At 64.2% G+C, this 56,370-nt stretch carries 54 protein-coding genes and 1 riboswitch (2 of these 55 running past the window's edge); of the genes, 29 read left to right on the top strand and 25 right to left on the bottom strand.

Going from position 1 to position 56,370, the window contains the following annotated elements; translation table 11 throughout:
• The 3 genes from BCO18175_RS03645 to glyA form a co-directional block, all read left to right on the top strand.
• A protein-coding gene (locus BCO18175_RS03645; RefSeq protein ID WP_174979422.1) for a D-arabinono-1,4-lactone oxidase crosses the window boundary here: on the top strand, positions 1-652 show its 3' portion. Its footprint begins 596 nt before the window's first position; 652 of the gene's 1,248 nt are visible here — the last part of the coding sequence; its start codon lies off the left edge, out of view; the stop codon is at positions 650-652.
• A gap of 33 nt (positions 653-685) precedes the next feature.
• Positions 686-1,465 (top strand): SDR family NAD(P)-dependent oxidoreductase, encoded by a 780-nt coding sequence (locus BCO18175_RS03640; RefSeq protein WP_174979421.1) that lies wholly within the window; start codon positions 686-688, stop codon positions 1,463-1,465.
• Positions 1,466-1,709: 244 nt separating this feature from the next.
• Positions 1,710-2,957, top strand: a complete 1,248-nt coding sequence (gene glyA, locus BCO18175_RS03635; protein ID WP_174979419.1) for a serine hydroxymethyltransferase — start codon at positions 1,710-1,712, stop codon at positions 2,955-2,957.
• Between the two features lie 122 nt (positions 2,958-3,079).
• Here glyA and BCO18175_RS03630 read toward each other — a convergent pair whose 3' ends face one another.
• The 3 genes from BCO18175_RS03630 to BCO18175_RS03620 all read right to left on the bottom strand — a co-directional run bounded on the left by BCO18175_RS03630 (position 3,080) and on the right by BCO18175_RS03620 (position 5,809).
• Complete coding sequence (locus BCO18175_RS03630; protein WP_174970420.1) at positions 3,080-4,612, bottom strand: amino acid permease; 1,533 nt, start codon at positions 4,610-4,612, stop codon at positions 3,080-3,082.
• A gap of 314 nt (positions 4,613-4,926) precedes the next feature.
• Positions 4,927-5,226: a superoxide dismutase gene (locus tag BCO18175_RS03625; protein WP_174979418.1), complete on the bottom strand. Its 300-nt coding sequence runs from the start codon at positions 5,224-5,226 to the stop codon at positions 4,927-4,929.
• A 28-nt stretch (positions 5,227-5,254) separates the two neighbouring features.
• A complete protein-coding gene (locus BCO18175_RS03620) occupies positions 5,255-5,809 on the bottom strand; it encodes a flavodoxin family protein (protein WP_174918313.1) in 555 nt (184 codons plus the stop codon).
• Between the two features lie 157 nt (positions 5,810-5,966).
• Here BCO18175_RS03620 and BCO18175_RS03615 point away from each other — a divergent pair, with 157 nt between their 5' ends.
• Entirely contained in the window at positions 5,967-6,923 is a 957-nt protein-coding gene (locus BCO18175_RS03615; RefSeq protein WP_174979416.1) for a LysR family transcriptional regulator, read from the top strand.
• A 42-nt stretch (positions 6,924-6,965) separates the two neighbouring features.
• Here BCO18175_RS03615 and BCO18175_RS03610 read toward each other — a convergent pair whose 3' ends face one another.
• The 8 genes from BCO18175_RS03610 to BCO18175_RS03575 all read right to left on the bottom strand — a co-directional run bounded on the left by BCO18175_RS03610 (position 6,966) and on the right by BCO18175_RS03575 (position 18,627).
• Complete coding sequence (locus BCO18175_RS03610; protein WP_174979415.1) at positions 6,966-7,910, bottom strand: hypothetical protein; 945 nt, start codon at positions 7,908-7,910, stop codon at positions 6,966-6,968.
• Between the two features lie 217 nt (positions 7,911-8,127).
• Positions 8,128-9,606 carry an aminotransferase class V-fold PLP-dependent enzyme gene (locus tag BCO18175_RS03605; RefSeq protein WP_174979413.1) on the bottom strand — a complete coding sequence of 493 codons (1,479 nt, stop codon included), beginning with the start codon at positions 9,604-9,606 and terminating at the stop codon, positions 8,128-8,130.
• 371 nt (positions 9,607-9,977) lie between these two features.
• A complete protein-coding gene (locus tag BCO18175_RS03600; RefSeq protein WP_254607958.1) occupies positions 9,978-10,292 on the bottom strand; it encodes a TrfB-related DNA-binding protein in 315 nt (104 codons plus the stop codon).
• Positions 10,293-10,310: 18 nt separating this feature from the next.
• A complete protein-coding gene (locus tag BCO18175_RS03595) occupies positions 10,311-10,568 on the bottom strand; it encodes a PAAR domain-containing protein (protein WP_174979618.1) in 258 nt (85 codons plus the stop codon).
• An 80-nt stretch (positions 10,569-10,648) separates the two neighbouring features.
• Positions 10,649-11,992 carry a virulence factor gene (locus BCO18175_RS03590; protein ID WP_174979410.1) on the bottom strand — a complete coding sequence of 448 codons (1,344 nt, stop codon included), beginning with the start codon at positions 11,990-11,992 and terminating at the stop codon, positions 10,649-10,651.
• 65 nt (positions 11,993-12,057) lie between these two features.
• Entirely contained in the window at positions 12,058-13,530 is a 1,473-nt protein-coding gene (locus BCO18175_RS03585) for a virulence factor (RefSeq protein ID WP_254607957.1), read from the bottom strand.
• Positions 13,527-15,839 (bottom strand): T6SS effector phospholipase Tle3 domain-containing protein, encoded by a 2,313-nt coding sequence (locus tag BCO18175_RS03580; protein WP_174979408.1) that lies wholly within the window; start codon positions 15,837-15,839, stop codon positions 13,527-13,529. The genes BCO18175_RS03585 and BCO18175_RS03580 overlap by 4 nt, the downstream gene beginning before the upstream one ends.
• 19 nt (positions 15,840-15,858) lie before the next feature.
• Positions 15,859-18,627, bottom strand: a complete 2,769-nt coding sequence (locus BCO18175_RS03575) for a type VI secretion system Vgr family protein (protein WP_174979614.1) — start codon at positions 18,625-18,627, stop codon at positions 15,859-15,861.
• 843 nt (positions 18,628-19,470) lie between these two features.
• Here BCO18175_RS03575 and BCO18175_RS03570 point away from each other — a divergent pair.
• The 9 genes from BCO18175_RS03570 to BCO18175_RS03530 all read left to right on the top strand — a co-directional run bounded on the left by BCO18175_RS03570 (position 19,471) and on the right by BCO18175_RS03530 (position 28,107).
• Positions 19,471-20,724 (top strand): MFS transporter, encoded by a 1,254-nt coding sequence (locus BCO18175_RS03570; protein WP_174979407.1) that lies wholly within the window; start codon positions 19,471-19,473, stop codon positions 20,722-20,724.
• Between the two features lie 146 nt (positions 20,725-20,870).
• Positions 20,871-21,800 (top strand): LysR family transcriptional regulator, encoded by a 930-nt coding sequence (locus tag BCO18175_RS03565; protein WP_174970433.1) that lies wholly within the window; start codon positions 20,871-20,873, stop codon positions 21,798-21,800.
• Between the two features lie 115 nt (positions 21,801-21,915).
• Entirely contained in the window at positions 21,916-22,410 is a 495-nt protein-coding gene (locus BCO18175_RS03560) for a hydroxyquinol 1,2-dioxygenase (protein WP_174970434.1), read from the top strand.
• Positions 22,411-22,450: 40 nt separating this feature from the next.
• Positions 22,451-23,470, top strand: a complete 1,020-nt coding sequence (locus tag BCO18175_RS03555) for a hydroxyquinol 1,2-dioxygenase (RefSeq protein ID WP_174979405.1) — start codon at positions 22,451-22,453, stop codon at positions 23,468-23,470.
• Between the two features lie 50 nt (positions 23,471-23,520).
• Complete coding sequence (locus tag BCO18175_RS03550) at positions 23,521-24,987, top strand: aldehyde dehydrogenase family protein (RefSeq protein ID WP_174979404.1); 1,467 nt, start codon at positions 23,521-23,523, stop codon at positions 24,985-24,987.
• Positions 24,988-24,995: 8 nt separating this feature from the next.
• Positions 24,996-26,063, top strand: a complete 1,068-nt coding sequence (locus BCO18175_RS03545) for a maleylacetate reductase (RefSeq protein WP_174979402.1) — start codon at positions 24,996-24,998, stop codon at positions 26,061-26,063.
• Between the two features lie 108 nt (positions 26,064-26,171).
• Positions 26,172-26,483 carry a YciI family protein gene (locus tag BCO18175_RS03540; RefSeq protein WP_174918324.1) on the top strand — a complete coding sequence of 104 codons (312 nt, stop codon included), beginning with the start codon at positions 26,172-26,174 and terminating at the stop codon, positions 26,481-26,483.
• A gap of 3 nt (positions 26,484-26,486) precedes the next feature.
• Positions 26,487-26,822: a Rieske (2Fe-2S) protein gene (locus BCO18175_RS03535; protein ID WP_174918325.1), complete on the top strand. Its 336-nt coding sequence runs from the start codon at positions 26,487-26,489 to the stop codon at positions 26,820-26,822.
• A gap of 196 nt (positions 26,823-27,018) precedes the next feature.
• The gene (locus BCO18175_RS03530; protein ID WP_174979613.1) at positions 27,019-28,107 is read left to right on the top strand and encodes a porin; all 1,089 of its coding nucleotides are present in this window, start codon (positions 27,019-27,021) and stop codon (positions 28,105-28,107) included.
• 21 nt (positions 28,108-28,128) lie between these two features.
• Here BCO18175_RS03530 and BCO18175_RS03525 read toward each other — a convergent pair whose 3' ends face one another.
• Positions 28,129-28,383: a hypothetical protein gene (locus BCO18175_RS03525; protein ID WP_174978848.1), complete on the bottom strand. Its 255-nt coding sequence runs from the start codon at positions 28,381-28,383 to the stop codon at positions 28,129-28,131.
• Here BCO18175_RS03525 and BCO18175_RS03520 point away from each other — a divergent pair.
• Genes BCO18175_RS03520 through BCO18175_RS03510 form a run of 3 tightly spaced genes read left to right on the top strand, consistent with a single transcriptional unit; the run spans position 28,292 to position 31,191 of the window.
• Positions 28,292-29,107, top strand: a complete 816-nt coding sequence (locus tag BCO18175_RS03520) for a MipA/OmpV family protein (RefSeq protein WP_174979611.1) — start codon at positions 28,292-28,294, stop codon at positions 29,105-29,107. The two genes, BCO18175_RS03525 and BCO18175_RS03520, sit on opposite strands and share 92 nt — an antisense overlap.
• An 8-nt stretch (positions 29,108-29,115) precedes the next feature.
• Positions 29,116-29,790: a response regulator transcription factor gene (locus tag BCO18175_RS03515; RefSeq protein WP_174918328.1), complete on the top strand. Its 675-nt coding sequence runs from the start codon at positions 29,116-29,118 to the stop codon at positions 29,788-29,790.
• Between the two features lie 48 nt (positions 29,791-29,838).
• Complete coding sequence (locus BCO18175_RS03510) at positions 29,839-31,191, top strand: sensor histidine kinase (protein WP_174979401.1); 1,353 nt, start codon at positions 29,839-29,841, stop codon at positions 31,189-31,191.
• A gap of 151 nt (positions 31,192-31,342) precedes the next feature.
• Positions 31,343-31,446, top strand: a riboswitch (SAM-I-IV-variant riboswitch).
• Positions 31,447-31,536: 90 nt separating this feature from the next.
• Here BCO18175_RS03510 and BCO18175_RS03505 read toward each other — a convergent pair.
• A complete protein-coding gene (locus BCO18175_RS03505) occupies positions 31,537-31,791 on the bottom strand; it encodes a hypothetical protein (protein ID WP_174979399.1) in 255 nt (84 codons plus the stop codon).
• Positions 31,792-32,119: 328 nt separating this feature from the next.
• On the opposite strand from BCO18175_RS03505, the gene BCO18175_RS03500 reads away from it, so the two are divergent.
• From BCO18175_RS03500 to BCO18175_RS03480, 5 genes are all read left to right on the top strand, one after another.
• Positions 32,120-33,001: an NmrA family NAD(P)-binding protein gene (locus BCO18175_RS03500; RefSeq protein WP_174979398.1), complete on the top strand. Its 882-nt coding sequence runs from the start codon at positions 32,120-32,122 to the stop codon at positions 32,999-33,001.
• 31 nt (positions 33,002-33,032) lie between these two features.
• Complete coding sequence (locus BCO18175_RS03495; RefSeq protein WP_174979396.1) at positions 33,033-33,407, top strand: hypothetical protein; 375 nt, start codon at positions 33,033-33,035, stop codon at positions 33,405-33,407.
• Positions 33,408-33,479: 72 nt separating this feature from the next.
• Complete coding sequence (locus tag BCO18175_RS03490; protein WP_174979394.1) at positions 33,480-34,193, top strand: SDR family oxidoreductase; 714 nt, start codon at positions 33,480-33,482, stop codon at positions 34,191-34,193.
• A gap of 163 nt (positions 34,194-34,356) precedes the next feature.
• A complete protein-coding gene (locus BCO18175_RS03485) occupies positions 34,357-34,818 on the top strand; it encodes a MarR family winged helix-turn-helix transcriptional regulator (RefSeq protein ID WP_174979393.1) in 462 nt (153 codons plus the stop codon).
• Positions 34,819-35,234: 416 nt separating this feature from the next.
• Positions 35,235-36,047, top strand: coding sequence for a hypothetical protein (locus tag BCO18175_RS03480; RefSeq protein WP_174979391.1), 813 nt, complete (start codon positions 35,235-35,237; stop codon positions 36,045-36,047).
• A gap of 191 nt (positions 36,048-36,238) precedes the next feature.
• Here the strand turns inward: BCO18175_RS03480 and glmS are convergent, their stop codons facing one another.
• Positions 36,239-38,068, bottom strand: a complete 1,830-nt coding sequence (gene glmS / locus BCO18175_RS03475; protein WP_174970451.1) for a glutamine--fructose-6-phosphate transaminase (isomerizing) — start codon at positions 38,066-38,068, stop codon at positions 36,239-36,241.
• Positions 38,069-38,224: 156 nt separating this feature from the next.
• On the opposite strand from glmS, the gene BCO18175_RS03470 reads away from it, so the two are divergent.
• Positions 38,225-38,716 carry an Lrp/AsnC family transcriptional regulator gene (locus tag BCO18175_RS03470; RefSeq protein WP_021160045.1) on the top strand — a complete coding sequence of 164 codons (492 nt, stop codon included), beginning with the start codon at positions 38,225-38,227 and terminating at the stop codon, positions 38,714-38,716.
• Between the two features lie 51 nt (positions 38,717-38,767).
• Here BCO18175_RS03470 and panB read toward each other — a convergent pair whose 3' ends face one another.
• Positions 38,768-39,625 (bottom strand): 3-methyl-2-oxobutanoate hydroxymethyltransferase, encoded by an 858-nt coding sequence (panB, locus tag BCO18175_RS03465; RefSeq protein ID WP_174979390.1) that lies wholly within the window; start codon positions 39,623-39,625, stop codon positions 38,768-38,770.
• Positions 39,626-39,702: 77 nt separating this feature from the next.
• Here panB and BCO18175_RS03460 point away from each other — a divergent pair, with 77 nt between their 5' ends.
• Positions 39,703-40,521 carry an AraC family transcriptional regulator gene (locus tag BCO18175_RS03460; protein ID WP_174915782.1) on the top strand — a complete coding sequence of 273 codons (819 nt, stop codon included), beginning with the start codon at positions 39,703-39,705 and terminating at the stop codon, positions 40,519-40,521.
• A gap of 19 nt (positions 40,522-40,540) precedes the next feature.
• Here the strand turns inward: BCO18175_RS03460 and BCO18175_RS03455 are convergent, their stop codons facing one another.
• Together BCO18175_RS03455 and BCO18175_RS03450 are read right to left on the bottom strand one after the other, a co-directional pair.
• A complete protein-coding gene (locus tag BCO18175_RS03455; protein ID WP_174915781.1) occupies positions 40,541-41,074 on the bottom strand; it encodes a methylated-DNA--[protein]-cysteine S-methyltransferase in 534 nt (177 codons plus the stop codon).
• A complete protein-coding gene (locus tag BCO18175_RS03450; RefSeq protein ID WP_174979388.1) occupies positions 41,071-42,540 on the bottom strand; it encodes a bifunctional transcriptional activator/DNA repair enzyme AdaA in 1,470 nt (489 codons plus the stop codon). Before BCO18175_RS03450 ends, BCO18175_RS03455 begins: the two co-directional genes overlap by 4 nt.
• A gap of 320 nt (positions 42,541-42,860) precedes the next feature.
• Between BCO18175_RS03450 and BCO18175_RS03445 the strand changes: the two genes are divergently transcribed.
• Positions 42,861-44,153, top strand: coding sequence for an MFS transporter (locus tag BCO18175_RS03445; RefSeq protein ID WP_174979387.1), 1,293 nt, complete (start codon positions 42,861-42,863; stop codon positions 44,151-44,153).
• A gap of 86 nt (positions 44,154-44,239) precedes the next feature.
• On the opposite strand, the gene BCO18175_RS03440 is transcribed toward BCO18175_RS03445, so the two are convergent.
• On the bottom strand, positions 44,240-45,343 hold the full coding sequence (locus BCO18175_RS03440) for a LacI family DNA-binding transcriptional regulator (RefSeq protein WP_174970454.1): 1,104 nt from the start codon (positions 45,341-45,343) through the stop codon (positions 44,240-44,242).
• Positions 45,344-45,424: 81 nt separating this feature from the next.
• Between BCO18175_RS03440 and BCO18175_RS03435 the strand changes: the two genes are divergently transcribed.
• Positions 45,425-46,261, top strand: coding sequence for an NAD-dependent epimerase/dehydratase family protein (locus tag BCO18175_RS03435; RefSeq protein ID WP_085040832.1), 837 nt, complete (start codon positions 45,425-45,427; stop codon positions 46,259-46,261).
• Between the two features lie 19 nt (positions 46,262-46,280).
• Here BCO18175_RS03435 and BCO18175_RS03430 read toward each other — a convergent pair whose 3' ends face one another.
• From BCO18175_RS03430 to BCO18175_RS03420, 3 genes are all read right to left on the bottom strand, one after another.
• A complete protein-coding gene (locus BCO18175_RS03430; RefSeq protein WP_174979385.1) occupies positions 46,281-46,601 on the bottom strand; it encodes a DUF1330 domain-containing protein in 321 nt (106 codons plus the stop codon).
• A gap of 196 nt (positions 46,602-46,797) precedes the next feature.
• On the bottom strand, positions 46,798-47,496 hold the full coding sequence (locus tag BCO18175_RS03425; protein WP_174979384.1) for a hypothetical protein: 699 nt from the start codon (positions 47,494-47,496) through the stop codon (positions 46,798-46,800).
• Between the two features lie 110 nt (positions 47,497-47,606).
• A complete protein-coding gene (locus BCO18175_RS03420) occupies positions 47,607-48,077 on the bottom strand; it encodes a MerR family transcriptional regulator (RefSeq protein WP_174979382.1) in 471 nt (156 codons plus the stop codon).
• Positions 48,078-48,155: 78 nt separating this feature from the next.
• Here BCO18175_RS03420 and BCO18175_RS03415 point away from each other — a divergent pair, with 78 nt between their 5' ends.
• The 4 genes from BCO18175_RS03415 to BCO18175_RS03400 all read left to right on the top strand — a co-directional run bounded on the left by BCO18175_RS03415 (position 48,156) and on the right by BCO18175_RS03400 (position 51,385).
• The gene (locus BCO18175_RS03415) at positions 48,156-49,400 is read left to right on the top strand and encodes an NADH:flavin oxidoreductase/NADH oxidase family protein (protein ID WP_174979381.1); all 1,245 of its coding nucleotides are present in this window, start codon (positions 48,156-48,158) and stop codon (positions 49,398-49,400) included.
• Between the two features lie 193 nt (positions 49,401-49,593).
• Positions 49,594-49,977 carry a DUF2946 domain-containing protein gene (locus tag BCO18175_RS03410; protein ID WP_174979379.1) on the top strand — a complete coding sequence of 128 codons (384 nt, stop codon included), beginning with the start codon at positions 49,594-49,596 and terminating at the stop codon, positions 49,975-49,977.
• Between the two features lie 108 nt (positions 49,978-50,085).
• On the top strand, positions 50,086-51,003 hold the full coding sequence (locus BCO18175_RS03405; protein WP_174979378.1) for a hypothetical protein: 918 nt from the start codon (positions 50,086-50,088) through the stop codon (positions 51,001-51,003).
• Between the two features lie 16 nt (positions 51,004-51,019).
• On the top strand, positions 51,020-51,385 hold the full coding sequence (locus BCO18175_RS03400) for a copper resistance CopC family protein (RefSeq protein WP_174979377.1): 366 nt from the start codon (positions 51,020-51,022) through the stop codon (positions 51,383-51,385).
• A 72-nt stretch (positions 51,386-51,457) separates the two neighbouring features.
• Here BCO18175_RS03400 and BCO18175_RS03395 read toward each other — a convergent pair whose 3' ends face one another.
• The 4 genes from BCO18175_RS03395 to BCO18175_RS03380 form a co-directional block, all read right to left on the bottom strand.
• Positions 51,458-53,575, bottom strand: a complete 2,118-nt coding sequence (locus BCO18175_RS03395; RefSeq protein WP_174979376.1) for a TonB-dependent receptor — start codon at positions 53,573-53,575, stop codon at positions 51,458-51,460.
• A gap of 53 nt (positions 53,576-53,628) precedes the next feature.
• The gene (locus BCO18175_RS03390) at positions 53,629-55,743 is read right to left on the bottom strand and encodes a TonB-dependent receptor family protein (protein WP_174979375.1); all 2,115 of its coding nucleotides are present in this window, start codon (positions 55,741-55,743) and stop codon (positions 53,629-53,631) included.
• Between the two features lie 173 nt (positions 55,744-55,916).
• Entirely contained in the window at positions 55,917-56,336 is a 420-nt protein-coding gene (locus BCO18175_RS03385; RefSeq protein WP_174979374.1) for a DUF2946 domain-containing protein, read from the bottom strand.
• Positions 56,314-56,370: the 3' end of a PepSY-associated TM helix domain-containing protein gene (locus tag BCO18175_RS03380; protein WP_174979373.1), read on the bottom strand. It continues 1,407 nt past the right edge of the window; only the last 57 of its 1,464 coding nucleotides appear in the window; its start codon lies beyond the right edge, outside the window; the stop codon is at positions 56,314-56,316. Before BCO18175_RS03380 ends, BCO18175_RS03385 begins: the two co-directional genes overlap by 23 nt.

The raw sequence follows: 56,370 nt of genomic DNA, 5'->3' as shown, positions 1-56,370 counted from the left end.
CGCGCTGATGGAGCAATACGACGACCTGGCGGCGAAGCATCGGCATTTCGGTTTCTTCTGGTGCCCGACGTCCGCCAGCCGCGATCTCTACTGCCTGCCCGACACCACGAAGGTGTCGAATTCGAAGAAGGACTACGACGTGTGCGAAATCAAGGTGATGGATGTCACCGACGCGCGCACGTTCCATGAAGGCGAGCACGAGAAGATCGCCTACAGCTCCGAGGTGTACGCGATCCACTACGTGCCGAATTTCCACGAGCTCGAGTACGCGGTGCCCGCGCAACACGGCAAGGAAGCGCTGCGCCGGGTGCGCGATCTCATCCTCACGAAACACCGCGACTGCATTTTCCCGGTCGAATACCGCTTCACGAAGGGCGATCCGGCGTGGATCAGCCCGTTCAACCACCAGGACAGCGTCACGATTTCATGCTCGGGCGGCCTGAACGGCGTCGACTACTGGCCGTTCCTGAAGGACGTCGACACGATCCTGCGCGACTACGGCTCGCGTCCTCACTGGGGCAAGCTGCATTTCACGAACCGCGACGACGTGGATCGCTGGTTCCCCAAGGCCGAAGCGTTCCGCGCGCTGCGCCGCAGCGTGGACCCCGAAGGCTACTTCCTCAACGATCACCTGCGGACGCTGTTCAGTTGAGCAGACCGAACGAACCAGACTGGAGAACGAAGCATGAATGTCAAGATTGACGGCCGCCTGGCCGGCAAGGTCGCCATCGTGAGCGGCGGCGCGGGCGGCTGCGGCGGCGCGGCATCCGAACTGTTCGCCGAACAGGGCGCGAAGGTCGCGATCATCGACCGCGATGGCGACGCAGCCGAAACGCTCGCATCCCGGCTGCGCGACGCGGGCCTGCAGGCGATCGGCCTCGGCGCCGACGTGTCGAAACAGGCGGAGGTCCAGCAGGCGGTGAGCGCCGCGCGGGAGCAGTACGGCAACGCGGACATCCTGTTCAATCATGCCGGTACGCTGATCGTCAAACCGTTCCTCGACATCGAGGAGTCGGAATGGGACTGGCTGATGGGCGTGAACGTGAAGAGCATGTTCCTGATGACGCAAGCGGTGCTGCCGCAGATGCTGGAGAAGGGGCGTGGCAGCATCGTCTGCACGTCGTCGATTTCCGCGGTGTGCGCGACGCCGGGCGAGGTGCTGTATGACGCGACCAAGGGCGCGTGCCACATGTTCGCGCGGGCGATTGCGGTCGAGTATCGCGATCGCGGCATTCGTTGCAACGCGCTCGCGCCGGGGTTCATCCGCACGCCGCACGGGATGCGCGAACTCAGGGACTTGCAGGCGATGGGTGTCGACGCGACCGAGGCGGCGATCGCGGTTCAGCAAGGCAGGTTGTGCGAGCCGTCCGAAGTCGCGGCCGCCGCGTTGTTCCTCGCTTCCGACGAGTCGAGTTTCGTCAACGGGACCCATCTGTTCGTGGATAACTGCTTCTCCGCCGTCTGATTACCGGTTTTCGCAAGAAGCTGAAGGGCAGGCGCCAAGCCTGCCAGGTCGGCCCGTTCCGTCGAAGGTGTCGCAGCGATGCGACCCTTCGATTTTTTTTTGCGTGCACGTCGCGCGGTGTGTCCTAGCGGATTGTCGCAATCCTTCTATCTGAACAGGGGCGTGTCTGATGGAATGCGAAGGCCGAAACACCATGCAGCCGGCAATCCGCGGTCAGTCATTCACTCTCAACTGGTCAATCATCATGTTCAATCGCACCACCAGCACCGTTGCCAACGTCGATCCGGAACTTTTTGCCGCGATCGAGCAGGAAAACCGCCGCCAGGAAGATCACATCGAGCTGATCGCGTCGGAAAACTACACGAGCCCGGCCGTGATGGCCGCGCAGGGCTCGCAACTCACGAACAAGTACGCGGAAGGTTATCCGGGCAAGCGCTACTACGGCGGCTGCGAATACGTTGACGTGGTCGAGCAGCTGGCGATCGACCGCGTGAAGCAGCTGTTCGGCGCGGAAGCGGCGAACGTGCAGCCGAACTCGGGTTCGCAGGCGAACCAGGGCGTGTTCTTCGCGATGCTCAAGCCGGGCGACACGATCATGGGCATGAGCCTCGCGCACGGCGGCCACCTGACGCACGGCTCGCCCGTGAACATGTCGGGCAAGTGGTTCAACGTGGTGAGCTACGGCCTGAACGAAAACGAAGACATCGACTACGAAGCCGCCGAGAAGCTCGCGCAGGAACACAAGCCGAAGCTGATCGTCGCGGGCGCGTCGGCGTTCTCGCTGAAGATCGATTTCGAACGCCTGGCGAAGATCGCGAAGTCGGTCGGTGCGTACCTGATGGTCGACATGGCCCACTACGCAGGCCTGATCGCAGCGGGCGTGTACCCGAACCCGGTGCCGCACGCGGACTTCGTGACGACGACGACGCACAAGAGCCTGCGCGGCCCGCGCGGCGGCGTGATCCTGATGAAGGCGGAGTACGAGAAGCCGATCAACTCGGCGATCTTCCCGGGGATCCAGGGCGGCCCGCTGATGCACGTGATCGCGGGGAAGGCTGTGGCGTTCAAGGAAGCGCTGTCGCCGGAGTTCAAGGCGTACCAGGAGAAGGTGGTCGAGAACGCACGCGTGCTGGCTGAAACGCTGGTGAAGCGTGGGCTGCGGATCGTGTCGGGCCGTACGGAAAGCCACGTGATGCTGGTGGACCTGCGTGCGAAGAACATCACCGGCAAGGCAGCGGAAGCGGCACTGGGCGCGGCGCACATCACGGTGAACAAGAACGCGATTCCGAACGATCCGGAAAAGCCGTTCGTGACGAGCGGCGTGCGCCTGGGCTCGCCGGCAATGACGACGCGCGGGTTTGGCGTGAAGGAAGCCGAGATCGTCGGCAACCTGATCGCCGATGTGCTGGAAGCGCCAGAGGATGCGGCCACGCTCGAGCGCGTGCGCGGGCAGGTTGCCGAACTGACGAAGCGTTTCCCCGTCTACGGCTGATGCCCGCAAGATTCAACCGCGGCAACGCGGTTGAATCTCGTCGTTGCGCGGTGACATGAAAAAACCGACTCGCGGCATCAAGCCAGCGAGTCGGTTTTTTTTCAGCCTGCTTCGAAGGCGCTTCAGACAGTCGGATCGACGTTCGCCTCGAGTTCGCGGATGCGGTCGAGATTGCGCGTGTCCTTCAGCACCGGCGGCCCCGCGAACGTGTTGCGCACGCCGAAGCCGTACCAGATCACCATCAGCACCACGACGAAAGCGACGAGCACGTACAGCACCTTCTCGTTCGGCGGTTGGATGCCGACATACGCGAGCACACAGGCGCCGACCAGCGCGAGCAACGCACACGGCTTCGACCAGATCCCCAGTTGAAACGGGCCCTTGTCGGTCCACGAGCGGCCTTCGGCCAGCATCCCGGAGCCGATCGGCATCGCATACGAGATGAACAGGAACACCGCGCTGCCGGCGCTCAGCACCGAGAACGCGTCGCCGTACAGCGTGACGACGATCGCGAGCACCGCACACGTCCAGATCGCGGGGCCGGGCGTCCGATGCGTCGGGTTCACGCTGCGCAGCAGCTTCGACGCCGGCAGCCCGCCGTCGCGTGCGAATGCATACACCATCCGCGACGTCGACATGATCGCGGCGAGCCCGCACACGTAGTTGATGAAGAACATCGCGAGCTCGAGGGTGACGCGCAACGCCTTCGGAATCGGCGCGAGGATGGCTTCGAAAAAGCCGGTGCCCTGCTTCATGCTGGCGGTCAGGTCGGGCATCACCAGCACGAACGCGCACACCATCACGTAGCCGAACACCGCGGACCAGAACACCGATCCGATGATGCCGCGCGGCACATTCCTGGCCGCGTCGTGCGTCTCCTCGGACGTGTGCGCGGAAGCGTCGAAGCCGGTGATGGTGTAGGTCACGAGCAGCAGGCCGGACAGGAACGCGAGCGGCGTGGCCTGCTTCGGCCATGCTCCGCCATCGACGCCGGTGAAGTTGGTGAACGTCACCAGCCGATGCGCATCGAACGCGACCGGCGAGTAGTAGAGCAGCGACACCACCAGCGCGATCGTCACCACGAAGATGAGGTAGCCCGACAGGTCGGTGATCTTGCTCGCGATCCTGATGCCGCGGGCATTCAGGATCGCCTGCGAGATCGTGATGAACGCGATGAACGCAGTTTGATGCCACCACGTCAGGCTGTCCGGACTGACACCGAACATCGGCGCGATCAGCGTCTTGAAGAACGGATCGTAGGTGCCGAAATTGATCGCGGCGATCACGAAGATCAGGCCGATCAGGTTGATCCACGCCGTCATCCACCCCCATTTCTTCCCGCCGAGGATCGCGCCCCAATGATAGAGGCCGCCGGCCGTCGGGAATGCGGATGCGATTTGCGACATCGACACGGCGACGATCAGCGCGAACAGCGAGCCCAGTGGCCAACCGAGGCCGACCGACGCGCCGCCGGTGGCGGAAAAGGCGAGTTGAAACGCGGTAATGCCGCCCGACAGGATGCAGATCACCGAAAACGAAACCGCGAAGTTCGAGAAACCGCTCATACGTCTCGACAGTTCCTGCGCATAGCCCATCTTGTGCAGCAGGCTTACGTCACTGTCGGTGCCTGAATCAGGCTGGAGTTTTGCATCCATGGTCGCTCCGTCACGAATGTCCTGCGTGGCAGGACCGTCATCGCCGCCCGGGCCAAGCATTTGGCCCGCTCCTGGGATTCGTCGGCGGCTCGCGATGCCGTGGTTGAGCGGCAATCGCTTTCCAGTCCGATGCGTGAACGGTATGAAATCAAATCTCCCGGCTCTATCAGATTTCGGCAACGTAGTGAAAATCCGGAGGGATGCACCGGAAGAGGGCAGGGGGCGCATCGCGGGGCAATCCGGTGCGACGCCGGATGCGGGCGCTCGCCCCACGGTGCCGAGGGGCGAGCGTCGGGGCCGTCAGGCGCGCAGGTTCAGGCGTTATCGGCCGCGAATAGCGCTTCCCAGCCGAGGAAGGCGCCAATCGGAATGATGTCCCAGTCGATCAGCCCGGCCTTGGCCAGCGGAAACTCGCGCAGGGCTTCGCGGGCGCTTTCGATCGAATCGCACTCCGCAATGATCGCGACGCCGGGGCGATCCTGCCGGAAATAGATATCGCGGACGATCCCGCGCTTGAGCAGTTGCCAGCCGTAGCGCACTTCGTCGAGCAGGTGCGGCTGATAAGCGTCCGGGCTGGCGCCGGGCAGCGGGACGTCGAGGCACAGCAGTTTCATGGCGATCTCCTGGCGAACGGTGTGCCGCTTACGCGCTGGCCGCGAACCGCGACGCCAGCTCGGCGACACGCTGCCCGAGATATGCGGCGGTGTCGAGGTCGCTCGCGATCGGCGACAGGTCCGGCGACACGTCGTCGGACTGCGCCATCGCGCCGAGCCAGCCGCCGATCCGGTTGCGTTCGTTCACCGATTTGCCGGGGAACAGGTCGAGCCCGACCCAGATCATCCCGTGCTGCGCCGCGAACAGCGTCATCGTCATCAGCGCGTGCAGCTTGTCGCCGTGCTGCGCGCCGGAGTTGGTGAAGCCGGCTGCGACCTTGTTGCGCCAGGTTTGCGGAATCCAGGCGGGCCGGGTCGAATCCTCCATGAACTGCTTGAGCCGCGCGCTGACCGAGCCGTTGTACGTCGGCGAACCGAAGATGATCGCGTCGCTGGCGGCCAGCGCGTCCCACGGCATCGCGCCGTCGGCGACCGCGACGAGCCGCACTTCCGCGCCCGGAACGCGGCGAACGCCTTCCGCGACGGCTCGCGCCTGCCGCTCGGTATGGCCGTGGCCGCTGTCGAAAACGATGGTGGCAAGCATGGGAATTCCTTTGGAGTCCGTTGAACGACGGCCGCATTGTGTGGGGCATGGGTCGCAACCGGAAGGCGGGTCCGGGTTGAGTCGCTCTCAACTTCAGGTTGATAATCGGCGGCAGGTGACGGTGTACCGTTCGACGGATCGATCAATGGAGGCTGCCTTGGATTTGTCACAACGAACGCGCGCGATCCTGTCGTTCGTCCACGCGGCCGACGCCGGCAGTTTCGCGGCGGCGGGCCGCGTGCTCGGCATCACGTCCGCGGCCGTCAGCAAGAACGTCGCCGGTCTCGAGCAATCGCTGGGCGTGCGACTGATGAACCGCACCACGCGCACGCTGAAGCTCACCGACGAAGGCGGCGTGTTCCTGCGCCAGGCGCGCGTCGCGCTGGAAGCGCTCGACGCGGCGGTCGACAGCGTCGTCGTGCCACGGCAAGGGCCGCAAGGGCGCGTGCGCATCTCGACGAGCGCCGCGTTCGGGCGCGAGCATCTGCAGCCCTTGCTGCCCGGGTTGCTGGCGCGTTACCCCGGATTGTCGGTGGAGGCCGATTTCGACGACCGGATCGTCGACGTCGTGCGCGACGGCTACGACATCGTCATTCGTGGCGGCAACATTCTCGACTCGGCGCTGGTGTCGCGCCCGATCTTCCGCATGAACATCGTGCTGGTTGCGTCACCCGCTTACCTGGCGAGCCACGGGATTCCCCGGACACCGGACGAACTCGGTGCGCACCGGTTGATCGCGCGCCGGTTTCTCGGCGGCGCGGTGGCGACGTGGGGCTTCAGGATGCGCGGCGGGAGCATCGTGACCGTCGATCCGGGCGAATCCGCGCCGCTGACGTTCTCGGCGCCGGAGGCCGTGGTGCAGGCCGCGTGCGACGGCCTGGGCATCGCACAGGTCGGCGCGCATCTCGCGTGGGAACATCTGCGCGCCGGTACGCTGAAGGTGCTGTTGCGGCGCCACCATCTGCCGGGCACGTATGAGATGGCGATGCAGTATCCGCATCGCGCGTTGAAGGCGTCGCGCGTACAGGCGACGGTCGACTATCTGCTCGATGCGTTTGCCGCGAACGAAAGCCTGCATGTGCCGTTGAAGGCGCTGGATGCGTATGGCGCGTGAGGGGCCCGGGCTTTCGACGCCGCGTGGCATGGCCGATGGCGTCTATACCGGGTCTTCGTCTTCCAGCGGGTGCTGCGGGCTGTCCTCCGGAACGGGCGGACGCGCCTTGTGGACGTGAAGTTGAACCCAGTTTTGATTCGGAATGCGCGACGTCAAGTGCGCCGACGGAGACCCCGGCGCACGTGCGGGGACTTTCGTCGCGTCGCTCGGAGTGGTGACGACATAGTCACCGGAGAAAGGCGCGATCTGTACGATGAAGATCCCGCCTTTGGTGTGCGACGTAAAGCCCGGCGGCGCGAAGCCCGGGCCGTCCGGACGAGTATGGCCGCTGTCGTCGGGGTCGATGTATTCGACGACGAAGGTGGACTCCGACAGATAGTCGAGGTCGGTCGACAGGCGCTCTTCCGCGCGATCGGTGTGATCGAACATGTAGAGCAGATGAAGCGACAGGCCGGGGTGATCCTTGCCGAATTGCCTGAAGAGGCGCCCGCACGACAGGCACGGTAGCCGCTCGGTCAACAGGATGAGATGCCCCGGGGTGCCGCTTGCAATATTGCACCGCGGGATCGCATACGAAAGCGCATTGAGAAGCGGTACTTCCGAGCATTCGGGGTTGCCGCATGCCGGGTGATACCTTGCCGGTTCGTAGCAGTCGCCCGGCGTGCCGTACAACGCTTTCATGTTCACGGCGTGATCGCCTTCCCGGCTTTTCAGGACGTACGCGTTGACACCCTTCGGCGGGAAATAGTCACCGGTGCCGCTCACGCCGACCCACTCGTCCCCCAGCGCCCAGGTGTCACCGACGCACCACAGCCGAAGCATCGCGAAGTTCCGGTTCAGATTCTTGGGCTCATGCATGAGATCGTTCGACGGCAGGTCATGGTGCTTTCGCCACCCTACCTGCCGAATGGCCCGCATCTGCATGACCATGCCGGTGATCAACTCGCGGCCGATATCGCTTTCGATGAATGCTGCGCTGGAAGACATGGGTTCTCTCGCGTGAGTTTTTTTTGATTGTGCAGGGCGGCACGTCCGGATGTTGCCGCGGAAGGCTGTGTCGCCGCTTGAATACTCGTCGAGATACCCCGTTTTCGTCAAACGCGGGGATGGCCGGCGGACGGCCCGGCAGCGCATCGAAGCATCGGCTTCGTGCGCGAACGCGGGCGGGGCCGGGTGGGGTGGTTTGGCGGGGCGGTGTATCGGCTCAGGCCGTGCGGCGGGCGGACAGCCGACTCCACAGCATGCCGGAGCGGTTGCCGCTGCGGCAGTACGCGAGCACCGGCTTCTGCAGCGTGTCGACCAGTTCACCGAACGCATCGATCTCGGCATCGCCGATGCGGTCGCGCTCGACCGGAAGGTAGCGCGCTTCGAGGCCCAGTTCGCGGGCCGCCGCGGCGATTTCATCGAACGCCGGATGTGCGTCGCCTTCGCCGTCCGGCCGGTTGCAGATGACCGAGCGGAAGCCGGCATTGCGAATCGCCTTCAGGTCGGCCGGCGTGATCTGCCGCGAAGCGGAGAACCCGTTCGCCGCCGTCGCGCGACACTGTTCGATCGCGTGGCGGAAACAGGCGATCGCGAAGTCGACGTCCTGCTCCGTCGTGAAGCGGCCGAAGCTCACGCGTACGGTGCGGCCAGCGGTTTCAGCATCGAGGCCGATCGCGGTCAGCACGTGGGACGGTGCGCCGCTGGTCGAGTTGCATGCGGACGTCGACGACACGGCGAGCGCTTCGCCGAGCATGAACGGGAAGAAGCCCGGCGCATTCACCGTCAGGCTCAGCGTGTGCGGGATGCGGCGCGCGGTGGCCGCGTTCTGCGTGACATCGCCGAGCGCGACCAGCGCGTCCGTCAGGCGGGCGCCGAGCGCCGCGATCCGGGCGGCTTCGCCGTCGAGCTTTTCAGCGGCCAGTTCGCACGCCACACCCATGCCGACGATCTGGTGGGTCGCGAGCGTGCCCGAACGCAAGCCGCGCTCATGCCCGCCGCCGTGAATCTGAGGGGCGATCCGGTCCGCGATGTCGCGGCGCACGAACAGTGCGCCGATGCCCTTCGGGCCGTACACCTTGTGCGCGGACATCGACAGCATGTCGATGCCGAGCGCGCGCACGTCGACCGGCGTCTTGCCGAGCGCCTGTGCGGCGTCGACGTGGAGCAGCGCGCCCGCCGCATGCACGACGCGGGAGATGGCGCCGATATCGGTCAGCGTGCCGATCTCGTTGTTCACGAGCATCAGCGATACGAGGCCCGTATCGGGGCCGATTGCAGCGGCGACCGCGTCGGCGGTGATCTCGCCGTCGCGCGTGGGCGTCAGGAACGTGACCGACGAGCCGTGCTTCGACAGGTTCGCCATCGTGTCGAGAATGGCCTTGTGCTCGATGCGGCTCGTGATCAGGTGGCGCTTGCCGGTTGCGTTTTCCGCATAGCCCTTCAGCGCGAGGTTGTTCGATTCGGTGGCGCCCGACGTCCAGACGATCTCGTCCGCATCCGCGCCGATCAGCGCGGCGACTTGCGCGCGTGCCTGCTCGACCTTGTCTTTCGCCAGCCGGCCGGCGGCATGGGAGCTCGACGCGGGGTTGCCGAAGATGCCGTCGAAGCCGAGGCAGGCCGTCATCGCTTCGATCACGCGCGGATCGGCGGGCGTCGTGGCGGCGTAGTCGAGGTAGTGCAGCGTGGTGGTGTCGCTCATGTCCTTCTCATACTCTTTTCTTTCGGAATGGAAGAAATGATACGGGGGACAGGAGGGAAAAAGGATCCAAAGTTGGCTGGCGATTCAGCTTGATATGGAATAACGTTTTCTTTGTTTGTGGATTGGGGGAATTTATTTTTTGCTCGACGGTGCCCGACTGCGGCGGCTTCGGCAGGCGGATGCACGCATGGCCGGGCTGGTCGATCGATCGAGGCGTCACGCGCGGACGTGCTACGGGCCGAAGTGATGCCGCGGTACGTCGCGGTGATGTGAATATTCCGGGGTGTGGGGCCCCGGAGTGATCGAAAATTTCATGCGACGTAAAAACTGCTGTGAACCAGGGTTGACTGAGGTTCCGGGACGGGGGGCGATCAGGTCGCCGTCTTTTGGTCGGCCTGAATCGCCAATCGATACGCATCCCGCACCCATGCCTGGAGTGCGGGCTCATATTTGGCCGGGATCGTGATCGTGAGGGTGGTGACGCGTGTGCAGTTTCCCGGTAGCTCCAGATACCGCTGCCACGCCTTCCGTACAAGCTGCGACATCGCGGAACACGTCATGCCGACGTCTGCCGCGACAGCCCGCTGTGATCGGCCCTTGACGAAAATCTCGTGGAGGGCCCACTGGTTCAAAGGCTTGATTCGCGTTTCGTGCATGCGCAACAGGCGGAACTGTTCGGCAGTCATGCGTCGGGTCTTCTGCATTCAAACCCGCCCGGAAGTGTGAAGTGAAGAAATCAAGGTCGCGCCGCATGAAGTCTTGTGGCCATCGAAGGCAGCGTCTCGACCTTCGACATTGAACGCAGTGTCGCCTTCGGCAATCGTGCAAGTACCGTGAATCGGACACGAACACAAGTCGCCGATGCGGGCGACCGAGCGCCCCATCACCTTGCTCGTTCCGGCTCCGGACTCGACCCGGCCGCCGTGGGTATGTACGTCGCCTACCCGGATAATTCCTTGCATATGACTCATTCCCCGAATGATTGGTGCGGTGCTCGCGTTCGTACGCGGCGTGCCGTCGAGTTGGTTTGTGTCGGTTTGCATCACCATGAATAGCCCTGCATGCCGTAATCGGTATCGTGCCGGCGTCCCCACCACGGCAGGTAAGCATTGTTGCCGCCGCGCGCGCGGAACCAGTCCTTGTCGGGATCGATCGGCGTGAGCTTCGACGGTGGCCGGACAACGACCGCGACCGGGTGATCCGGATCGGTCGTGCCGGCGACGAGTGCGTTGCCGCCGAAGTGATTGATCCGGCCGATGGCGAGCGCGACGTCGGTCAATGCGCTGCCGGTTCCCATGTCGCCGAGTAGGGCGGCCGTGTTGAATGTCTGTTTGCGGTGGTCGTATTCGGGAAGCGTTTCCGTCAAGGTCTGCGCGAGCGCGGCAAGACGTGCCGACGATGCGTCGCTGCCTTTACCTGCGTCGTGGACGATGTAGTTGAGGTCAGGGACCGCGATGCCGGCGTTGCGTGCCGCTTGGTCGATGGTCGCCTTCCACGCCTGCACGGCGCGGGTCGTGCCGACCTTCTGCGGAAAATCATGCGTGTTGCCGGTTGCAGCCTTGCCGATCCAGGCGAGGGGCTCACGCTCGGTGTTGAAGGTTGGGCCGGCGAGGAACAGCACGACAAGGTTCTCGTTGATCTGTGCATCCGTGGGCGGGAAGTTGGGCGCGTCCCAGTTCATCACCCAGACGCTCTTGTCGGGGTTCGCCTGCAAGTAGTCCAATGCGTTGTTCAGTGATGTGAAGCCGGCGTTCGCACCGCCTTGCGTGATTTGTACGTCGGGGAGCGCACTGCGGCTCCACATCGTCGGGAAATGTGGGTTGCCGATAAAGAAGGTTTTTCGGATCGGCTCTGCCAGGTATTCGCGCGCGATAGCCGGATCAAGGCGCTCAGGGACTGCACCCTCGATGCGAATCCCGGAAAGTTCGCGCCAATCCTTCTTGTCATCCGGTTTTACTGTGTAGAAATACTTGGCGTTCATCGCGTAACGACTACTCAGCAAGCGGGGAAATTTTTCCATGTACTTGTGGTAGAAGCCCTTGAATGTCTCCGTGCCACGATTTCCATAAGCGATTCCGGCTACCGATTGCAACGTAGTGAAAGACTTCGGATCTGTGCGCACCATGTCGTCATTCTTGTTCGGCGAGGCAAGCCCTTGCGTCCACAGCAGTTGCCATTCGGTCGAGTAGTCCATGCGTTGCAACGGATTCAACCAAATGAGTCCGACGACCTGGGCAACGAATGGCTTCACCGGCTCTTCGACGGAGGGAGCTGCGTTCGCTATTGGTTCAGCGGCAGTTGCGGAATGCGCCGAGCGCATCATGGCCGTCGGGAACAGAAACGCCACAAGTGCCACCAAACCAGGTACAACTACAAATCGTTTCATCCCACCTCCTGCTGCTCGATACAACATCTACGTTCACATTTAACGCGCTGCCGTGCCGGTGTGCATCACCATGAATAGCCTTGCATGCCGTAATTCGTATCGTGTCGGCGTCCCCACCACGGCAGGTAGGCATTGTTGCCGCCGCGCGCACGAAACCAATCCTTGTCCGGATCGATCGGCGTGAGTTTCGACGGCGGCATGACGACAACCGCGACGGGATGCTCGGGGTCGGTCGTGCCGGCGACCAATGCGTTGCCGCCGTAGTGGTTGATTCGGCCGATCGCCAGAGCGACGTCGGTCAATGCGCTGCCGGTGCCCATGTCGCCGAGTAGTGCGGCCGTGTTGAACGTCTGCTTCTGGTGGTCGTATTCAGGAAGTGTTTCCGTCAAGGTCTGTGCGAGCGCGGCAACACGTGACGACGCGGTATCGCTGCCTGCACCTGCGTCGTGGACGATGTACTTGAGGTCTGGAACCGCGACGCCGGCATTGCGTGCCGCCTGGTCGATGGTTGCCTTCCATGCTTGTACGGCGCGCGTCGTGCCGACCTTCGGTGAAAACTCTTGCGTGTTGCCCGTTGCGGCTTTGCCGATCCAGGCGAGCGGTTCGCGTTCCGTATTGACGGTCGGGCCGGCGAGGAACAGCACGACGAGGTTCTCATTGATCTGCGCGTCCGTGGGCGGGAAGCTCGGTGCATCCCAGTTGATCGCCCATACGGTCTTGTCGGGGTTCGCCTGCAGGTAGTCCAGTGCCTTGTTCAGCGACGTGAAGCCGGCGTTCGCGCCGCCTTGCGTGATTTGCACATCAGGGGGCGTGTCGCGGCTCCAAAGCGTCTTGGGTGACGGCGGGCCGATTTCGAAGAAATTCATCATCCGATCGACCGCGCGTGACTTGGCAAAGGCCGGATCAAGTCGGGGCGGAATGGCAACTTCGACGTGTATACCCGCGAGTTCACGCCAGTCCCGCTGGCTTTGGGATCCCACAGTGTAGAAGTACTTCGTGTTACTAAAATATCGGGTGCGTACCAATAAGATGAATTTGTCCACGTACTTGGCGTAGAAGCCCTTGAGCGTTTCCTTGCCTTCGTTGCCGTATGCGATACCCGCTACAGATTGCAAGGTAGTAAAGGACTTCGCATCGGTGCGAACCATATCGTCGTTCTTGTTTGGCGCGACCAGTCCCTGCGTCCACAATAATTGCCATTGGGTGGGGTAGTCCATACGTTGCAATGGATTCAACCACATCAGGCCAACAACCTGCGCGACGAACGGCTTTGCCGACTCTTCAGCGGCTAGCGCGGCATGCTCCCGGACAGGCGTGGCTTGTGCTGGACGCATCAGGACGGTGGTGAACAAAAACACCATGAGCGCAGCCAAGCCGGGCACGAAAACGAATCGTTTCATCCAATCTCCTATTTCCAAATGGGCCGGGTTGGGTTGTTCTACGTGGGCCATCAGAGAGGCCATGAGTACGGTTGCGATCAGCCATGTCGAAACGGCGACGGCGATACGTCGCGGCCATGTAGCGATCAGCATCTTCATACGACACCCCCGACCTTCAAATAGAGCTGACCTTCACGCTCATCCAAGATCGCGTTCGGCATCTTGCCTTCGCTTTTATCTGTGTGTATCCATTCTCTGAGAGGCGTTCTATAAAGAGTGCCAGATGCAAAATAGTCGGCATACGCCTTGTTCGGAGCATCTAGAGGAATCCCGTCACCCATCCGCCAATCCGCCTCAATGCGTAGGTCGTAGAGTTGATCGGGCGTCAGGTAGCACCGACCCACCGCAACGTCATACGCAAGCGCCTTCTCGGCGTGCTCCGGGTTAGTCATCGTCGTAGAGTGATTCGTCGGGCTGTTGATCGCCCCGCGATCGAGCCAGTCGACAATCTGTTTGTCGCGCCATTCCTTGTAACCCTCCGGCAGGGCGCTTTTGCCATCCTCGCCGATCACATGGCCGTCGCCATCAAGCCATTCGGTGTTCAGCGTTCGACGTACCTCCATCCGCATCAACGCGCGATCCTCGTAGCGTTGCCCGGCTTCGGTTTCTGCCGTACCTTGCGCAACGCTATCCTTGCTCTTCGGCTGGTACTGGTCGTATGGATCATCGGCCCGCTTGTCCGCATCGGCCTTGTTTGCGTCGCGCCATGCGGCCGGCGGATCGTTGCCTTCGTTGAAGTCGCTTGTCGCATTGCCGTCCTTCGTTTCGATGGGCTTGCCGAACCGCAACGCCTTCGGCGTAAACGGTTCGTCGAGTGCCGGCGCGTCCGCCACCACCGTCCAGCCCTTCGGCGGATTGGCGTTCACGCGGAACATATTCAATGCCGAGCTGATCTGGGTCACGAAAAACATGATCGGTGCGGACGCAAGCGTGGCCGCCACCCCGAACACGGACTCGTTTCCCTTGAGTGCACCGATGAGATTGAATTTGGCAGGAGGCGAAGGCGGATACCAGAAGCCCGACGTCGTTCCCTTTTTTCCATGCCGCCAGTCATCCTCCCGATACCGATAGTGCTCCTGCACGCCGACGTGGAAGCCGGAGGCAAAGACGCGCTGCGTCAGCACGCCGGGGACACCGATATCGTTCAGTTCGTGCTTGTCGATGCCGCGCCAGCCGATGCCTTGAACCGTGATCGCAGAAATCACTTGATCGTGCGGACAGCAATACGCGGTGACGCGACCATAAGTCGATTCGTTCAGACCGTGGCGAACCCGATCCTCGTGTGCGGCATAGGACCGCTTGCTGGTCGGCGATACTCGCTCGTTGGCCATGTCTTCATCGATCTTGTCGGCGGAAAGTTCATAGGCCTTCCGCGTGCCGATGATCGACAGAAACTTGCCGAACGTTTTCGTGCGCGCGGCGTAGGTCTGCCGTCCGCGACGGCCATCGCCGTCCTTGGTCGCGCGTTGCGACCACGTATCCATGAACGTATCGGATGGATTCGGACCATCTGCTCGCGCCAAGCTATACGGCGCATTCGCCAGCACGTAGGCGTCTGCCACGCAATGCCCGCTACGTCCCCACGGATCTTCGACATCGGGTAGTGCATCGCCGAAGAAAGCCGCCGTCAGGCCCACGATGTTGCCCTGGCTATGGCACACGACGGTAATCGGCACGTCGGCCTGCATGCGGCGAATCGACTCGATCAACTTCGCAAGGCGCAACGCCGCGAGCACGCCATATGCGCGGGGCGGCGCGCGATACAGCGGCCGGTTGGTCGGATTGATGCCCTGCACGGTGATCCACCCGGCCGCCCGGTCGTCGAGGCCGCCATGCCAGAGATCGGGCAGGCTCGCGCAGCCATTCGTGAACGGACCACCGCCCCAATAGTCCTTCTCGTTCAGGAAAATCTTGTCGCCGTACTCTTTCAGTTCCTCGGCTGTCGCGCGATAGCCCCATCGGAAATGAATAACCGGCGAAAACGACGGATCGGGCTTGATGTAGTCGCCGGCCCAGAGCTTGGGATTCAGAAATCCGTCCGGCGTCACGCTTTCCGTGTACTTCGCAGGCACCAACTGCCCGGCATCGATGCCGCGATACTTCAGTTGGTCGTCCAGTCGCCCGAGCCGGCGGTTCAGGCCGTCGCACAGCCCCTGCTCGGCGGCCTCGAACCATTCGCCTTCGGAGTTCACGCCATGTACGAAGATGACGATACCAGGCAACGGCAGTTGCTTGATACAGATCAGCCGGGTGTCTTTCGTCCACATCGCGACCCCTTCGCTCCGGCCGACGACGATCTGCGGTGGTTCCGGGTGCGGCGCAGCCGCGTCGGGCACGTCGGTCTTCGCGGCATGCTCGTCGGTGTGGGCATCCGCAGCCGACCGAGGATCGAGAGATGAATCAATCATCCGGACTCCTGCGCTTGCGTTAAACATTCTTCTTGGTGAACTGCACCGCCAGCCTCTCGAACCGGTCGGTATCGACCTCAGGCAGTTCCCCGGCCATGTCGGTCGTCAGATCCGACAGCGTTCCCGATGCCTTTCGAATCTGTCCTTCGAACCCCGGTGCCGCGTGACCGTCCGTTGGGCGAATCAGCTTCGGGACGCGGCCGAGCGTACGTTGATCGAATGTCGGCAGGTCGACGCTCATGCTCGCGGGGCCATCCCATGCATGGCCGGCCGATTTCACCGTGAAGGTGCCGGGGCATCCCAGTTCGATATCGCCGCCATGCAGCTTGAGATACGCGCCGCCGGACGTGACGAATACGACTTCGTCGCTTGCCGTGCCGGCAAGCTTGCCGTCGGCGGCAGTCAACTGGATGTTTTTGCCGGACTCGATTTGGGTGTCGTCGTTCTGCGATTGAATGGCCACTTTCCCCTGATTCGCGATCGCCGATACCCCATTGCTGTGCGCGAACATCGCGACGCCATGCCCGGCATGCAGATTGATCCGCTCGCCGCTCGTGATCTGCATGTGTTGCTGCGCAATCTGATCGATGTTCTCGCCCGCATACATGACGTGCGTTTTCGGCGTGACGTTCAGCGACCCCGCTTGCGCGCCGAACGCCATGAACGCGGATGCGTCACCCGTGGCAGGGGATTCCGAACCGCCGGGTTTCCAGTGACGGAATGCGCTGGCAATGTTGTCCTGGCCGGCCGTGTCGGCGGATTGCCCGCCATGCTGGCTGGCATAATCGCCGAGCGACTTGAACAGCTCCGCGCATTGATCGAGCAAGCGAATCAGCTCATCGCGATCGAGCTGACCACCGGTCGCGTGCGAACGCGCATAGGTCGTCAACAGCATGCCCCGGGCGGCGCGCAACGCCGCAGCGGCGTCGGTGCGCAGTTCCGCACCTTCGCCCCGGTCGTTCCCGTGTCCATCATTGCGGGGCTGCGTCAGATAGCCGAGATTCAATTGGGTGTGCGCATGTTCGCTCGCCAACTGCGCCGAAATTTGCGACGGCGTATCGTCCAGGCGTAGCTGGTTGTACCGATGGCCCTTGATTTCCTTGGTCTTGATCCCGGACAAGTAGCGGTTGCCGGGTAGCGAACCGGTATCGCTGAAGGTCGCGGGCGGGTTCGCGCCGTTGCTCAAAATTCCGATGATCACCAAACGGTCCGGATCGCCCGACAGGCTGCCCAGCAAAACCTCCATGCCGACCCGAGGCAGGAAAAGCGCGCCGAAGTATTTCCCCGCCAGGCTTGCTCCGACGCGAATCGGCGCACTGTCGCCGGCCAGGCCGGTCGTTCCGGCGCCTTGCGCGTGGGCGTGATCGGCCGGGTCGTAGCCGTGAATCTGCACGCGCACGCGGCCGGCCTCATCGCAAAACACTTCCTCTCCCTGTGTGCCGACAATCGTGCCGGTGAGCAGGTGGACCGGCGGTACATCGATTCCCGGATCGTAGGAAGGCTTGAGCGGCACGCCGCGTCGCACGCACGTGAAACTGTTCTCATAGCGCGTGTCCGTTCGTTCCGATGCATCGGCTGGCGCCGGCGGAACGACTTGCGTCAGGTGACGGCTTGCCGTGAACAGCCCGTCCACGCGACCTGCCAGGCGCTTCGGCAGGTTGTTCCATATATCGTGCCGAACCGACGTGACGACAAACTGGCGATGATCGGCGGGCTTCATATCCAGCTCGGGGTCGCCGGTCAACGTGAACCAGTGACCGACCGGCAGGTCGCGCACGCTGCTGATGCCTTCATGGCGTACGGCTTCGAACTGATGCGCGAGCATCCGGTCGCGCGTGATGCGATCGTGGTCGCTCCACGAATCGCCGACGTGCGGAATGTCGATCGCGACGTCGGTCAGCAGGTGCGCAAGGTCGTTCCCCGACTCGCCCTGATCGATCCCGGCGACGGTCGCGGATTCGTCTACACGGGCTTTCTTGTAATCCCACGACGGGCGGCTGACTTTGCCGGACGACAGACTTTGGCAGTGTGCAAAGAGCGTCACCGTGTCGCGTTGTTCGACTCCGGCATCGCGCGGATGGACGCGGAGGGTGCCGGCCGGCGCTTCCGTCAGGCGATAGGGATCATCGCAAAACAGGAGTGTGTGCATCGGGCGTTCGTCGGCCATGCCGCTCGCCCCTTCGATCGGCCCCGCCTTCGCAAATACCGTGATGCCTTCCCGACGCAACAGACGCCGGATGAAGCGCGCGTCGGACTCGTTGACCTGCCGTGTCAGTTCGCGCACCGGATAGCGTTCGGCCCACAATGCCGACAGGTCGAAATCGAATGCCTGCGCGAGTGCGGGGCTGCGCTGTCTCCACTCATTCATCAGCGTCGCCAGGATTTCGATCACGCTGCACGATCGGAACATGCGGGCGTTCGTGCGGCGATCCATCAGCGACAGGGCGTCGCACACGTGCAATTGGTACACGGTCAGCTCACCGTCGGATTGACCGGCCCGCACGTCGTGCACGATGGCATTGATCGCTCGTATGCCGCCCCGATCGGTCGTCAGCCGGACCGACACGGGCAGACCGAGAAACAGCTCAGGCGATAGATGAGCGTGGGTGGACACGCAGGTCAGTTGCCCGTCGATCCCCGATATCAACCCTTCGCGAATATCGGCGTGATGGAGCGCCAACAGATGGCCGACCGTGCGTTGCGCCAGCCCGAAATGGAGATCGACAGGCCGCTTGTTGCCGCCAATCAGACCGGACGCAAAATTTCGGAATGTACTTTCTATCGACATCACCGCAATCTCGTTATTTTCGTTATCAATTCGGACGGGTTCGAATTGGGGTTTCAGGTAAATAAAAAGAAGGTTTTGGAAAATTCGCGGTGAAGAATATCAAACATATTTGCCATGAGAAATGGTTTGATATTTAGAGATGGATATTTGATTTTGGAGAGGCTGTATGTGACATTTTCTGCGATGGGCGGGGAATTTGTATTTAGTAATTGGTGTGAGTGTTTTTAATGAGAATTTGGCGATGTATCGAGATGAGGTAATTAATATTTCGTCGAAATAAATTGAATGGAACGTGTAAAGAATGAGATTCATCCCATGTCTGAACGAGCTGCGTCGCAGGGTGGGGTCGGAAAGGGGAGTGAACAGGATTGCGCTGGTGCTCGTCCGGTGCATCTTGGTTTGCCCCTGCTTTCTTCGCCTCCCGCTACCCGGCGGGCGGCTTCTTCCTGCATGGTTCGCGAAGGGTTTGCCTGATCGTGTGCAGGCATGGCGTGAATGGCGCCTTGCGTGGATGCCCCGATGTCCATGAGGGAATTCCCCCGTGACGCATGAGCGAGGGGCGCTTCGACGCCGCGCCCGTTCGCTTCGCGCTTTCCCGTCGCCCCTTTCCGGCACCGCCCGCGATTATTTGCGTTTCGCGAATGGCGCGTTCGCCGGTTGTTCCATACCCGATATGCGGCGTTCCACCTATCGTGGTGACGTCGGCTGATTGACCTCAACGCGTCGAACCGAACACCAGCCGGCACTTCCTCGCGATTCGCGTCGCACACAAAAGACATCGGACCTGGCTCATGCGCAGGCGCTCCGGCGCGCGCAGGCGAACCTGTGTCCACGGAGACGGACATGAAAGCAAACGAGTGGGATACCTCATACGAGTGGAAGGCGGTCACACTGCTGGCGCTCGGCTTCGGGCTGGTCGGCCTCGATCGCTGGCTGATCGCGCCGCTGTTCCCGTCGATCATGAAGGACCTCAACCTGACCGCGCAGGACGTCGGCAACTGCATCGGCGTGCTCGGCCTGTCGTGGGGCATCTTCGCGGCGCTGATGGGCGGCATCTCCGACAAGATCGGCCGCAGGAAGGTGCTGATTCCGGCCATCATCGCGTTCTCGCTGCTGTCGGGCTTCTCGGGGCTCGCGGGTGGGCTGCTCGGGCTGATGGCGATTCGCGGCCTGATGGGCGTGGCGGAAGGCTCGTTCTGCCCGACGAGCTTTGCCGCGACGGCCGACGCATCGCATCCGCGGCGGCGCGGGCTGAACCTCGGCCTGCAGCAAAGCGGCTTCGCGTTGTTCGGGCTCGCGCTGTCGCCGATCATCGCGACGCAGCTGCTCGGGTTCGTGTCGTGGCGCTGGGTCTTTGCGCTCGTGGCCGTTCCGGGCCTGATCCTCGGCGCGATCATGTTCTTCGTCATCCGTGAGCCGAAGGTCACGAAGGCCGTCGCGTCGGAGCATGCACCGGTGTCGCTCGGCCATGTGCTCAAGAGCCGCAACATCCTGGTGGCGATGGCCGCCCTGTGCTGTGCGATGACCGGCGTATTCGTGCTCGGTGCGCTGCTGCCGCTGTACTTGACCGACTACCTGGCGCTCGGCACGCAGAAGATGGGCCTCGTCGTGTCGGCGATCGGTTTCGGCGGTTTTCTCGGGCAGTTCGGGTTGCCGGGCCTGTCCGACCTGGTCGGCCGCCGCCTCGCGAGCATCGTCGGCTTCGCGGGAACGGCCGTGATGCTCTACATCTTCCGCGGCCTCGGCCCGCAGCCGCTCGCGCTGTTCGGGGTCCTGTTCGTCGCGTCGTTCTTCACGCTCGGGCTGGTGTCGCTGCTGTCCGGCCCGGTGGCGACCGAGGCCGCGCCCGTCGGGCTCGTGTCGACGTCGATCGGCGTGGTGGTCGGCGTCGGCGAGATCTTCGGCGGCGGCATCGCGCCGGCGATGGGCGGCTACGTCGCCGCACACTTTGGCATCCAGAACATTCTGTGGCTGCCGATGTGCGCGGTCATGCTGGGCATCGTGGTCAGCCTGCTGCTGAAGGAAACCGCGCCGGCCGTGCTGCAGCGCCGCGTCGCCGTGCAACCGGAACTCGCGGCGGGCGAGCAATCGCGGTAAGGCCAGCGCGGGCAGGGCAGCGCATGCGGGGGCGAGCGCCATCGGCGATTGACATCGATTGGGTGACAGAGTGACGCCTCCCGCATGACACAGCCCGTTATCCGCACGGGTAGACTGCCGGTTTCGCTGTCGAAAAAGGGCGCGGTATGGACCGGTTTCTGAGCATCGAGGCATTCGTCAGGGTGGCGGAGGCGAGCAGCTTCGCCGAGGCGGCGCGGCAGCTTGGCGTGACCAGCTCGGTCGTGACGAACCGCATCCAGCAGCTCGAGAAGTTCGTCAACGCGCCGCTGTTCCATCGCAGCACGCGCCACGTGCGCCTGTCGGAAGTCGGCGAGGCGTTCTATCGCGAGTGCGCGGAGGTCGTGGGGCGCGTCAACGAGCTGACGGACCAGATGCGCGAGCTTCGCGCGACGCCGACCGGGCGGCTGCGCATCCAGATGCTGCCCGGTTTCGCGCTCGATCACTTCGGCGCGCCACTGATGGAATTCAACCGGCGCTACCCCGGCATCCAGCTCGACGTGATCGTCAATGACCGTGTCGTGGACCCTGTCGAAGAAGGGTTCGACATTGCGTTCCAGATCTTCCCGCCGATTTCCGAGTCGCTGATCGAACGGCGGCTGTTCACCGTCAGGCGCCTCTTTTGCGCGTCGCCCGCATACCTCGACGCGCATGGTGCGCCACAACATCCGCGCGACCTGCTGCAGCACACCACCGCACTCTATTCGGGCTATCCGTCGCGCAACCGCTGGACGATGACGCGCGGCGACGAGGTCGTCGAAATGGAGTTGCCCGGCATGATCCGCTCGAACTCCGTGCACCTGCTGCGCGAGTACGCGCTGTCAGGCGGCGGTGTGGTGTGCCTGCCGACGCTCGTGGCGAGCGAAGCGCTCGTCGCCGGCCGTCTGGCGCCCATCCTGACTGACTTCCAGCTCGCGCCGCTGAACTTTGCGGCGGTTTATCCCGCAACGCAGCGACAGGCGCTGAAGGTGAAGGCGCTGGTCGAATTCCTCGCGGAAACCATCGGCGACGAATCGCCGTGGGATCTCCCCCTTCTGGAGCGTGGCTGGGTGCGTTGAACCGCGCGGATTATTCGCGAAACGCAAATGCCGTAGTCGCCGTCCCGTGCCTTGTTGCGGGGGTCCCTTGCCCCTAGAGTTGAATCCAACAAGCGGTTCAACTCAGGAGACAGAAATGACCGACACGGCATTCCATACCGTCTTTGGCTCGCTCGACAGTTACCGAAAGGGCGAGATCGAAATCACGAGCGGCAGCGCTCAACACTACGCGTTCTCGAATGTGTTCGAGATCGCATCGAAGTCGGCCCCTTACGAAAAGGTCGTCGCCGGCAAGAACCTCGAATACGTGATCGAAGTGCTTCGGACCGACGGCCAGTCGCCGTGGTTCGCCTGCGCGCACGACGAGTTCGTGATCCAGATGGACGGTGAAGTCCGGATCGAATTCATCAAGCTCGATACACCGCCGACATCGGGGCGCGGCACCGTGAGCGCCGGCGCACAACCTGCCGGCCGCAAGATGGGGTACGTCGTATTGCGCCAGGGCCATCAGGCGCTGCTGCCGGCCGGCTGTGCATACCGCTTCACCGCGAGCCAGCCGGGCGTCGCGCTCGTGCAGACCATCCTGGGCGAGCTGTCCGTGGAGAAGTGGGCCGACATCTGCCTGCACTGATTCGTCCGACCTCATTCGACACTATTCCAGGAGACACGTTATGGCCACCCTCGAAACCCTCGACACTTCCGCAGGCTTTGCCGCCGATCTGGTGCGATCGACCGAAGCCGATGCCGTCACCGGCTACCGCCGCTTCCAGCTCGGCGAATTCGAATTCCAGCGCGACGAATATTTCGTGAAGATCAGCTGGCCCGCGAAAGGCCAGACACGCACGCACGCGATGCCGGCGGACGCGTTCCTGCGCGCGATGATGCGCGACGTGGCGTGGGGCTTCTTCTACGGCTGGGTGAACTTCGACCACGTGTTCGGCACGCGCAATCACTACGGCAAGGTGGACATGTATGCGGGTACGTTCAACGGCATCCTGAAGGATGCCGGGGTCGACTACACCGAGACCTTCGAAACGCCCACGATCATGGCGACCTTCAAGGCGATGCTGCACGACTGGACGAACGAAGGCTTCGATCCGTTCGCGGCGCCCGAGGAAACCGGTACGGCATTCGGACGCAAGCACGGCGACAACGGCTCGGCGATCGAGCGTACGCGTATTGCGACGCGCCGCATGCCGGGCCTCGAAGGTGACTCGCCGCTGCGCGACGACCTGCCGGTCAACCGTGCGTTCCTCGACGTCGCGCAGGACGAACCGGAAGTGCACGTCGAGCCGGGCTTCGAAGGCGAACTGCACGCGTTCAACCTGTTCAAGTACCTGTCTCGCTCGGACGTGACGTGGAATCCGTCGGTGACGTCGGTGTGCGGGCGCAGCCTGTTCTGCCCGACCACCGAGGAATTCATCCTGCCGGTGTTCCATGGCAACGACCGCGTCGAATGGTTCCTGCAACTGTCCGACGAAATCGTGTGGGACATCGGCGACAAGAACACCGGCGCGCCGCGCGCACGCGTGACGATGCGAGCCGGCGATATCTGCGCGATGCCCGCCGACATCCGGCATCAGGGCTATTCCACGAAGCGGTCGATGCTGCTGGTCTGGGAAAACGCGACGCCCGACCTGCCGCAACGCTACGAGAGCGGCGAGCTCGCGCCGTATCCGATCGCGTTCTGAGCGGCGCTTCCGCTTCAGGTTCAGCTTCTGCAATACACCGAGGACGATTCATGCAAACCCAACTCTTCATTGACGGGCGCTTCGTTGACGCCGTCGACCGTGGCACGATCGACGTGCTGAATCCGCACGACGGCTCCGTCATCACGAAGATCGCGGCCGCCACCGCAGCGGACGTCGATCTGGCCGTCGAAGCCGCGACCCGCGCGTTCCCGAAATGGTCGGCGCTGCCGGCCGCCGAACGCGGCCGCTTGCTGCTGCGCCTGGCCGACGCGATCGAGGCCAACGCGGAGGAGCTGGCACAGCTCGAATCGCTGGACACCGGCCACCCGATCCGCGATTCGCGCGCGCTCGATGTGCCGCGCACGGCGGCCTGCTTCCGCTATTTCGGCGGCATGGCCGACAAGCTGCAAGGCTCGGTGATTCCCGTCGAAACCGGCTTCCTGAACTACGTGCAGCGTGCGCCGATCGGTGTCGTCGGCCAGATCGTGCCGTGGAATTTTCCGCTGATGTTCACGAGCTGGAAGATGGGCCCGGCGCTCGCCGCCGGCAACACGGTGGTGCTCAAGCCGTCGGAAATCACGCCGCTGTCGACGCTGCGCATCGTCGAGCTGATGGCCGAGGTCGGATTTCCCGCGGGTGTCGTCAATATCGTCCCCGGTTACGGACATACGGCCGGCCAGCGGCTCGCCGAACATCCGGGCGTCGGCAAGATCGCGTTCACCGGATCGACGGCCACCGGCCGCCGGATCGTCGAAGCATCGCAGGGCAACCTGAAGCGCGTGCAGCTCGAACTGGGCGGCAAGGGCGCCAACATCGTGTTCGACGATGCCGATCTCGACGCGGCCATCAACGGCGCAGCGTGGGCGATCTTCCACAACCAGGGGCAGGCGTGCATCGCCGGCTCGCGTCTCGTGCTGCACGAACGCATCGCGGATGCGTTCCTCGAGCGCTTCGTGGCGCTCGCGTCGTCGATCCGCATCGGCAACCCGCTCGATGCGAACACCGAGATGGGGCCGCTGACGTCGAAGCAGCACCTCGATCGCGTGCTGTCGTATGTCGACGTCGCGCGCGAGCAGGGCGGACGCGTGCTCACGGGCGGCAGCGCACCGCAGGATCCGGCGCTCGCCAACGGCTACTACGTGTGCCCGACGGTCATCGAGGCCAGGAGCGCGGCCGACCGCGTCGCGCAGGAGGAAGTGTTCGGCCCGTTCGTCACGGTGCTGCGCTTTGGCAGCGACGACGAAGCGCTGGCCATTGCCAACGCAACGGAATACGGGCTGGGCAGCGGCCTCTGGACGAAGGATGTCTCGCGGGCGCACAAGATGGCGTCGCGGATCAACGCGGGCATGTGCTGGATCAACTGCTACAAGCGCGTCAATCCGGGCAGCCCGTTCGGCGGCGTCGGCCAGTCGGGCTACGGCCGCGAGATGGGCTTCGAGGCGATGCACGACTACACCGAAGCGCGGTCGGTGTGGGTCAACGTCGACGGCAACGTGCCGCCGCACTTCAAGCGCTGAGGTTCGCCATGGATCGCTTCGTCTATCAGGGCACCCCTTCCCGCGTGGTGTTCGAATGGGGCGCGCTCGACAGGCTGCCGGACGAGCTGTCGACGCTCGGCGCCCGCCGCGCGCTGATCCTGTCCACGCCCGAGCAGCGGCCGCTCGCCGAGCGTGTGGAGGCGATCCTGGGCGAGCGTGCGGCCGGCATCTGCGCGCAGGCGGTCATGCACGTGCCGGTCGAGGTCGCGCATGCGGCGCGCGAGATGGCCGGCGGGCTGGACGCGGACTGCTGCGTCGCGATCGGCGGCGGATCGACGATCGGGCTGGGCAAGGCGATTGCGCTCGAATCGGTACTGCCGATCCTGGCCGTGCCGACGACATATGCCGGCTCGGAGATGACGCCGATTTTCGGACTCACGGAGGGCCGGCTGAAGCGCACCGGGCGCGATGCGCGCGTGCTGCCGCGTACGGTGATTTACGACCCGTCGCTGACGTTGACGCTGCCGCCGGACATTTCGGCGGCATCGGGCATCAATGCGATGGCGCATGCCGTCGAGGCGCTCTATGCGGAAGACGCGAACCCGGTGATCAGCCTGATGGCGGAAGAATCGATCCGCGCGCTCGGCGAAGCGCTGCCCGTCGTGGTGCGCGATCCGGGGAACCGCGAGGCGCGCAGCCGCGCGTTGTACGGCGCGTGGCTTGCGGGAACCTGCCTGGGCGCGGTTGGCATGGCGCTGCACCACAAGCTGTGCCACACGCTCGGCGGCACTTTCAACCTGCCGCACGCGCAGACGCATGCGGCGATGCTGCCGCATACCGCGCACTACAACCACGCCGCCGCGCCCGAGGCGCTGCGCCGCGTGGCGCGTGCGCTGGGCGGGAGCGACGCGGCCGAAGCCGGCCCGTTGCTGTTCGCGTTGAACGCGCGGCTCGGCATCGCGCCGGCGCTTGCCGATATCGGGATGCCGGAGGCGGGCCTCGACGAAGCGGCCGATCTCGCGTGCCGTAACCCATATGCGAATCCGCGGCCGATCGAACGCGCGGCGATTCGCGCGCTGCTGCAGCACGCGTGGGAAGGGCGCGCGCCGCAATGAGCGGCCGGATGCGCCAACGGAGAAAGACGTGATAACTGACCAGATCAGCCTGAACGGCTTGCACGGCGAAGTGACATCCCGCTTCGTCTTCGATCGGAGCTGACCGCCATGGCTCGATTCTTTGCGGTGTTTGCGACGGACCAGCCCGGCATGCGCGACGTGCGCGATCGCGTGCGGCCGGTTCACCGGACTTACCTGCGCTCGGCCGACCAGCACGGTGTGGTGGTGCGGCTCGGCGGCCCGACGCTCGACCCGCACGGCGATGCGATGAACGGCACGCTGCTTGTCGTGGAGGCGGACGACATTCAGGCGGTGATGCAGTTCATCGGCAACGACCCGTACGTGAAGGAAGGGCTGTTCTCGCACGTGGAAGTGCGTCCGTGGGACTGGAGCCTCGGCAACCCCGAGCAGCGAGTGTGAATCATGGAAGCACGACAACTCTGCCACTTTTCCGATGTGCCCGACGGCGGCGCGCGGGTCGTCGATGAAGCATGCATCGGGCGTCCCGTGATCGTCGTGAGACGCGGCGAGCAGGTATGGGCCTATGTGAATCGTTGCCCGCACTTCTCGGTGCCGCTCGATTTCGTACCGGGTAGCGTTTCCTGTTACCGGTCGCAGGTATTGATGTGTGCCCATCACAGCGCGTTGTTCCGGTTCGATGACGGCGCGTGTATCGATGGGCCGTGCTCGGGCTCGGCGCTGGAGGCCGTGGCTGTCGAGGTGGATTCAGCAGCGTGGGTTATCTATCGGGGCGCTTGATTCTGGTGTTTCAATGAGTGCGAGCAGGGCCGGTTGATACGACGTTTATCGTATTAATCAATCAGTAAAGCTAATCATATTTCAGGTGTCTGGTAATGGACACCTGAACGAAGACGATTCCTTGTGCAGCATCGAGCGAGCACCTGCCACGTAGCAGGTGGCGGCCTCGCATTTTCATAAAAAAGACGGAGACGAAATGAAACTCAGGTTTGGAGCAGTGGCGATTCTCGCCTTGGCGCAGGGCGCATGGGCGCAGAGCAGCGTGACGATGTTCGGGCTGATCGACGCCGGCATCTCCTATGTCAGCAACGAGGGCGGCGGAAAGAACGTCAAGTTCGACGATGGCATATTCGCGCCCAATCTGTTCGGCTTTCGCGGCACGGAGGATCTCGGTGGCGGATATCGTGCGACGTTCGCGCTCGTGAACCAGTTTTCGATGGCGAACGGCAGCATCATCGGGACCGGGATTTTCGGGCGCAATGCGTATGTCGGCCTTGAAAGCAACCGGTTCGGCAGCGTCACGCTGGGCAATCAATACGACTTCATGGTGGATTCGCTGTTTTCAAAGAACAACGCGATTTCACGGGATATCTCGGGGCTGTACGGTTTTCGCAATGGCCCGTTCCAGCGGCTCGCGCTTCCGGACAATCCGACCGGTGCATTCGATTGGGATCGCACCGCAGGCAGCAAGCCGATCGCGAATTCGGTCAAGTACAGTTCGCCGACGGTTTCGGGATTTTCTGGCGGCGCGATGTATGCGTTCGGCGGCGTGGCAGGCTCGGTGGGTGCAGACAATGCCGTCAGCGCCGGGCTGAACTATGAGGCGGGGCCGTTCGGTGTGGGCGCGGCATACACGAACGAGAAATACGGCCCCGCGCCGGGCGTGCCGTCCACCAGCGTGCGCAACTGGGGCGTCGGGATGCACTACGACTTTGGCGTCGTCACCGCGAATGCGCTGATGACCACCGTGCGCAATTCGTTCAACGATGCTGGCGTGTGGATGGGCGAAGCGGGCGGATTGTGGCACGTCAGGCCGGATATCGTGCTGGGCGCGAAGTACATGTACATGAAAGGCAACGAGGCGGTGAACAACAACCACGCGCATCAGGTCAGTGTCGCGCTTCAGTACCTGTTCTCGAAGCGGACGATGGTTTATGTGTCGGCGGATTACCAGCGGGCGAACAGCGGCGCGAATGCGCAGGTCAATGGCGTGCTGGATCCGAATGGGGCTTCGAGTTCAGCCAGTCAGACGGTGGCACGGGTGGGGTTGCATACGGTGTTTTGACGGGGTGCGGGGCCCCGTTCTTCAAGAGCGCAGGGCGGCACATGCTCGCCCTGCGTCGATATTTCCCGTCACCGATATTTCCCGCAGGGTGTGCAGCACGACGATATTTTCCTGGTAAGTGAGCGGTAAGTCGACTGGTCCTACAGTAGCCCCCGTTTCGATCGTCGACTCCAGGAAAATGATGGTGAAAATAGCCTCCCGCCGCGAACTTCCGTTATTGCTGCTTGCCGCTTCATTCGCATTTTCGTCTGCTTCCGCTTGGGCGGACGAAGGCATGATCCCGCCCGATTCCGATAATTCGGGGCTGACCATCCTCAACAACGCGACGAATGTGACGCATTGGGGATTGGGTGCCGGAGTCGGCATCGCGCCGTCGGTCTACCAAGGCGATAGCAACCGAGTGTTGCCGTTTCCGCTGGTCTATTTCGACAACAAATGGGTACAGGCCGTCGGTACCACGGCCGACCTGAAAATCGGAAGCTGGAGCGGCGTCAGCGTCGCGCTTCGTGGCCAGTTCTCGCTTTTCGACGGATACAAGGGCTCGGACGCACCGATCCTGAACGGCATGGAAAATCGCAAGGGCGCGTTCTGGTACGGGCCTGCACTGTCATGGGGCACCGGGTTCGGTACGTTGTCGGGCACGTTCCTGTTCGGCGGAAACAAGGGCGAGCGCGCGAAAATCGGCTTCGAGAAGGCGTTTGCTTTCGGCCAGTTCTCGATCGCGCCGCATGTCGGCGCGGAATGGCTGAGCGACAAATACGTCGACTACTATTACGGCGTGCGACCATCGGAGGCGCGCGCCGGGCGCGCCGCCTACAGCGCGGGTTCGACAGTGAACGTGTCGGTCGGCACCCGTATCGACTACCGGCCGACGAAGCAGCAGACGATTTTTCTGGATGTTGGCGTGTCGCGTCTCGGCGACGCCATCGCGGACAGTCCGATCGTTGGAAGACGGTTCGTTCCCGAAGCCAGAGTGGGCTACATGTATCGGTTCAAGTGAGTACGAGTATGCCAAGAGTGGCGATTGTCGAGGATCATCAGCGCCTCGCCGACCTGTTGTCCCAGGCATTGGCCGCTGCGGGAATCGAATCCGACCTGTTCGGCAATGTCCGGGAAGCCGCTTACGGTGTCGACCGGGCCGACTACGCGTTGCTGATCATCGACCGCGGATTGCCCGACGGAGAGGGGCTGGCGTTCCTGCGGACACTGCGCGCGGCAGGACGCATGACGCCTTGCCTGATGCTGACGGCGCGTGACGCGCTGCATGACCGCATCGACGGACTCGAAAGCGGGGCTGACGACTACGTGACCAAGCCGTTCGAAATGAGCGAACTCGTCGCCCGCGTGCGCACGCTGATGCGGCGCCCGGTGTTGCTGACGGCGCTCGTCGCGTCGTTCGCGGATGTGTCCGTGGACCCGCCACAGCGCGCGATGCGCTGCGGCGACCGGACGGTACTGCTTGCGCCGGCCGAACTGCAGGTCATGCTTTGCCTGATCGAAGCCGCAGGCCGCACGGTACGTCATTCGATACTCGAGCATGCCGCATGGGGGCTCGGGGAGGCGGTCACGCCGAATGCGCTCGAGGTGACCGTGCACCGCTTGCGCAAGAAGCTGGCTTCAATTGGTGCAACCATGCGACTGACCAATATCCGGGGTGCCGGCTTCGCGCTGCGGGACGCATGACGCTTCGCCGCGCTTTGCTCGTTGCCGCTTCAGGGTAAGAAAGCGACCATGTTCCATCATTGGATTCGACGCCTGTCGACGCGTCTGTGGGTGACCAACGTCGTTGCGTTCGCCATCAGCCTGGCGCTGCTGTCCTTGCTGTCAATGTATGTCCTCGATCGATATCCGGAATTCTTCGGGCGGCGGCAGCAGATGGAGAGCATCCGTCATATCGAGGCCGGATTGAGCTTCGACGCCGACGGGCGTCCGGTATCGGTGCGATTGGGCGAGCGCCCCGCGCTGATGTTCCGGCTCTTGCCGACGGAGGTGAAGTATCGCGTGCTCGATGCGACGGGGAAGCCGTTACTGGCCTCGGTGCCGTCGAACGGCAATCGGCCGTGGTTGACGGAGGATCTTGCGAAGGCGGCCGGCAAGGTGGTGCCCACCACGATCGACGGCAATGCGTATTTGGTCGCCACGCAGCGCGCATCGAACGGGAGCGTCGTCTATTACGTGCAGGTGGCGCAAAGCAGGCAGCTTCTCGATGCGCTCATCATGTCGAGAATCGATCCGATACCGAAGACCGTCGGAATTGTGCTGGTCATTGCGACCATCATTTTCGGACTGACGCTTCCGTTGACGATCAGCCGCGTGCTGAAGCCGTTACGGGAGGTATCGCGTGCCGCGAGGGGCATCGAGCCGCGCAACCTGAAGACGCGGCTGTCTTCGAACGGTATTCCCAGCGAGATCAAGCCGCTGATCGATGCGTTCAACGATGCGCTGACCCGGCTCGAGAACGGCTTCGCCGTCCAGCAGCAGTTTCTTGCCGACGCCGCGCATGAGTTGCAGACACCGCTCACGCTGGTCAGAGGCCAGATCGAGTTGCAGCCCGACATCAGGCAGAAGGCGCTCCTGCTTCGCGAGATCGACCTGATGGCCCGGCAGGTCAAGCAACTGCTGCATCTGGCCGAAGTCAGCGAAGCGCAGAACTTCAGCTTCGGCGACGTGAACGGCGTCGACGTCGCGCGAGACGTCGTGAGCTTGCTCGCCGGCAAAGCCGATGCGAAGCAGGTGAAGCTCCATATCGAAGCGCGCGAATCCGCGACACCCATACGGGCTGATGAAGGGGGGCTTTTCATCCTGCTCAAGAACATCCTCGAGAATGCGATCAACGCGTCACCGTCGGACGGCGTCGTCGTGCTGACCGTTCTTGAGACGGCGATTCATGTCGACGATGAAGGGCCGGGTATTCAGCGGGAGCATCTTCCGTTGCTCTTCGACCGATACTGGCGCGCGCCGGATTCACTGTATGACGGTGCCGGTCTCGGGCTGGCAATCTGCAAGGAGATTGCCGTGGCCCATCAATGGAAACTGACGGTCGATGTGCTGGCCACGGGGACGCGGTTCAGCGTCTGGTTTTAGTCTGCACGGTTGTCGTGCGTGGCCGGGCTCCCACAGTACAAGGGCCGGATCGAAGGCTCCGCCCGGTCGAAGTGTGGCTTTCCCGGGGTTCCTTGTCCGGCATCGATTTTTCGGTATAATGAACCAACGTTCGGAATGTCGAACGTGAGAAGTCAAGCATCCAGAGTCGGACTTTCCGACGCCAACCTGCCCTCCCGGGCAAGGTGGACGCCTTTGAGGCGATGCGGCCGATTTACGGCAACGAAACGGGAGCAGCATGGCTGGCACCGGTTCGATAACCACTCATCCGGAGCAACCATGCGTCAAGCTACCTCTGCTTCCTGTCCGACAGTCTGTGAAGACTGGTCACACTACCTCCCTGGTTTCACGCTGACCCACACGGTTCATCTCGTATCGAGACGGAATCCAGGCATCGTCTCGACCGCGGCTGCCGTACTCGAAGGTGAAACCGCCACGGTCGACCGTTGGGCCATCACCCGCTGTGGTGACGTTCTCGAGCAAAAGATCGTTCTCGGGGAAATGACGGAAGGACAAGCGGTTCGGCTGCGCGAACGCCTTGCCGCGCTTGATGGCGTACTCCGCACGAGGGTGGAGCATCATTTCGTTCGGGGCGGTTCGGCCGCCTCCTGAAATTCACCGGGGAGCGGCCGTTAGACGATGGATTCTCGTCGTCGCCGTACCGACTGAAAAGGGCGGGCAATGATCCCTCCCTTGTAAAAGATTGGACTAGATCAAGTCGGCCGCGTCAGATCGGCTGACTCAGTTCGGCCATTTCAAGTCGTTCGCTTGTGTCCGCAATGCCACGGGCTCGAATTGAGCGGGGTGTTCCTCCGGGTGCCATGAACCAGAAAAACTTGACAATGAGAGCGCATGCTCCTATCTTTGCCTCAAGGGAGCATATGCTCTCATTTTCGAACGGAGCGAAGCGATGAACGAGGCCGAAATTCTTGTGAGCGGTGCAACCGGACGGACCGGAGGTATTGCCATTGACGAACTGCTCAAGATGGGCAAACGCGTGCGGGCATATGTGCGCACGGATGACGACCGAGCGGCCGCCCTGAGGCGGCGCGGTGTCGAAATCGCGGTGGGGGACTTCACCGACATCAACGACATTCGGGCAGCGATGGAAGGAATCCGGTCAGCCTATTTCCTTCATCCGATCGCGCCGGGAATCATCGGGGCCGCGGCCTATTTCGCGCAGGCAGCAAAGGAGGCGGGCGTCTCGGCGATCGTCAACATGTCGCAGATTTCCGCACGCCGGGAGTCGGCGAGCCACGCGGCACAGGATCACTGGGTTTCCGAACAGGTCTTTGATTGGTCGGATGTCGCGACTACCCATTTGCGCCCCACCTTCTTCGCCGATTGGCTCGTCTATCCGCATTTTGCAAAGGAAATCCGGGCCACGAGGAAGATTGAATTTCCGTTTGGCAACGGCCGTCACGCGCCCATCGCCTCCGACGATCAGGGGCGCGTCATCGCGCATCTCCTCGCCAACCCCGCAGGCCACGAGGGCAAGACCTACACGCTCCACGGCCCCGTCGAGATGAACCATGTCGAGATTGCAGCAGCGATGAGCGAGGTTCTCGGCACCCGGATCGAGTACGCGCCGACTTCCATCGAGGAATTCCGAATCAAGATGGAAACCCTTTACAAGTTTCCGCCGTTCCTCACGCAGCATCTGGTCGAAGTCGCGCAGAACTACCGCGACGGCATTTTCTCGGGCACCAACGATGTCGTCGAGACAATCACCGGGAAGCCGCCGCTGTCGGTCCAGCAGTTCGTCGCCAAGAATCGGTCCGTATTCGCGTGAACCCATCCTTAAAACGAATCGAGGTTTGAAAATGTCAACCACTCAAGACGAGCGCCACCCGTTTCTCGATGATCTGACGGCTGACGCGGAACTGATCAGCTCGGTGTTGCGCGGTCCCGTCATCGGGCGCGACGAAATCCGGCTTGCCGTCGACGCCGTCGGAACCTTCTACGCGTCACAGACACCCACGTTTCTTCAAACTGTCGGCTCGCGGCTTTTTCTTGAATACGAGGCTGTTCTGACGAGCGGCGAGAAGTTGAGCGCGGTCGTCGTGGTCGATCGCAACGCCGACGGATCGGTGCCGCGAGTCAGCGTGCGGATGAGCCCGCTTGGCGCTGTACTGACGCTCGCCACCCATCTGCGGGGGGCGCTCTCGAAGCAGTTGCCGGAAAACGCCTTTCTTTGAACCGAGCACGCGCAGGCTGGCGGCGCGAGTCGACTCGCACCCGGCATGCGGCCTTTGAAAGAGGAGCATGTGATGGATATCAAGAACGCCACCGTCTTCATCACCGGTGCCAATCGCGGCCTGGGTCTGGCTTTTGCGCGAGAGGCACGTCGTCGCGGGGCGGCGAAAGTCTATGCGGGCATGCGCAACACGAGCGGTTTCGACGAGCCGGGCGTTGTGCCGGTCAGGATTGATGTCACGGATAAGGCGTCGATCGCCGAGGCCGCGAAACTGGCGGCGGATACGACTTTGCTGGTCAACAACGCTGGGATCGCCGCTCTGATCGACGGGCCTCTGGCGGCCGACATGGAAGCGCAATCCGCCCGCATGTTCGATACCAACTACTACGGCGTAGTGCGCGTCACACAGGCCTTCGAGCAGATATTGGCGGCCCAGCCGCATGCCGCCATCATCAACGTGCTTTCCGACATCGTGTGGCTTCCGCGGCCCTATCTGACACCGTATGCTGCGTCGAAGGCCGCCGCGTGGAGTTACACAAACCAGCTGCGCCTGTATCTGCACGAGCGTGGCATCCAGGTTCTCGGCCTGCACGTCGGGTTCGTGGATACCGACCTGACCAACGGAATTGACGTGCCCAAAGCCAGTCCGGAGGACGTCGTGCGACAGACTTACGACGCTCTCGCCTTCGGCAAGAGCGAGGTGATGGCCGACGAGGGGACAGCGGTGCTGAAGAGTACGCTTGCCGCCGAAATACCCGGCTACATCACACCGCCCGCAGGGCTTTGAACGCCGCAGATGACACGGGGCGGTTGCGGCAGCGAGACATGCGGTGCGCAGGTCGCCGTACGCCAGCGCTGCCGCTCCCGGCTTTCATAGAAAGATACCGCCACACCTTCGCGCGACGTACGCTTGGCGTTCACGCCATTAACCGAAATCAGGAGTAGAACAGATGTTGCCGGTCAACCAGCCGCTTGGAATCGATCAATGCAACTGCTTCGCCGTAAGGAAAGCGAGCAGGCAGATCTCCCGACTCTACGATAGCCATCTTGAGCCCGCGGGCCTGCGCATCACGCAATTCCTCACCCTGGCCGCCCTGAACGAGGTGGGAAGTACCCCGGTCAACGCGCTTGCCGAACGGCTCGATATCGAACGAACGGCGATGGGGAAAATGGTTGGCTTCCTGGAGCGCGACGGTTTCGTCACGATCAAGCCGTCGCCCACGGACGGCCGAAGCCGTCTGATCGAGCTCACCGAGGAAGGGCGACGCCTGCACGACAGGGCAGCCCCTCTCTGGCAGGAGGCGCAGCGGGAGTTTGAGCAACTGAACGGCGTAGACAATGTTGCGACGTTGCGGGAGGGGTTGAGAGGGGTGGTCGTCGGCGACGTGTCGATGCGTTCGTCGGAAGGCTAAGCCTCCGGATGCATTGCGACGGCAACATGATTCGTAAAACCAGTCATCATTCGAGGAAGGGCCATGAAACCTCCTGTCGCCATCGGGGGCGTGCTGCTCATGACTGGAAGGCGGCGATGAACCCGTTCGCCATCCTCTACGAGGATCGATTCGTTCGACCATCCGTGTGAATCTCAACCCGCCTTGAACATGGAAATTCTGACACTCCCGGTCCGTCGTGCCCCTGCTCGCTTGTCGTGGATTGTTGTAGTCTGGGCAATACGATAGTGTGGCGCGCCGGCCTGCCGCCGAACTGACAATGAACCCATGATGTGTCGCGCAGGCGATCGGTGAACCCGAACGGTTGGTACGTTACCGATTGTTTGATCCCGCCGATCTCATAGTCGACCGATCCGCCAGAAAATCAGGAGTTTGTCGTGTTTCACCGGAAATCCATGTTGGGCCGTCTGAATGTCGCGTGCATCGTCGCCGTGGCGATCATGCTGGCCCCAGTCGCGACGCGTGCAGCGGCCGACAATGTCAACGAAACGGCGAGCGTCGCGCCTGCCGTTTCGACCAACACGTCGCTCACGCGGCCGATTGTCGGCGACGATCCGGTTGCGATTCGGGAAGCACTGGAGAAGCTGCACGTCAAAAGCGCGTCGCCGTCCCTGAGCAATCGCGTCCGCAGCCTGATCCCCGGCGTGGCCGACAAGCATGGCCAGAACGCCGACCTGGCCGCGGTCAACCTGGATCGTGAGGTAACTTTCCTGGTGCCGGTGTCGTACGGGCTGCGATATCAGTCGCAGAAGCATCTGTTGAAGGTGAATGTCGACCTGGTCGACGCCGACGGCGAAGGCCGGACAGGCATCCTGCTCAGAAAGGTCATTGCCGGGCCGCGAGGGCGAGGGCTCGTGATCGCACCCGAGGCGAAGGCAAAAGGCTATATCCAGCAGATCGACATCATCGAACTCGATCCCGGAAAAGGCAGAAAGTCCACCGTGCGCGGCCGCGTGAGGCTGTCACCCGCTGCGTACGCGCAAATGCATGGCGGGTTCGCGTTCGCTCTTTCCGGGCGCCTGGTCCGGCCGTACCTGACCGAACACATCGAGCACGCGGAGCCGAGCAACGACGAGCCGACCGACATCACGACGAGGACTTCGAGGTTGTACCTGGATATCGAATCCATTTCGCTCGTGAATCCGGCGAGTGGTGCGGTGTTGTTGAAGAAGCTGAGTCTCTCGAAATAGCGGGTTTCTTGCGCGAGTCTTTGGCCGGTAAAGAGGCTCCGCAACGGAACATGTCGAGCGTGCGGGGTTGAGCGAGCGCATGCTGCAGCAGCGCTTTTCCAGCGATGTGGGCGTGACGCCGAAGCGGGTGATCTGTCGATACCGATGCTGCGCGTCGTCATGCCCGACCCGAATCGCTGATTCGGAGACCATCACTCCACCGTCACTGATTTCGCCAGATTTCTTGGCTTATCGATATCCGTCCCCCGTGCCAGCGCGGCGTGATACGCGAGCAGTTGCATCGGTACCGTATGCAGAATCGGCGAAAGCGGCCCGTAGTACTCGTTGAGCCGGATCACCTCGATCCCTTCGCTCGGCACGAGCCCGCAGTCCACATCCGCGAACACAAAAAGCTTGCCATTCCGCGCACTGACTTCATGCATGTTCGACCGGAGCTTTTCGAGCAGCATGTCATTCGGCGCAACCGCAATCACCGGCATCTCGTTACTCACCAGCGCCAGCGGCCCATGCTTCAGCTCCCCGGCCGGATAAGCCTCCGCGTGAATGTACGAAATCTCCTTCATCTTCAGTGCGCCTTCCAGCGCGATCGGATAATGCATCCCGCGCCCGAGAAACAGCATGTTGTCGCGCCTTGCCAGCAGTTCCGACCAAGCCATGATTTGCGGTTCGAGCGCGAGCACTTTCGACATCGCATCGGGCAGATGCCGCAGCGCGCGCAGATGCTCCTTCTCTTCGTCGTCGCTTAACCGCCCACGCACTTGCGCAAGCGACAACGTCAGCAGAAACAGCGCAACGAGCTGCGTCGTAAAAGCCTTCGTCGAGGCCACGCCGATCTCGATCCCCGCACGCGTGACAAACTGCAGCGCACATTCCCGCATCAACGCACTTGTCGCGACGTTGCAGATCGCGAGCGTATGCATCATCCCGCTTTGCTTCGCGACATGCACCGCACCAAGCACATCGGCCGTCTCACCGCTTTGCGACACGGCGACAACGAGCGTGCGTGGATTCGGCACACTGTCGCGATACCGAAACTCGCTCGCAATTTCCACACTGGCCGGCAGCTTCGCGATGCTCTCGATCCAGTATTTCGCCGTGAGCGCCGCGTGATAGCTACCACCACACGCTAGCAGCAACACGGAATCGACATCATTGAAAACCCGCCACGCACCGTCACCAAACAACTCCGGCATGATCGACGACACATCGAGCAACGTATCGGCCACCGCCTGCGGCTGCTCGAAGATCTCCTTCTGCATGTAGTAGCGATACGACCCGAGATCGGCCGCACCGCTATGCGCGGCGACCCGCTGCACCGCGCGCTCGACGCGCTGGCCGGCCGCATCGACGATCCAGTAGCGATGCAGTTGAATATCGGCAACGTCACCGTTCTCGAGGTAAGCAATGCGATCGGTGATCCCCGACAGCGCAATCGCATCCGACGCCAGAAAATTCTCGCCTTCACCGACGCCAACGACGAGCGGCATCCCGTCGCGCGCGCCGACGATCCGGTGCGGCTCGTCGCGGCACATCACCGCGATCGCGTAGCTGCCGCGCAGTCGCGCAACCGCACGCCGGACCGCATCGAACAGGTCGCCGTCATACAGATGATCGATCAGGTGCGCGATCGCCTCGCTGTCGGTCTGGCTCGCGAACACGTAGCCGTGCGCCTGCAGTTCGGCGCGGAGTTGATCGCAGTTCTCGATGATCCCGTTATGCGACAGCGCGATGCGCGCATTGGCGTCGCTCGGCGAGAAGTGCGGATGGGCGTTGAGCGTGACGGGCGCGCCGTGCGTGGCCCAGCGCGTATGCGCGATGCCGGTGTAGCCCGACAGCGCATGCTCGGCGATCTCGCGCTGCAGGTTGGCCACACGATCGACGCTGCGGGCGCGCGCCAGCGCCCGGTCGCGGTAGACCACGACGCCGCATGAATCGTAGCCGCGGTATTCGAGCCGCTTCAGGCCGTCGACCAGGTTCGGCAGGATGTCCCGCTGGGCGACCGCCCCGACAATTCCACACATATCGCGCTCCGTAAATGTCCTGTCTGGACCAGTGAGAGCGATGGTAGGGCGAGCTAAATGGAATTAAATTTCAAAATTCAATAACAAATGAAACGATTGGCAGATCGTCTATCATGTTGAAATTAAATTTCACTCCCTGACCGGAAGGAGCCGCCGATGGCCGGCATCACCCTCGACGATCTCGACCTGCGCATCCTCGCGATCCTGCAGGACGACGCGTCGGTGTCGAACCTGCAACTGGCCGAGCGCGCGCTGTCGTCGCCGCCCACCTGCATGCGTCGCGTGCGGCGGCTGACGGAGGCCGGCGTGATCCGCCGGCAGGTCGCTGTGCTCGACCCGGTGGCGATCGGCACGGCCGTCACCGCGCTGATCGAGATCAGCCTCGACCGGCAGACAGCCGAAGACTACGACGCGTTCGAAGCGTACGTGTGTGCGGAGCCGGCCGTCACGCAGTGCTATCGCGTGTCGCCGGGGCCGGATTTCGTCGTGGTGGCCGATCTGGCCGACGTCGCCGAATACGACGAATTCGCGCGGAGGCTGTTCACCGGCGCGTCGAACGTCCGCAACGTGCGGACATTCTTCTCGACGCATCGCGCGAAGTTCGAGGCGAACGCGCGGGTCACGCATGCGATGCGCAAGCGAGCGTGATCGAGGCATTCGTGATGCGTTCGCGAATGCCTTCGCGACGTCATCACGTCATCACGCAGCAGCGTCAGCCGCGCTCACCAATTGCAGCGGCTTGCCATACCCGAAGCAATGCACGGGCTCCGGAAACACACGCTGCCGCACGTCGTGCGCGTACTGACGAATCGCATCGCGCATCACCGCGTTCGCATCGGCATAACGCTTCACGAAGCGCGGCGTGTACGCATCGAATGCGCCGATCATGTCCTCGGTCACGAGTACCTGCCCGTCGCACGCGGGCGATGCGCCGATGCCGATCGTCGGGATCGTCAGCGTTTCGGTGATATGGCGCGCGAGCGCTTCGGCAGTGCCCTCGACGACGACGCTGAACGCGCCGGCCCGTTCGGCCGAGCATGCTGCGTCGAACACCTGCGCGGCCGAACGCGGGTCCATCCCCTGCGCGCGGAAGCCGCCCGTCGCGTTGGCCTGCTGCGGCATGAGGCCAATGTGCGCCATCACCGGAATGCCGCGCTCGGTCAGGAAGCGTATCGTGTCGGCCATCTCGCTGCCGCCTTCGAGCTTTACGGCCTGCGCGCCGGTTTCGGCGAGCAGGCGCGCGGCGGAACGATACGCTTGCGCGGGCGATTCCTGATACGTCGAGAACGGCAGGTCGACGACGACGCACGCCTGCGCGGCGCCACGCACGACGGCCGCACCGTGTGCAATCATCATGTCGAGCGTGACGCGCAGCGTATCGGGCATCCCGTACAGCACCATGCCGACGGAGTCGCCGACGATGATCACGTCGGCCACCTCGTCGACGAGCTTCGCCATCGGCGCGGAATACGCGGTCAGCGATACGAGGCTGCCGATGCCCTTGGTCGAACGGATCGCGGTGACGGTCTTGCGGGTGGTGCGGGTATGAGCGCTCATGAACGGAAGCCGTGTGAAAGAAGAGCCGCCACGGTAGCATCGCGCTCGTTCGTGCAATGACCTTCGGAGGACGTCTTATGTTGCTGGCGGGACAATCGGGTGACCCTTACGCGGTGCCGCCAATGGCGCGCCTGCCGAGGCCGCTGTACGTGCGCGCGTTCGGGATTCCCGGCAACGTGAGCATCGACGCGCACAGTCATCCGTGGGCGCAGCTGATGTATGCGACGAGCGGCGTGCTCGAGGTGTCGACGCCGTCGGGCCGGCACCTGCTGCCGCCGCACTATGCGATGTGGATTCCGCCGCACGTGCCGCATGCGGTGTCGACGCGCGATTGCGTCGCGTTCCACAGCCTGTATCTCGATGCCGCGATCGCGCGCGACGACGTGCACGACGATTGCGCGATCCTCTGCATGACGCCGCTGCTGCGCGAACTGGTGATCGCCACGGCCGAGTTGCCGGTGAACTACGACGAGACGGGGCCCGACGGTGCGCTCGTCTGCCTGATCGCCGACCGGATCGCACGGATGCGGCAGGCGCCGCTGACGGTGCCGCTGCCGCGCGATCCGCGTCTGCTGAAAATCGCGCGTGCGTTGCATGCGTATCCGGGCGATACGCGCAATCTCGACGAATGGGGCCATCAGGTCGGCGCGACACGACGCACGCTGTCGCGGCTGTTCCGGCAGGACACGGGGCTGTCGTTCACCGAATGGCGGCAGGCGGTGCGGCTGCTGGCGTCGCTGCCGCTGCTCGATGCGGGCGAGCCGATCGGCGCGGTGGCCGCGCAACTGGGTTACGACTCGACGTCGTCGTTCATCGCGCTGTTCCAGGCGAAATTCCAGGTGACGCCCGGCGCGTATGCGAAGCGTGAAGCGCGCCGGCCCGTGCTGAACGCATGATGCGGCCGCACACCTTCACTCAGAACGCGAGCGCCTGCTGCACCGGATGGTGGGCGCCGCGCTCGAACCCCGCGCCTTCGAGCGACAGCAGTGCGCGCTTGCGGTCGATGCCGCCGGCATAACCGGTCAGGCTGCCCGATGCGCCGACCACGCGATGGCACGGCACCATGATCGACACCGGGTTCCGGCCGACCGCACCGCCCACGGCGCGCGCGCCGCTCATCGGCAGCCCGACGCGCTCGGTGATCTCGCCGTACGTCACGAGTTCGCCGAACGGAATCGCGAGCAGTTCCTTCCATACCCGTCGCTGAAACGCGGTGCCGCGCAAGTGAATCGGCACCGAGAAAGTTTCGCGCGTGCCGGTGAAGTACTCGGCGACTTCTTCCGCGACCTTGCGCGCAAGCGGCGACATCGCGAGCGCATCCGCTTCGGTCACGATCGCAACCGGCGGGAAGTATTTCTGGCCGACGAAGTAGAGGCCCGTCAGCGCATCGTCCTCGATACGTACGGCGATGTCGCCCAGCGGGCTCGGAATCAGGTGAGCGGGAGTCATCGCAGCACATCTCCATGAAGGCGCCACACGTGCAGTGCGGCATACGCGCGCCACGGCGCCCAGCGCGCCGCGGATGATGGCACACGGGCGCGTTCGGCGCGGGAGGGAAGCCACGCATCGTCGGCCGGGAACGCATTCGGCCAGGCCATCGCGCGCATCGCGACGTACTGCACCGCGCGTTCGTCGAAGCCGGGCAGCGCGCGCAGCGCGGCAAGCGTCGCGTCGAGCGGCGCCATCGGTTCGAGCGCGAGCATGCCGTCGTCGACAGCGCGTGCGAGCGACACGATCGCCTGTGCGGCGTCGCGCGCAATGCCGATCGTTTCAAGCGCGGAAGGCGGCAGGGCGGCCAGCGTCGCGGCGGAGGGCAGCGCGTGCGTGAGGCCCGGCGGCGCGCCTTCGATCGATGTGCCGAAACGCTCGGCGATGCGTGCCAGCATGGGCGTGCCTTCGTGCGTCGCCGCAAGCCGTTCGCCCGCGATCGCACGGATCGCAATCTCGACGCCGTCGAACGCGCCGGGCACACGCAGGCCCGGCGAGCCGCTCGCGAGTTCGCCGAGATGCGCGTCGATCACGTCGGGGCGGCTGTCGAGATCGAACAGCCGCCGCACGCGCGCGAGCACGGCCGGCACGACCGGCGTCAGCGCGGGCGATACGGTGACGGCCAGCGCGAAGCGCTGCGGCACGTGCGAGACGGACAGCCACCCGGCAACGCGTCCGATACCACCGTTGCCGTTCCGGTTCGGCAATTCGACGACACGCGCATAACCCTGCGCATCGATCCGCTCGACGCCGTCGATCTGCCGCTGCGCGAGAAAGCGCATCAGGTCGTCCCATGCGAACGGCGGCCGGTACGGCAGCGGGAACGTCATGTCGCCATCGGCCGACGCGCGGGCCCCTTTGCGCAGCCGCAGCGGATTGAGGCCGTAACGCTGCAGGAACAGGTCGTTGAAGCGCCGCACGCTGCCGAACCCGGCCGTCGACGCGACGACGGCCACCGGCAGCGCGGTGTCGGTCAGGAGCCGCTTGGCCATCAGCAGCCGGTGCGTCTGCGCGAACTCGACCGGCGATACGCCGAACTGCGCGCCGAAGATCCGGCGCAGATGGCGCTCGGTCACGCCGACGCGCTGCGCGAGCGCTTCGACGGAATGGGTGTTCAGGAAACCGTCCTCGATCAGCGTGGCGGCCGCGTCGGCGAGATTGCCGGACAGGTCGAGCAGCCCGTGGCCGGGCGCGAGCTCGGGGCGGCAGCGCATGCAGGGCCGGAAGCCGGCTTTCTCGGCGGCCGCGGCGGTGGGGTAGTAGCTGCAGTTCTGCGCTTTCGGCGGCTTCACCGGGCAGACGGGGCGGCAATACACGCCCGTCGTCGCCACGCCGACGAAGAACCAGCCGTCGAAGCGGCGGTTCCGCGAAAGCAGGGCGTCGTAGCAGGTATCGGGATCGAGGCGCATGAGACGACTGTAAACCATCCCGGCCCCCGATTCTGGCTGGAATCGGACATGTGTATCGGCAGCCGTCCCCGCGCGCGTCCGTCGGGAAAATCCGGGAAAAACGGTTAATGCCACGTGGTGAAACAGTCATCTCTTTTGCCGTGACCAATTTGAGATGACTCATCGAAATCCCCGACTGACAGGGCACCGGCACACGCCCTATTCTTTGAAAAACGTTTTCCAGATTGATCGGCGGAATCGGCCGTGCGCGACAGCGCGCCGCCGTCCGCCCCGGCGCCGGTCGCCGGTCAACGAAATTCGTGCGGCGCGACGGGCGCGGCCGCGCATCGGAGACATTCATGCAATCTGCCGTCGTCGGCGCCGTGCGCGCTGCCGCCAGCCGCTACCGCTGGACCGTCTGTGCGCTGCTGTTTTTCGCGACCGTCATCAACTATATGGATCGACAGATCCTCGGCCTGCTCGCGCCGATGCTCCAGCACGACATCGGCTGGAGCCAGGTGCAGTACGGCCGCATCGTGATGGCGTTTTCCGCGTTCTATGCGATCGGCCTGCTTGGCTTCGGGCGCATCGTCGACCGGCTCGGCACGCGTATTTCGTACGCGCTGGCGATGCTGGTGTGGAGCATCGCAGCGATGCTGCACGCGGCGGTCGGCTCGGTGATGGGCTTCGCGTTCGTGCGCGCGCTGCTCGGGATCGGCGAGGGCGGCAACTTCCCGGCCGCGATCAAGACGACGGCCGAATGGTTTCCGCGCCGCGAACGAGCGCTCGCCACCGGCATCTTCAACTCGGGCGCGAACATCGGTGCGGTGTTCGCGCCGGCGATCATCCCGGCGATCGCGGTGGCCTACGGCTGGCGCGCGGCGTTCGTGATCATCGGCGCGATCGGCCTCGTGTGGCTCGCGGTGTGGCTCGTGTTCTATCGCCAGGCCGATACGCGCGCGCTCGCCGCCGAGTACAACGAGCCGCGCGACGAAGCCGAAGCGCTCGATGCGGCGAATGCGAATGCCGGTGCGCCGCGCTGGGGCGAACTGATCCGCAAGCGCGAGACGTGGGCGTTCCTGATCGGCAAGTTCCTGACCGACCCGGTGTGGTGGTTCTACCTGTTCTGGCTGCCGAAGTGGCTCAACGAATCGCGCGGGATGGACATGCAGCACATCGGCCTGCCACTCGTCTGCATCTACGCGCTGACGACGGTCGGCAGCATCGGCGGCGGCTGGCTGTCGTCGATGCTGCTGCGCACGGGCTGGAGCGTGAACGGCGCGCGCAAGACGACGATGCTGATCTGCGCATGCTGCGTGCTGCCGATCGCGTTCGTGTCGCAAGTGCAGAGCCTGTGGGCCGCGGTGCTGATCGTCGGCCTCGCCGCCGCCGCGCACCAGGGCTGGTCGGCGAACCTGTTCACGACGGCATCCGACCTGTTCCCGCGCCGCGCGGTGGCATCGGTGGTCGGCATCGGCGGGATGGCCGGTTCGATCGGCGGCGTGCTGTTCTCGGAAGTGATCGGCCAGGTGCTGCAGCGCACGGGCCACTACTGGGTGCTGTTCGCGATCGGCGCATCGGCCTACCTGATCGCGTTGGCCGTGATGCACGTGCTCACGCCGAAGATGAAGCCCGCGCAACTCGACGCGTGATGGAGTGATCGTGTAATCGCGTGTCTGCAAACGAACGCGCCGCCCGAGGGCGGCGCGTTTTCTTTTGAAGGCGCGAAGCAGGGAACTCAGCCGACCGCGGCCGTCGACGCGCGCATGATCAGCCGCGGCTCGAACGTCGAATAGCTCGCATCGGTGCGGCCCGCGAGTGCGTCGATCAGCTTCTGCATCGCGAGTTCGCCCATGTTCTCGCTCTGGATGTCGACGGTGGTCAGCGCGGGCGCCGCGTATTCGCCGTACGGCACGTTGTCGATGCCCGCGACCGATACATCCTGCGGCAGCCGGAAGCCGAGCGACGCGGCTTCCTTCATGAAGCCGAGCGCGATCAGGTCGTTGTAGCAGATCACCGCCTGCGGGCGTTGCGGCCCGAGCATCACGCGCGAGCAGGCGCGCTCGCCGGCTTCGGCGGTCGGTGCATGCGCATCGTGCACGTCGAGCGTGAGCCCGGCTTCGGCGAGGCAGTCGCGCGCGCCCTGGATCCGCTCGTCGTTCACGCGTGCCGTGCCGAAACCGAGATACGCGATGCGCGTGTGGCCGAGATTGAGCAGGTGGCGCGCGAGCATGTAGGTCGACAGCCGGTTGTCGATGCCGACACTCGGGATCGGCAGGCCCGGGCTGCGACGCAGCAGCACGAGCGGCTTGTTGAGATCGAGCATCCAGCCGGCTTCGTCATCCGGCATCCGCGTACTGACGATCAGCCCGTCGACGCGCTGCGCGAGCGCCTCGATCAGCGAGCGTTCGCGCGCCTGGTTTTCCTCGGTATCGACGAGCAGCAGCGTGTAGTCGTGCTGCAGCGCGACGCGGTTCGCGCCCTTCACCACGTTCGTGAAGTGCGGGTTGCTGATGTCGAGGATCACGAGGCCGATCGTGCGCGTGCGGCCGGTGATCATCGAGCGCGCGAGCGGGTTCGAACGGTAGCCGAGCCGTTCGATCGCCTCCTTGAGCCGTGCCTCGACGGTCGGCGAGAAGCGCTGCGTGCCGTTCACGTACTTCGATACCGTCGCGACCGACACGCCGGCTTCCGCCGCCACGTCGCGGATCGTCGGGGAAACTTTTTTCATTCGAAGGGTAACGTTTTCGTCCGATAACGCCGGATTGTGGCAGAAAAAGGGCGCGCGCGGCCACGCGCCAATATCGGGAAAGTGCGGATGGCTGCGAACGGGTTCGACCATTGACGTTCCGCGGCGCTCCCGCGTATAGTTGGAAAACGTTTTCTGATTCAGTCAGATTTCAGCCAGATTCAAGGAGATTCGATGAACGCCTCATCCACCGGCGCGCGCAAACCGTTCGGGCGCCTGCTGCTGACGGGCGCGGCCGGCAACCTCGGCCGCCAGTTGCGCGGCGCGCTTGCCGACTGGGCCGACGTCGTGCGCGTCAGCGACATCGCGACGCTCGGCGACGCGGCCGCGCATGAAGAAACCCGCGTCGTCGACCTGGCCGACCGGGCCGCGGTGATGCAGCTCGTCGACGGCGTCGACGCGATCGTCCACCTCGGCGGCATTTCGGTCGATGCGCCGTTCGACGATCTCGTCGGCGCGAACATCACCGGCACGTACAACCTGTACGAAGCCGCGCGCAAGCATGGCGTGAAGCGCGTCGTGTTCGCGAGCTCGAACCATGCGATCGGTTTCCATCCGGTCACGGAAGTGCTCGACGCCGATTCGCCGCTGCGCCCCGACAGCCTGTACGGCGTGACGAAGTGCTTCGGCGAATCGCTGTCGCGCTACTACTTCGACCGCTTCGGGATCGAGACGGTGTGCCTGCGGATCGGCTCGTCGTTCGAAGTGCCGAAGAATCCGCGCATGCTCGTGACGTTCCTCAGCTATCGCGACTTCATCGAGCTCGTGCGCTGCTCGCTGCTGACGAACCGCGTCGGGCACGCGATCGTGTACGGCGCGTCGGACAACCCGGTGAAGTGGTGGGACAACACGAAGGCCGGCTTCCTCGGCTTCCGCCCGCGCGACAGCTCCGAGCAGTTCGCCGGGCTGTTCCCGGTGACGGCGCCGACCGCCGACTACGACGATCCCGCGCAGCGGTTCCAGGGCGGCGGCTTCGTCGTCGGCGAGCCGATGGAGCGGAAGGCGTCGTAAGCGTCGCCGGCGTCGCGCCTCAGCGCAGGATGTCGGTCGCCCGGTGCCGCTCGTCGACGCCGTCGATCAAGATCAGCGGGCCGCTCGCGTGCCGCGCGCGCAGCGGCTGGATCTGCCGGTATGCGTCCGATTCGTACCAGGCGCGCGCCGTGTCGAGATCGGGAAACACGATCGCGATCAGGTCGCCGCGCCACACGCCTTCGCGTACTTCCGGCCGCGCGCCGTGAATCACGAAATGGCCGTCATACGGCGCGAGCGTGCCGTCGATGCGTTCGAGGTATTCGACGATGTCGTCGCACATCTCGACGTCGTGCAGGTGGGCGATGGCGTAGGCGGTCATGGCGGGCTCCTTGGCGTGACGCGGTTCGTGCGTCGATGGAGCCATGATCGCGGCGCGGGCGGCGCGGGTCGATTACCTGCGACGTAAGCAAATCCGCACGGCCGCAGACACACCGCTCATGCGGTGCGGCAGCGTCCACGCATACCGCTTGGCCACACGCGTCGTCAGCCCGTGCAGCCGTTCAGCTGCGCAGCCGTCAATGCTGCTTGCTGCAAGCCGGATCGCTGTCGCGCCGCTCGGCCGAATCGCACCAGTAACTCGGCCGCCACGCTTCGAACGTGACGGCATTCGCCGCATTGGCGCGCGTGACGCGCACCGGGTCGGCTTTCAGCGCATCGCCGTTCGGATCCTCGTTGAAGCGCCAGTTCCGCATCACTTCGCGATGGAACACCCACGTGCGATGCGCGGCGTCGTAGCGAAACGTCACGCGGTCGCGCCAGTGGCTCGGCCCCGCGAATACGCCCTGTTCGACCGTGAAGGTGCGCGGTTCGATCGTGAGCGCGTTCTCGGCGACACCATCGAGATACGGATCGCCCATCCCGCCTTCGTCGGCTTTCATGATCACGGTGTCGTTGCGCGCCGCGAGCCGGTAGTGCCCGTCCTTGTCCGGCAGGAAGATCATCAGCGGACGCAGCGACGCCTTGCGCATCGAATCGTCGGGCTGATGCGCGACGACGACATAGCCGACGCGTGCGCTGTCGGTCAGGCGCCCTGACGCAGCATCCAGCGCTTCGTAGCCGGCGGGAAGCTGCGCGACGATGTCGTGCGGAAGATCGGATGTGTCCGGGCAACGGATCGAAGAGGGCGTATCGCCGCACGTCGCGGCGCAGGCGCTGCCGATGCCGAACGTCAGCAGCGCGGCGACGAGGAATCCTTTGATACGGGGGATCGTCATGCGGATCGGGTCATGAGGTCGCGCCGCGGAAGCCGACGTGCACACGTCGTCTCGTCTTGCCGCAGCGCTGAGTGTTGTTCGCAGGTTCGCAGGTGCGGCAGTGTAACCAGTCATGCGCGTTTGCGCGTCGGCCGGGGGACGGGCGCGGGCACCGGCGCCGATGCCGGCGCTTGGTCGGCCTGTGCGCACATCCGGTCGAGCATCCGTTGCGCGGTGCCCGCGCAATCCTCGCCCTCGGGCTTGTTCTCGATCTCGTCGATCAGCACCTCCAGATGTTGCCGGTTCTGCGCGAGACGCCGTTCGAGCAGCACGATTTCGTCGACCTTGTGCCGCAGCGCGGCCAGCAGTTCGTCGCGCGGCCACGCGCCGAGATCGGGCGGCAGCACCGCGCGGATCTCGTCGAGCGCGAAGCCCGCGCGCTGCGCGCGGTCGATGATCGCGAGCCGCGTCAACGCTTCCGACCCGTATTCCCGATAGCCGTTTGCCTGCCGACGGGCCGGTTCGAGCAGCCCGCTTGCTTCGTAGAAACGGATGCGCGACGCCGCGAGGCCGCTCGCCTTCGCCAGTTCGCCGATTTTCATGGTGTGCTCCAAAAGATGCTTGACCTTAAAGTTGACTTTAAAGTTATCGTTGGGCATCGTCAATCGAGGGTGCCCTCCATGAACCTGTTTACACCGCTGACACTGCCCAACGGGGCGGTGATTCCGAACCGTCTGGCCAAGGCCGCGATGGAAGAGAACATGGCCGATGCGAACCACGCACCGTCCGACGCGTTGCTGCGCCTGTACCAGGCGTGGGCCGATGGCCAGGTCGGCCTGATCCTGACCGGCAACGTGATGGTGGACGGCCGCGCAATGACGGGGCCGAACGGCGTCGTGCTCGAGAGCGATGCGCATCTCGACCGCTTCCGCAGCTGGGCGCAGGTGGCGCGCTCGGGCGGCGCGCACGTGTGGATGCAGATCAATCACCCGGGGCGCCAGATGCAGGCGGCGCTCGGCCAGACGACGCTCGCGCCGTCGGCCGTGCCGCTCGCGCTCGGTGCGCTGTCGAAGCAGTTCCCGGTGCCGAAGGAGATGACGCAAGCCGATATCGCCGACGTGCAGCGGCGCTTCGTGCGCGCCGCGCAGCTCGCGGAGCAGAGCGGCTTCAATGGCGTGGAGATTCACGCGGCGCACGGCTATCTGCTGAGCCAGTTCCTGTCGCCGCTGACGAACCGCCGGCAGGATCAGTGGGGCGGCAGTATCGAGAATCGCGCACGTCTGTTGCTCGATATCGTGCGGGACGTGCGCGCGACGGTGTCGCCGGAATTCGCGGTCGCGGTCAAGCTGAACTCGGCCGATTTCCAGCGCGGCGGCTTCAGCGCGGACGATGCGAAGCGCGTGGTCGAACTGCTGAATCCGCTCGGCGTCGATCTCGTCGAACTGTCGGGCGGCAGCTATGAAGTGCCGGCGATGCAGGGCGAGGCGCGCGACGGGCGCACGCTGGCCCGTGAAGCGTATTTCCTCGAATTCGCACGCGACATCACGGCCGTCGCGCGGATGCCGCTGATGGTCACGGGCGGTATCCGACGCCGCGTGGTTGCCGAGCAGGTGGTCGATAGCGGCGTGGCGATGGTCGGCATCGCGACCGCGTTGTCGATCGAGCCGAACCTGCCGCGCGACTGGCGGGCCGGCAAGGACAGCGCGCCGGTGCTGGAACCGATCCGCTGGAAGAACAAGGCGCTGGGCGCGCTGGCCAACATGGCCGTCGTCAAGTTCCAGCTCACGCGGCTCAGCGAAGGCCGGCGCACGCACCCGCAGGTGTCGCCGCTGCGCGCGCTGGTCAGGCAGCAACTGGCCGCGCAATGCCAGACGCGGCGCTACCGGAAGTGGATGGCTGGGCGCGCGGCGGGTACGCGGGCGTGACGTGCGTGGGCGGGGCCGAATCGACGGTCCCGCACTGATCGGCCCGTCGCCTGGCGGGTCGTTTCAAGGCTCGATCCTTTCGGATGACTTTCCGAAATATCGAGCCTGTTTACTGCATTATTCAGGCGCCTGAGCGCGATTTCAGCGTGGCATAATCCACCATCTTCATCGCACTCCATCCTCGTCGCGCGTCATGCACGTCGCCCGTTTCCGCAAGCCAGGCAGCCTGATCGGATTGATCGCAATCCTGATGATGGCGCTCGCCCCTGCGGTCTCGCAGATGATGGCGTCGCGTCACAGGCTCGTCGATGCGCTGGCCGTCTATTGCACGGCAAGTGTCGACGAAGCGGTGGTCGCGCACGACGACGGCAAGCCCGCGCATGGCGTCAAGGCGCACTGGCACGCTTGTCCTTATTGCAGCTTCGTTGCCCATGCCGTCGCGCTGCCGAGTCATGCCGTTGCATTCGCTGTTCCGCTTCCGGATTCGCAACGGCCGATCGTGTCGGCATCGATTCCGGCCCGCGTCCGTCTCGTCCATACCGTCGCGCAATCGCGCGCACCTCCTGCGTTCTCCTGAGCTCGTCTGATCTTTCCGCCTGACCGCCGCCGCTTCGAGACTGGAGCGAGCGGCCGTTCGTCGCGCGCATGCGCGACGGCATCGAACGACAACCGGAGAACACGCAACATGCCCCGCTTGAACCAACGGCACGCACCCCGCGCGTGTGCCGCGCTGCTGGCCGCCTTTGCCGGCCTGTCCCATGCTTCTTTTGCGAACGCACACGCCGTGGTCGGCGATCGCGTCTTTCCCGCGACGATGACCGTGGACGACCCCGGCGTCGGCGACGAATTCGACACGCAGTTCGGCCACATCAAGTCCTCCGACGACAGCGGCAACAACCTCAACGTCAATACCGTGTCGTACGAGTGGGACAAGCTGATCACGAAGAACCTCGCGTTCAGCGTCGCCAGCCAGTACGTGTCGCAGAACGCGCCGGACGGCGGCTCCGCGAAGGGCTGGGACAACGTGACGCTTGGCGTGAAGTACCTCGCTTACACGAACCCCGCGCACGAATTCATGGCATCGGTCGGCCTGAAAACCCAGATCGGCGGCACCGGTGCGAAATCGATCGCGAACGCGTACTCGACGTTCACGCCGGCTGTTTATGTCGGCAAGGGCTTCGGCGATCTGCCCGCGTCGCTCGGCTATCTGCGCCCGTTCGCGCTCACGGCCGAACTCGGGCCGAACCTGACCACCGCGTCGTCCGACCAGGGGCCGAATTCGCTCGGCTGGGGCGTGACGCTGCAATACAGCATCCCGTACCTGCAGCAGCAGGTGAAGAACCTCGGCCTGCCGCAACCGCTCAGCAACATGATCTTCGTCGTCGAGGCGCCGATGAGCACCTGCACCGCGGGCGCGTGTTCGGGCCAGACGACCGGGACGCTCAACCCCGGTGTGCTGTGGCTCAATCGCTACGGGCAGTTCGGTGTCGAGGCGCAGATTCCGGTCAATCGCGCGAGCGGCCATCACGTCGGCGTGATCTTCGACGCGCATCTGTATTTCGACGACCTGTTCCCCGGCTCGCTCGGCAAGCCGCTTTTCTGATTGACGGAGCAACCACATGAACCGCTTGACCTGGATGCGCGCGGCCGCTGCCGCGCTGCTGCTCGCCGGCGCGCAGTTCGCGCATGCCCATACGTTCCCGACGCATCAGGCGCCGTCCGCGGGCGAGACCGTGACTGCGTCGCCGCCGCGCGTCGCGATCGATTTCGACGACGGGCTCGAACCCGCGTTCAGCTCGATCGCCGTCACCGATGCGCAGGGCCACGCCGTCACGAACGGCAAGGCCGAAGTCGACGCGTCGAACCGCAAGCACATGTCGGTCGCGCTGAACCCGCTGACGCCGGGCGTCTACACGGTGGCGTGGGTGGCCGTCGCGCTCGACGGCCACCGCACGCAGGGGCACTACGCGTTCACGGTGAAGTGACGCTCGCCGCGCCCGCGCCCGCTGCCGTGCATGCGCGCCGGCAGCGGGTGCGGCGCGCCGCATCGCGCAGCATCAGAACCGGTAGTTCGCCAGCACTTCGAGCCGCCGGTCGTTGCCGAGCAGGTACTGCGTCTCGTTGTAGTACGCGGACTGCACGAAGCGACGGTTGAACACGTTGTACGCGCGCGCGGTGATCGTCGTGTCCTTGCGCGGCTTCCACGCGAGGCCGAGGTCGACGGTCGTGTACGACGGCATCACGAGCTGGTTCGCGGTGTCGGCGAAGCGCTTGCCGACGTACTTGACGCCCGCGATGCCCGTCCAGTCCGGCGCGAAGTGCCAGCTCACCCACAAATTCGCGAGCCGCTGCGGCACCGACACGGGCACGTTGCCCGCGCGCGAGACCGTCGTGCCGCCGGACGTCTGCTGGAAGTCGTCGTATTTCGCGCGCAGGATCGACACGTTCGCGTCGACGCGCCAGTCCTTCGCGATCTCCGCGCCGACCGTCGCCTCGAGCCCGCGCGACGACTGCTGGCCGATCTGGATCGACTGGTTCGGGTTCAGCGGATCGGCCGTCAGGAGATTGCTCTTGACGATCCGGTACGCGGCGAGCGTCCATTCCGCCTTGCCGCCGAGGAACGACTGCTTCACGCCGATTTCGAACTGCCGGCCGGTCGCGAGCGTGAAGTTCGTCTTCGACGCATTCAGCGACAGCAGCGAGCTGATCGGATCGGCCGCGACCGAATACTGGCCGTACACGGCGAGGCCGGGCTGCACGTCGTACACGGTGCCGATGCGCCAGCCGGTGTTCGCGAACACCTTCGTGAATGCGCCGCCGTTCACGAGATCGTCGCGGTTCACGCTCGCGTGGTCGTAGCGCAACCCGCCGATCACCGACCAGCGCGGCGTGATTTCCAGCCGGTTCTCGGCGAACAGCGCGTACTGGTTCGCTTGGCTGCGGTACTTCGGATAGGTGCCGGCCGTGTTGATGAAGCTGCCCGGATCGAAGTTGAACGGATCGACCGTCGACGTGCCCGAATACGGCGAGTTGTTGTCGTGCTGGAACGTCGTGTGATTGAACTCGAAGCCCGTCGAGAACGTGTTGCGCATCCCGAGCAGCGCGGTGGTGACGGTGGCCGCCGTCACGTTGCCGTACTGTTCCTGGTCGTGGAAGATCTCCGTGTAGCTGCTGCGCCGCACTTGCGCGGTCGACGGCAGGTACGTGTAGTACTCCGCATCCTTCCAGTGACGGTTGCTTTTCATCCGGTACAGCGTGCTCGTCACGTTCAGGCTGTCGCTCGGCTGCCAGTTCGCCGACACCGTCGCCCAGCTGTCGCGGAACGCGATGTCGCTGTCGCCGACGTTGTAGTTCTTCTTGTCGAGTGCGCGATCGCGGGCACCGTTCACGAGCGGCACGCCGAAATACTGCATCGGATGCTGGAAGCCCTGCGCGTACGACGCCGTCACGTACAGGTCGGACGTCACGTCGTAGTGCAGCGCACCGGAGAACGACAGGTTGCGCGAATTGCCGCGGTCGACCCAGTTCGACGAACGGTTGCCGCTGATGTCGAAGCGGTACGACAGCTTGTCGTTGATCGCGCCGCCGCTGCCGAACGCGGCCCGCGCCGTGCCCTCGGTGCCGCCGCCGACCTGCAGCTCGTTCTGGATCGCGCCGCGCGTCGGCTTCTTCGGCACGATGTTGACGACACCGCCGATCGCGCCTTCGCCGTAGATCACCGAAGCCGGGCCGCGCAGCACGTCGATATGGTCGACCGACCACGTGTCGAACGGAAACGTGATGCCGATCGCACCATACGGGCGCACGCCGTCATAGAGCTGCGTGACCGATGACGCGCCAACGAAGCCGCGCGCGCCGAGCTCCGAACCGCCGTTGCCGGGATGCGGTGACGCGCTGATGCCGGCGGCGCGGCTCACCGCGTCGACGATCGAGCTGTCGCCGCGTGTGTCGAGCGTCTTGCGATCGATCTGCTCGACGCTCGCGGGCGTTTCGAGCGAAGTCAAGCCGAGGCGGCTGCCGGTGTCGAGCGGCTGCGTGAGCGGCGTCGCCTTCTGTGCGTTGACGCGAATCGGCGCAAGCGTGGCGCCGGCGCTAGCGGCGTCGCTTTCCTGTGCCTGCCCGGCGGGCGAGAAGACCGCGAGCAAGGCGGCAGGCAACATCAATCTGAACTTCATGTTTCGATATCCTTTGAATCTGTTTAATGCGGTGTTTCTTGAAAGGCTACGCATCAGAACGCGTATCGCATGCCGGCGAACACGCTGCGCCCTTCACCCGGATAGAAGATCGCGGTGTTCGCGGTGCGCGCATCCGCAACCGTGCTGATGTCGCTCACGTAGCGCTTGTTGGTCAGGTTGCGCGCGTCGACGAACAGCGACAGCCCGTTGCGGAAGTCGTAGCCTGCCTGCAGCCCGAGCAGCGTGTAGCTCGGCACGCGCAACGTGTTCGCATCGTCGGCCCACGCGCCCGACGGCACCCAGTCGAGCGTCGCCGCGATGTGGAAGCCGCTCGGCCGTGCGTAACCGAGCGTTGCGCGCAGCACGTTCAGCGGCACGCCCGCGATCCGGTTGTTGCCGTACTGCGGGTCGTTCTTGAAGCGGAAGTCGTTCAGGTTCCAGATGCCCGACAGCGTGACCTTGTCGCCCGCGCCGCGCCCGGTGACGTTGCGCAGCAGCTCGACCGACGCGCCGGCCTCGATCCCTTGCAGCACCGTCTTGTTCGCGTTGAACGTCGACGCCGGGACATCCGGGTTCGTCGTGTACTGCAGCAACTGGTCGCGCACGAGCGAGCGATACGCGGTCACGTCCCAGCTCACGCGCTCGCGCGAGCCGCGCGTGCCGAACTCGATCGTCCATGCGTGCTGCGCCGCGAGTGGCGTGAAGCGCGTCGTGTTCGAGAAGGTCTGCGTGAGGTCGGTGAAGTCGGGCACGTCCTGGCTGCGCGTGATGTCGACGTAGGCCTGGGTGTGCGCATCCGGTTGCCACAGCAGGCCGAGCTTCGGATTGACGCCGCTGTAGCTCGCGTTCGTCGACTTGGTGTTCGGGTTGCGCGGCAGCCCGCCGTTGTCGATGTACTCGCGCACCGAGTGCAGCACCTTCACGCCCGTCATCAGCGCGACGGTCGGCACGAAGAACAGCCGGTTCTCGACGTATGCCTCGTAATTGAACGCCGTCTGCGTCGAGTCGAGCGTCTGGGCCCCCTTGTTGCCGTTGACGTTCACGTACTGGTTCGCCTGCGTGCGGCCGCCGAAGAAGCGCGCGCCGACGATCAGGTCGTTGCGCATCCCGCCGAGCGTCAGGTGCCCCGTGTAGCGCGGTGCGAAGCCGTAGGTCCAGCCGTCCTGGTCGAGTGCCTGGAAGATCGGGTGATAGAGGCTCTTGTGGATCGCCCACGTGTCGAACTGCAGTTCGCCCGAATCGAGCTTCACCGTGGTGCGGTTCGCGATCCGCTCGGTGCGCGTGTTGCGCGCCTGGGCGCCCGATATCGCGTTCGGCGCGGCCTTGGTTGGATTGTTCAGCGCGTCGGACAGCGACAGCGTGCCCGGCAGCAACTGGTCGACGACGTACACGCCGACATAGAAGCGCGTCTCGACCGTCGGGCTGAACCGGTAGCCGACGTTCGCGTTGAACTGCTCGTATTGCCCCTTCGCGTGATCGCGATAGCCGTCCGCGTGATTGACGCTGAAGTTCGCGAGGAAATCGAGCGGGCCGAGCACGCGCGAGATCTGCGCGCTCGTGCGCACCGTGCCGTAGCTGCCGCCTTCCACGCGCAGGATGTTCGGCGCGTCGGCCGTGTGGGCGGTCGGCGTGATGAAGTCGATCGCGCCGCCGAGCGTCGACGCTCCGTACGCGAGGCCGTTGCCGCCCTTGTAGACCTGCACCGCCTGCAGCGCGAGCGGATCGATCTGGTAGTAGTCGCCGCTGCCGTCCGCGAGGTTGGTCGGGATGCCGTCCTGCAGGATCTCGAGGCCGCGCGTGTGGTACGAGCGGGCAATCCCGGAGCCGCGAATCGACAGCCGCAGCTCCTGGCCGTAGCGGTTCTCGACGAATACGCCAGGCACGTCCTTCAGCACGTCGCGCAGTGTGAACGCGTAGGTGTTCCGGTAGCTGTCGGCATCGACGAAGCCCACCGAGCCAACCGTCTGCTCGAGCGTGCGTTTCAGGCTGCCGGTCGATTTCGACGTCAGTGAGTCCATCTCGCGGGTTGCGTTGACGTTGATCGCGGGCAGCGTCGACGCTGCCGGTGCGTCGGCCGGCGCGGCGGTGTCTTGTGCGCATGCGGCCGACGCGGAGAGCACGGAGATCGCGCCGGACAGCGCGACGGCAATACGGGTCAAGGGAAACATGTCGTTGTATGTATGGTCAGGGTGACGACGATGAGTCGGACACGATGCGCGCCATGCGCGGCGCCGGCCGCCGCGCGTGGTCACGCGCGCGGGTTCGGCATCGGGCACCGTCAGGGCGGGCAGGCGAAGCGGACGGCGCCGCGCGGTGAGCGGCGGCGCGGTCGCGATGTGCGTCAGGCGCGGGCGGAAGGCGGCCCGCGCGCGGCGAGTGCGTAGCGCTTCGACGGGCGGTGGGCGGAAGGGATCAGCGGCTCGGGCGGCGCATGCCGCACGGCCGGGGAAGCGGACAGGAACACCGCGTAATGCAGCGGCGGATGGCCGGCGAGCAGGCCGCAATAGCCGCAGCGGTCGAAATGTGCGTCCGACGGCGCATGCGGTTCCGCGTGCGCCACGAGCGTGTTGCCGGTTGCCGAGCAGATCGGCGCGGCCGGCAAGCCGTCATCGGATGCCGCCGCGCGTAGTTGCGAGATCAGCGGCGCGACGAGCGCGAGCACGAGCGCGAACAGCCCGAGCCACGCGGTGGCCCGGGCCTGGAGCGTCGGCGCATATCGTGCGCCGGCGCGCGATGTATCAGGCTGCCGCGCGCGCCGCACGGCCGAACAGCAGACGGTCGATCAACCAGACCGC

The sequence above is a fragment of the Burkholderia lata genome (assembly GCF_902499335.1).
Taxonomy (GTDB): Bacteria; Pseudomonadota; Gammaproteobacteria; order Burkholderiales; family Burkholderiaceae; genus Burkholderia; species Burkholderia lata_B.
The sequence above is the reverse complement of the archived record's forward strand: the minus strand, read 5'-3'. Positions and strand labels throughout refer to the sequence as shown.

Coding starts and splice junctions, on each gene's coding strand:
- BCO18175_RS03505 (WP_174979399.1), bottom strand. CDS start 31,791: ATGATGCTCCACCCTCGTGCGGAGTACGCCATCAAGCGCGGCAAGGCG.
- BCO18175_RS03405 (WP_174979378.1), top strand. CDS start 50,086: ATGCCCCGCTTGAACCAACGGCACGCACCCCGCGCGTGTGCCGCGCTG.
- BCO18175_RS03595 (WP_174979618.1), bottom strand. CDS start 10,568: ATGCAAGGAATTATCCGGGTAGGCGACGTACATACCCACGGCGGCCGG.
- BCO18175_RS03455 (WP_174915781.1), bottom strand. CDS start 41,074: ATGACTCCCGCTCACCTGATTCCGAGCCCGCTGGGCGACATCGCCGTA.
- BCO18175_RS03565 (WP_174970433.1), top strand. CDS start 20,871: ATGGACCGGTTTCTGAGCATCGAGGCATTCGTCAGGGTGGCGGAGGCG.
- BCO18175_RS03550 (WP_174979404.1), top strand. CDS start 23,521: ATGCAAACCCAACTCTTCATTGACGGGCGCTTCGTTGACGCCGTCGAC.
- BCO18175_RS03495 (WP_174979396.1), top strand. CDS start 33,033: ATGTCAACCACTCAAGACGAGCGCCACCCGTTTCTCGATGATCTGACG.
- BCO18175_RS03630 (WP_174970420.1), bottom strand. CDS start 4,612: ATGGATGCAAAACTCCAGCCTGATTCAGGCACCGACAGTGACGTAAGC.
- BCO18175_RS03540 (WP_174918324.1), top strand. CDS start 26,172: ATGGCTCGATTCTTTGCGGTGTTTGCGACGGACCAGCCCGGCATGCGC.
- panB (WP_174979390.1), bottom strand. CDS start 39,625: ATGAGCGCTCATACCCGCACCACCCGCAAGACCGTCACCGCGATCCGT.
- BCO18175_RS03415 (WP_174979381.1), top strand. CDS start 48,156: ATGAACCTGTTTACACCGCTGACACTGCCCAACGGGGCGGTGATTCCG.
- BCO18175_RS03400 (WP_174979377.1), top strand. CDS start 51,020: ATGAACCGCTTGACCTGGATGCGCGCGGCCGCTGCCGCGCTGCTGCTC.
- BCO18175_RS03560 (WP_174970434.1), top strand. CDS start 21,916: ATGACCGACACGGCATTCCATACCGTCTTTGGCTCGCTCGACAGTTAC.
- BCO18175_RS03390 (WP_174979375.1), bottom strand. CDS start 55,743: ATGTTTCCCTTGACCCGTATTGCCGTCGCGCTGTCCGGCGCGATCTCC.
- BCO18175_RS03410 (WP_174979379.1), top strand. CDS start 49,594: ATGCACGTCGCCCGTTTCCGCAAGCCAGGCAGCCTGATCGGATTGATC.
- BCO18175_RS03435 (WP_085040832.1), top strand. CDS start 45,425: ATGAACGCCTCATCCACCGGCGCGCGCAAACCGTTCGGGCGCCTGCTG.
- BCO18175_RS03535 (WP_174918325.1), top strand. CDS start 26,487: ATGGAAGCACGACAACTCTGCCACTTTTCCGATGTGCCCGACGGCGGC.
- BCO18175_RS03525 (WP_174978848.1), bottom strand. CDS start 28,383: ATGCCTTCGTCCGCCCAAGCGGAAGCAGACGAAAATGCGAATGAAGCG.
- BCO18175_RS03580 (WP_174979408.1), bottom strand. CDS start 15,839: ATGATTGATTCATCTCTCGATCCTCGGTCGGCTGCGGATGCCCACACC.
- BCO18175_RS03425 (WP_174979384.1), bottom strand. CDS start 47,496: ATGACGATCCCCCGTATCAAAGGATTCCTCGTCGCCGCGCTGCTGACG.
- BCO18175_RS03395 (WP_174979376.1), bottom strand. CDS start 53,575: ATGAAGTTCAGATTGATGTTGCCTGCCGCCTTGCTCGCGGTCTTCTCG.
- BCO18175_RS03545 (WP_174979402.1), top strand. CDS start 24,996: ATGGATCGCTTCGTCTATCAGGGCACCCCTTCCCGCGTGGTGTTCGAA.
- BCO18175_RS03620 (WP_174918313.1), bottom strand. CDS start 5,809: ATGCTTGCCACCATCGTTTTCGACAGCGGCCACGGCCATACCGAGCGG.
- BCO18175_RS03515 (WP_174918328.1), top strand. CDS start 29,116: ATGCCAAGAGTGGCGATTGTCGAGGATCATCAGCGCCTCGCCGACCTG.
- BCO18175_RS03485 (WP_174979393.1), top strand. CDS start 34,357: ATGTTGCCGGTCAACCAGCCGCTTGGAATCGATCAATGCAACTGCTTC.
- glyA (WP_174979419.1), top strand. CDS start 1,710: ATGTTCAATCGCACCACCAGCACCGTTGCCAACGTCGATCCGGAACTT.
- BCO18175_RS03600 (WP_254607958.1), bottom strand. CDS start 10,292: ATGACTGCCGAACAGTTCCGCCTGTTGCGCATGCACGAAACGCGAATC.
- BCO18175_RS03440 (WP_174970454.1), bottom strand. CDS start 45,343: ATGGTCGAACCCGTTCGCAGCCATCCGCACTTTCCCGATATTGGCGCG.
- glmS (WP_174970451.1), bottom strand. CDS start 38,068: ATGTGTGGAATTGTCGGGGCGGTCGCCCAGCGGGACATCCTGCCGAAC.
- BCO18175_RS03530 (WP_174979613.1), top strand. CDS start 27,019: ATGAAACTCAGGTTTGGAGCAGTGGCGATTCTCGCCTTGGCGCAGGGC.
- BCO18175_RS03575 (WP_174979614.1), bottom strand. CDS start 18,627: ATGTCGATAGAAAGTACATTCCGAAATTTTGCGTCCGGTCTGATTGGC.
- BCO18175_RS03450 (WP_174979388.1), bottom strand. CDS start 42,540: ATGGTTTACAGTCGTCTCATGCGCCTCGATCCCGATACCTGCTACGAC.
- BCO18175_RS03500 (WP_174979398.1), top strand. CDS start 32,120: ATGAACGAGGCCGAAATTCTTGTGAGCGGTGCAACCGGACGGACCGGA.
- BCO18175_RS03590 (WP_174979410.1), bottom strand. CDS start 11,992: ATGAAACGATTTGTAGTTGTACCTGGTTTGGTGGCACTTGTGGCGTTT.
- BCO18175_RS03610 (WP_174979415.1), bottom strand. CDS start 7,910: ATGTCTTCCAGCGCAGCATTCATCGAAAGCGATATCGGCCGCGAGTTG.
- BCO18175_RS03625 (WP_174979418.1), bottom strand. CDS start 5,226: ATGAAACTGCTGTGCCTCGACGTCCCGCTGCCCGGCGCCAGCCCGGAC.
- BCO18175_RS03490 (WP_174979394.1), top strand. CDS start 33,480: ATGGATATCAAGAACGCCACCGTCTTCATCACCGGTGCCAATCGCGGC.
- BCO18175_RS03445 (WP_174979387.1), top strand. CDS start 42,861: ATGCAATCTGCCGTCGTCGGCGCCGTGCGCGCTGCCGCCAGCCGCTAC.
- BCO18175_RS03420 (WP_174979382.1), bottom strand. CDS start 48,077: ATGAAAATCGGCGAACTGGCGAAGGCGAGCGGCCTCGCGGCGTCGCGC.
- BCO18175_RS03430 (WP_174979385.1), bottom strand. CDS start 46,601: ATGACCGCCTACGCCATCGCCCACCTGCACGACGTCGAGATGTGCGAC.
- BCO18175_RS03585 (WP_254607957.1), bottom strand. CDS start 13,530: ATGAAGATGCTGATCGCTACATGGCCGCGACGTATCGCCGTCGCCGTT.
- BCO18175_RS03640 (WP_174979421.1), top strand. CDS start 686: ATGAATGTCAAGATTGACGGCCGCCTGGCCGGCAAGGTCGCCATCGTG.
- BCO18175_RS03605 (WP_174979413.1), bottom strand. CDS start 9,606: ATGAGCGACACCACCACGCTGCACTACCTCGACTACGCCGCCACGACG.
- BCO18175_RS03460 (WP_174915782.1), top strand. CDS start 39,703: ATGTTGCTGGCGGGACAATCGGGTGACCCTTACGCGGTGCCGCCAATG.
- BCO18175_RS03570 (WP_174979407.1), top strand. CDS start 19,471: ATGAAAGCAAACGAGTGGGATACCTCATACGAGTGGAAGGCGGTCACA.
- BCO18175_RS03555 (WP_174979405.1), top strand. CDS start 22,451: ATGGCCACCCTCGAAACCCTCGACACTTCCGCAGGCTTTGCCGCCGAT.
- BCO18175_RS03510 (WP_174979401.1), top strand. CDS start 29,839: ATGTTCCATCATTGGATTCGACGCCTGTCGACGCGTCTGTGGGTGACC.
- BCO18175_RS03470 (WP_021160045.1), top strand. CDS start 38,225: ATGGCCGGCATCACCCTCGACGATCTCGACCTGCGCATCCTCGCGATC.